Origin of the sequence: Rhizobium sp. BK008, assembly GCF_014197345.1 — a bacterium.
In the GTDB taxonomy this organism is placed as follows: domain Bacteria; phylum Pseudomonadota; class Alphaproteobacteria; order Rhizobiales; family Rhizobiaceae; genus Rhizobium; species Rhizobium anhuiense.
Genome location: NZ_JACIFK010000002.1, coordinates 1 through 55,823 on the forward strand (window position 1 = coordinate 1; position 55,823 = coordinate 55,823).

At 62.0% G+C, this 55,823-nt stretch carries 56 protein-coding genes and 1 pseudogene (1 of these 57 running past the window's edge); 26 read left to right on the forward strand and 31 right to left on the reverse strand.

The annotated features are described in order from the left end of the window. The first annotated feature begins 331 nt into the window (after positions 1–331). Both FHT69_RS11510 and FHT69_RS11515 read left to right on the forward strand, forming a co-directional pair. Positions 332–949 carry an outer membrane protein gene (locus FHT69_RS11510; RefSeq protein WP_047613209.1) on the forward strand — a complete coding sequence of 206 codons (618 nt, stop codon included), beginning with the start codon at positions 332–334 and terminating at the stop codon, positions 947–949. A gap of 161 nt (positions 950–1,110) precedes the next feature. After that, positions 1,111–2,019 (forward strand): acetamidase/formamidase family protein, encoded by a 909-nt coding sequence (locus FHT69_RS11515; protein WP_047613208.1) that lies wholly within the window; start codon positions 1,111–1,113, stop codon positions 2,017–2,019. A 16-nt stretch (positions 2,020–2,035) separates the two neighbouring features. Here FHT69_RS11515 and FHT69_RS11520 read toward each other — a convergent pair whose 3' ends face one another. The 4 genes from FHT69_RS11520 to FHT69_RS11535 form a co-directional block, all read right to left on the reverse strand. Further along, the gene (locus FHT69_RS11520) at positions 2,036–2,974 is read right to left on the reverse strand and encodes an NAD(P)H-binding protein (RefSeq protein WP_183905394.1); all 939 of its coding nucleotides are present in this window, start codon (positions 2,972–2,974) and stop codon (positions 2,036–2,038) included. Positions 2,975–3,075: 101 nt separating this feature from the next. Continuing rightward, positions 3,076–3,933: an AraC family transcriptional regulator gene (locus tag FHT69_RS11525; RefSeq protein WP_183905395.1), complete on the reverse strand. Its 858-nt coding sequence runs from the start codon at positions 3,931–3,933 to the stop codon at positions 3,076–3,078. Between the two features lie 82 nt (positions 3,934–4,015). After that, positions 4,016–4,918, reverse strand: coding sequence for a proline iminopeptidase-family hydrolase (locus FHT69_RS11530; RefSeq protein ID WP_183905396.1), 903 nt, complete (start codon positions 4,916–4,918; stop codon positions 4,016–4,018). A 64-nt stretch (positions 4,919–4,982) separates the two neighbouring features. Beyond that, complete coding sequence (locus FHT69_RS11535; protein ID WP_047613206.1) at positions 4,983–5,780, reverse strand: helix-turn-helix transcriptional regulator; 798 nt, start codon at positions 5,778–5,780, stop codon at positions 4,983–4,985. 128 nt (positions 5,781–5,908) lie between these two features. Between FHT69_RS11535 and FHT69_RS11540 the strand changes: the two genes are divergently transcribed. The 5 genes from FHT69_RS11540 to FHT69_RS11560 are packed head-to-tail and all read left to right on the forward strand — an operon-like array spanning position 5,909 to position 11,877. Next, positions 5,909–6,799 carry a proline iminopeptidase-family hydrolase gene (locus tag FHT69_RS11540; RefSeq protein ID WP_097543971.1) on the forward strand — a complete coding sequence of 297 codons (891 nt, stop codon included), beginning with the start codon at positions 5,909–5,911 and terminating at the stop codon, positions 6,797–6,799. A gap of 51 nt (positions 6,800–6,850) precedes the next feature. After that, positions 6,851–7,789, forward strand: a complete 939-nt coding sequence (locus FHT69_RS11545) for an ABC transporter permease (protein ID WP_183905397.1) — start codon at positions 6,851–6,853, stop codon at positions 7,787–7,789. Further along, positions 7,786–8,637, forward strand: coding sequence for an ABC transporter permease (locus tag FHT69_RS11550; RefSeq protein ID WP_183905398.1), 852 nt, complete (start codon positions 7,786–7,788; stop codon positions 8,635–8,637). The genes FHT69_RS11545 and FHT69_RS11550 overlap by 4 nt, the downstream gene beginning before the upstream one ends. Next, the gene (locus FHT69_RS11555) at positions 8,634–10,343 is read left to right on the forward strand and encodes a dipeptide ABC transporter ATP-binding protein (protein WP_127430098.1); all 1,710 of its coding nucleotides are present in this window, start codon (positions 8,634–8,636) and stop codon (positions 10,341–10,343) included. Before FHT69_RS11550 ends, FHT69_RS11555 begins: the two co-directional genes overlap by 4 nt. A gap of 19 nt (positions 10,344–10,362) precedes the next feature. After that, complete coding sequence (locus FHT69_RS11560) at positions 10,363–11,877, forward strand: ABC transporter substrate-binding protein (protein ID WP_047613196.1); 1,515 nt, start codon at positions 10,363–10,365, stop codon at positions 11,875–11,877. Between the two features lie 83 nt (positions 11,878–11,960). Here the strand turns inward: FHT69_RS11560 and yghU are convergent, their stop codons facing one another. The 8 genes from yghU to FHT69_RS11600 all read right to left on the reverse strand — a co-directional run bounded on the left by yghU (position 11,961) and on the right by FHT69_RS11600 (position 19,447). Next, positions 11,961–12,836 carry a glutathione-dependent disulfide-bond oxidoreductase gene (gene yghU, locus FHT69_RS11565; RefSeq protein WP_063476155.1) on the reverse strand — a complete coding sequence of 292 codons (876 nt, stop codon included), beginning with the start codon at positions 12,834–12,836 and terminating at the stop codon, positions 11,961–11,963. Between the two features lie 155 nt (positions 12,837–12,991). Continuing rightward, the gene (locus FHT69_RS11570; protein WP_063476265.1) at positions 12,992–14,086 is read right to left on the reverse strand and encodes an ABC transporter ATP-binding protein; all 1,095 of its coding nucleotides are present in this window, start codon (positions 14,084–14,086) and stop codon (positions 12,992–12,994) included. Between the two features lie 32 nt (positions 14,087–14,118). Next, a complete protein-coding gene (locus FHT69_RS11575) occupies positions 14,119–14,499 on the reverse strand; it encodes a cupin domain-containing protein (RefSeq protein WP_046635128.1) in 381 nt (126 codons plus the stop codon). A gap of 16 nt (positions 14,500–14,515) precedes the next feature. After that, a complete protein-coding gene (locus FHT69_RS11580) occupies positions 14,516–15,607 on the reverse strand; it encodes a Gfo/Idh/MocA family protein (RefSeq protein WP_063476154.1) in 1,092 nt (363 codons plus the stop codon). 2 nt (positions 15,608–15,609) lie between these two features. Further along, positions 15,610–16,437 (reverse strand): carbohydrate ABC transporter permease, encoded by an 828-nt coding sequence (locus tag FHT69_RS11585; protein WP_063476153.1) that lies wholly within the window; start codon positions 16,435–16,437, stop codon positions 15,610–15,612. Beyond that, the gene (locus FHT69_RS11590) at positions 16,434–17,345 is read right to left on the reverse strand and encodes a carbohydrate ABC transporter permease (protein WP_206114570.1); all 912 of its coding nucleotides are present in this window, start codon (positions 17,343–17,345) and stop codon (positions 16,434–16,436) included. Before FHT69_RS11590 ends, FHT69_RS11585 begins: the two co-directional genes overlap by 4 nt. 92 nt (positions 17,346–17,437) lie before the next feature. Further along, complete coding sequence (locus tag FHT69_RS11595) at positions 17,438–18,691, reverse strand: extracellular solute-binding protein (protein WP_097543977.1); 1,254 nt, start codon at positions 18,689–18,691, stop codon at positions 17,438–17,440. Between the two features lie 90 nt (positions 18,692–18,781). Next, entirely contained in the window at positions 18,782–19,447 is a 666-nt protein-coding gene (locus tag FHT69_RS11600) for a GntR family transcriptional regulator (protein ID WP_063476151.1), read from the reverse strand. A 129-nt stretch (positions 19,448–19,576) separates the two neighbouring features. Between FHT69_RS11600 and FHT69_RS11605 the strand changes: the two genes are divergently transcribed. Both FHT69_RS11605 and FHT69_RS11610 read left to right on the forward strand, forming a co-directional pair. Continuing rightward, positions 19,577–20,773 carry a Tm-1-like ATP-binding domain-containing protein gene (locus FHT69_RS11605; RefSeq protein ID WP_183905399.1) on the forward strand — a complete coding sequence of 399 codons (1,197 nt, stop codon included), beginning with the start codon at positions 19,577–19,579 and terminating at the stop codon, positions 20,771–20,773. A gap of 10 nt (positions 20,774–20,783) precedes the next feature. Further along, on the forward strand, positions 20,784–21,608 hold the full coding sequence (locus tag FHT69_RS11610; protein ID WP_210179974.1) for a phosphoenolpyruvate hydrolase family protein: 825 nt from the start codon (positions 20,784–20,786) through the stop codon (positions 21,606–21,608). Positions 21,609–21,671: 63 nt separating this feature from the next. Here the strand turns inward: FHT69_RS11610 and FHT69_RS11615 are convergent. After that, positions 21,672–22,588: pseudogene (locus FHT69_RS11615) on the reverse strand (DUF1932 domain-containing protein). A gap of 160 nt (positions 22,589–22,748) precedes the next feature. On the opposite strand from FHT69_RS11615, the gene FHT69_RS11620 reads away from it, so the two are divergent. From FHT69_RS11620 to FHT69_RS11630, 3 genes are all read left to right on the forward strand, one after another. Continuing rightward, on the forward strand, positions 22,749–23,216 hold the full coding sequence (locus FHT69_RS11620) for a universal stress protein (RefSeq protein WP_063476147.1): 468 nt from the start codon (positions 22,749–22,751) through the stop codon (positions 23,214–23,216). Positions 23,217–23,358: 142 nt separating this feature from the next. Then, a complete protein-coding gene (locus FHT69_RS11625; RefSeq protein WP_063476146.1) occupies positions 23,359–24,273 on the forward strand; it encodes a DnaJ C-terminal domain-containing protein in 915 nt (304 codons plus the stop codon). 2 nt (positions 24,274–24,275) lie between these two features. Next, positions 24,276–24,599, forward strand: a complete 324-nt coding sequence (locus FHT69_RS11630) for a chaperone modulator CbpM (protein ID WP_063476145.1) — start codon at positions 24,276–24,278, stop codon at positions 24,597–24,599. Positions 24,600–24,631: 32 nt separating this feature from the next. On the opposite strand, the gene FHT69_RS11635 is transcribed toward FHT69_RS11630, so the two are convergent. From FHT69_RS11635 to FHT69_RS11645, 3 genes are read right to left on the reverse strand one after another with little or no spacing between them, the layout of a single operon-like run. Further along, positions 24,632–25,561, reverse strand: a complete 930-nt coding sequence (locus tag FHT69_RS11635) for a phosphatidate cytidylyltransferase (RefSeq protein WP_047613185.1) — start codon at positions 25,559–25,561, stop codon at positions 24,632–24,634. After that, the gene (locus tag FHT69_RS11640) at positions 25,558–26,178 is read right to left on the reverse strand and encodes a lysophospholipid acyltransferase family protein (protein ID WP_063476144.1); all 621 of its coding nucleotides are present in this window, start codon (positions 26,176–26,178) and stop codon (positions 25,558–25,560) included. Before FHT69_RS11640 ends, FHT69_RS11635 begins: the two co-directional genes overlap by 4 nt. Beyond that, positions 26,175–26,804, reverse strand: coding sequence for a CDP-alcohol phosphatidyltransferase family protein (locus tag FHT69_RS11645; protein ID WP_063476143.1), 630 nt, complete (start codon positions 26,802–26,804; stop codon positions 26,175–26,177). The genes FHT69_RS11640 and FHT69_RS11645 overlap by 4 nt, the downstream gene beginning before the upstream one ends. A 235-nt stretch (positions 26,805–27,039) precedes the next feature. On the opposite strand from FHT69_RS11645, the gene FHT69_RS11650 reads away from it, so the two are divergent. From FHT69_RS11650 to FHT69_RS11680, 7 genes are all read left to right on the forward strand, one after another. Then, positions 27,040–28,026 (forward strand): BMP family protein, encoded by a 987-nt coding sequence (locus tag FHT69_RS11650; protein ID WP_063476142.1) that lies wholly within the window; start codon positions 27,040–27,042, stop codon positions 28,024–28,026. Positions 28,027–28,034: 8 nt separating this feature from the next. Next, positions 28,035–29,447, forward strand: a complete 1,413-nt coding sequence (locus FHT69_RS11655; protein ID WP_183905400.1) for an amidase — start codon at positions 28,035–28,037, stop codon at positions 29,445–29,447. After that, complete coding sequence (locus FHT69_RS11660) at positions 29,444–30,976, forward strand: ABC transporter ATP-binding protein (RefSeq protein WP_063476140.1); 1,533 nt, start codon at positions 29,444–29,446, stop codon at positions 30,974–30,976. The genes FHT69_RS11655 and FHT69_RS11660 overlap by 4 nt, the downstream gene beginning before the upstream one ends. Then, positions 30,966–32,015: an ABC transporter permease gene (locus tag FHT69_RS11665; protein ID WP_063476139.1), complete on the forward strand. Its 1,050-nt coding sequence runs from the start codon at positions 30,966–30,968 to the stop codon at positions 32,013–32,015. Before FHT69_RS11660 ends, FHT69_RS11665 begins: the two co-directional genes overlap by 11 nt. Then, the gene (locus tag FHT69_RS11670; RefSeq protein WP_063476138.1) at positions 32,012–32,956 is read left to right on the forward strand and encodes an ABC transporter permease; all 945 of its coding nucleotides are present in this window, start codon (positions 32,012–32,014) and stop codon (positions 32,954–32,956) included. The genes FHT69_RS11665 and FHT69_RS11670 overlap by 4 nt, the downstream gene beginning before the upstream one ends. A gap of 25 nt (positions 32,957–32,981) precedes the next feature. Next, positions 32,982–34,271: an amidohydrolase family protein gene (locus FHT69_RS11675; RefSeq protein WP_063476137.1), complete on the forward strand. Its 1,290-nt coding sequence runs from the start codon at positions 32,982–32,984 to the stop codon at positions 34,269–34,271. A gap of 333 nt (positions 34,272–34,604) precedes the next feature. Further along, complete coding sequence (locus tag FHT69_RS11680) at positions 34,605–35,597, forward strand: carbon-nitrogen hydrolase family protein (protein ID WP_082849748.1); 993 nt, start codon at positions 34,605–34,607, stop codon at positions 35,595–35,597. Between the two features lie 293 nt (positions 35,598–35,890). Here FHT69_RS11680 and FHT69_RS11685 read toward each other — a convergent pair whose 3' ends face one another. Then, entirely contained in the window at positions 35,891–36,484 is a 594-nt protein-coding gene (locus tag FHT69_RS11685; protein WP_088930365.1) for a TetR/AcrR family transcriptional regulator, read from the reverse strand. 109 nt (positions 36,485–36,593) lie between these two features. Here FHT69_RS11685 and FHT69_RS11690 point away from each other — a divergent pair, with 109 nt between their 5' ends. Continuing rightward, positions 36,594–37,655, forward strand: coding sequence for an SDR family oxidoreductase (locus FHT69_RS11690; protein ID WP_063476134.1), 1,062 nt, complete (start codon positions 36,594–36,596; stop codon positions 37,653–37,655). Between the two features lie 87 nt (positions 37,656–37,742). Then, complete coding sequence (locus FHT69_RS11695; RefSeq protein WP_063476133.1) at positions 37,743–38,147, forward strand: nuclear transport factor 2 family protein; 405 nt, start codon at positions 37,743–37,745, stop codon at positions 38,145–38,147. A gap of 351 nt (positions 38,148–38,498) precedes the next feature. Here FHT69_RS11695 and FHT69_RS11700 read toward each other — a convergent pair whose 3' ends face one another. After that, a complete protein-coding gene (locus tag FHT69_RS11700; RefSeq protein ID WP_063476132.1) occupies positions 38,499–39,197 on the reverse strand; it encodes a ribonuclease activity regulator RraA in 699 nt (232 codons plus the stop codon). A 27-nt stretch (positions 39,198–39,224) separates the two neighbouring features. Continuing rightward, positions 39,225–40,010, reverse strand: coding sequence for an SDR family oxidoreductase (locus tag FHT69_RS11705; protein WP_063476131.1), 786 nt, complete (start codon positions 40,008–40,010; stop codon positions 39,225–39,227). A gap of 93 nt (positions 40,011–40,103) precedes the next feature. Here FHT69_RS11705 and FHT69_RS11710 point away from each other — a divergent pair, with 93 nt between their 5' ends. Continuing rightward, positions 40,104–40,976, forward strand: a complete 873-nt coding sequence (locus FHT69_RS11710; protein WP_063476130.1) for a LysR family transcriptional regulator — start codon at positions 40,104–40,106, stop codon at positions 40,974–40,976. A 6-nt stretch (positions 40,977–40,982) separates the two neighbouring features. Here FHT69_RS11710 and msrA read toward each other — a convergent pair whose 3' ends face one another. Next, positions 40,983–41,492, reverse strand: coding sequence for a peptide-methionine (S)-S-oxide reductase MsrA (gene msrA / locus FHT69_RS11715; protein WP_063476129.1), 510 nt, complete (start codon positions 41,490–41,492; stop codon positions 40,983–40,985). 187 nt (positions 41,493–41,679) lie between these two features. Here msrA and FHT69_RS11720 point away from each other — a divergent pair, with 187 nt between their 5' ends. The 4 genes from FHT69_RS11720 to FHT69_RS11735 are packed head-to-tail and all read left to right on the forward strand — an operon-like array spanning position 41,680 to position 45,653. Next, on the forward strand, positions 41,680–42,825 hold the full coding sequence (locus tag FHT69_RS11720; RefSeq protein WP_063476128.1) for an extracellular solute-binding protein: 1,146 nt from the start codon (positions 41,680–41,682) through the stop codon (positions 42,823–42,825). Further along, entirely contained in the window at positions 42,825–43,715 is an 891-nt protein-coding gene (locus FHT69_RS11725; protein ID WP_063476127.1) for an ABC transporter permease, read from the forward strand. Before FHT69_RS11720 ends, FHT69_RS11725 begins: the two co-directional genes overlap by 1 nt. Continuing rightward, the gene (locus FHT69_RS11730) at positions 43,712–44,539 is read left to right on the forward strand and encodes an ABC transporter permease (RefSeq protein ID WP_183905401.1); all 828 of its coding nucleotides are present in this window, start codon (positions 43,712–43,714) and stop codon (positions 44,537–44,539) included. Before FHT69_RS11725 ends, FHT69_RS11730 begins: the two co-directional genes overlap by 4 nt. A gap of 34 nt (positions 44,540–44,573) precedes the next feature. Then, positions 44,574–45,653 (forward strand): ABC transporter ATP-binding protein, encoded by a 1,080-nt coding sequence (locus tag FHT69_RS11735; protein WP_063476125.1) that lies wholly within the window; start codon positions 44,574–44,576, stop codon positions 45,651–45,653. A 19-nt stretch (positions 45,654–45,672) separates the two neighbouring features. Here FHT69_RS11735 and FHT69_RS11740 read toward each other — a convergent pair whose 3' ends face one another. From FHT69_RS11740 to FHT69_RS11790, 11 genes are all read right to left on the reverse strand, one after another. Next, positions 45,673–46,506 carry an inositol monophosphatase family protein gene (locus tag FHT69_RS11740; protein WP_063476124.1) on the reverse strand — a complete coding sequence of 278 codons (834 nt, stop codon included), beginning with the start codon at positions 46,504–46,506 and terminating at the stop codon, positions 45,673–45,675. Positions 46,507–46,603: 97 nt separating this feature from the next. Continuing rightward, on the reverse strand, positions 46,604–47,497 hold the full coding sequence (locus tag FHT69_RS11745) for a ribokinase (RefSeq protein WP_063476123.1): 894 nt from the start codon (positions 47,495–47,497) through the stop codon (positions 46,604–46,606). A 23-nt stretch (positions 47,498–47,520) separates the two neighbouring features. Continuing rightward, positions 47,521–48,168 carry a TenA family protein gene (locus FHT69_RS11750; RefSeq protein ID WP_063476122.1) on the reverse strand — a complete coding sequence of 216 codons (648 nt, stop codon included), beginning with the start codon at positions 48,166–48,168 and terminating at the stop codon, positions 47,521–47,523. Positions 48,169–48,170: 2 nt separating this feature from the next. After that, a complete protein-coding gene (locus FHT69_RS11755) occupies positions 48,171–49,013 on the reverse strand; it encodes a BtpA/SgcQ family protein (RefSeq protein ID WP_063476121.1) in 843 nt (280 codons plus the stop codon). Positions 49,014–49,048: 35 nt separating this feature from the next. Then, entirely contained in the window at positions 49,049–49,822 is a 774-nt protein-coding gene (locus FHT69_RS11760; RefSeq protein ID WP_063476120.1) for a glutamine amidotransferase, read from the reverse strand. 36 nt (positions 49,823–49,858) lie between these two features. Then, positions 49,859–50,938, reverse strand: a complete 1,080-nt coding sequence (locus FHT69_RS11765; protein ID WP_063476119.1) for a phosphotriesterase — start codon at positions 50,936–50,938, stop codon at positions 49,859–49,861. A gap of 4 nt (positions 50,939–50,942) precedes the next feature. Next, a complete protein-coding gene (locus tag FHT69_RS11770) occupies positions 50,943–51,947 on the reverse strand; it encodes an ABC transporter permease (RefSeq protein WP_063476118.1) in 1,005 nt (334 codons plus the stop codon). Then, positions 51,944–52,765, reverse strand: coding sequence for an ATP-binding cassette domain-containing protein (locus FHT69_RS11775; RefSeq protein ID WP_047613142.1), 822 nt, complete (start codon positions 52,763–52,765; stop codon positions 51,944–51,946). The genes FHT69_RS11770 and FHT69_RS11775 overlap by 4 nt, the downstream gene beginning before the upstream one ends. Then, on the reverse strand, positions 52,762–53,715 hold the full coding sequence (locus FHT69_RS11780; protein ID WP_063476117.1) for a substrate-binding domain-containing protein: 954 nt from the start codon (positions 53,713–53,715) through the stop codon (positions 52,762–52,764). The genes FHT69_RS11775 and FHT69_RS11780 overlap by 4 nt, the downstream gene beginning before the upstream one ends. Positions 53,716–53,753: 38 nt before the next feature. Beyond that, entirely contained in the window at positions 53,754–54,776 is a 1,023-nt protein-coding gene (locus tag FHT69_RS11785) for a LacI family DNA-binding transcriptional regulator (RefSeq protein WP_063476116.1), read from the reverse strand. 226 nt (positions 54,777–55,002) lie between these two features. After that, a protein-coding gene (locus tag FHT69_RS11790; protein ID WP_063476115.1) for an ABC transporter ATP-binding protein crosses the window boundary here: on the reverse strand, positions 55,003–55,823 show its 3' portion. It continues 250 nt past the right edge of the window; only the last 821 of its 1,071 coding nucleotides appear in the window; the start codon falls outside the window, past its right edge — the gene reads right to left on this strand; the stop codon is at positions 55,003–55,005.

Here is a 55,823-nt window from a genome sequence, read left to right on the forward strand (position 1 = left end):
CAGGGTGAGCTGCGAATAGCAAAGGGACATGCATATATCTCCAAGGCGAAGCCATTGTTTTTATAAGCATGTCGCACTTGGAAATAGAATGTACCTGGCTACATGAAAAAGTTGCATAATGCATGTTATGGAACTAAAATATATTTTAAATTACAATAGCTTGTATTAAATCGCGCGCGACCGCCCCGCGTTCCAAGACGCTCCCCGTCACAACATATCGCAACAATAAAGCGCAAACCGCAACACCGAACCGCAGCATAATGCATCGCTCCCAGCCGACTTGCCGGTTTGCTGACGCCCTTTCCAATCATCGAAATGACGAGGCACTTTAATGTACACAAAGATAATCACGCTGGCCGCCGTGGCTTTCTCGGCCGTGCCGGCTTTTGCCGCCGATGCCGTGGTTCAAGATCCCGCTTACATCCAGCAGGCACAGACCCAGTCGGCCTTCGACTGGTCGGGATTTTATCTCGGGCTTCAAGGCGGATACACCTCGACACATGCGAGCTATCTCAACGGTTCCGAGCAGGATCTGGATGGAGGTTCGACGGGTATCTATGGTGGATATAATTTCCAGCACGGTCCCTTCGTCTTCGGTATCGAGAATGACTTCAACTACAACTGGAAGGACGGGAGCGACGTTTCCCTCAAATGGGACGGCTCGGCGCGCGGGCGCGTGGGATATGCCTTGGACCGTACGCTGATCTACGGAACCGGAGGTTTGGCCGCGGCCGGTGGAGAAGTCGACGTGCCCGGCGTTGGCAAGAAGGACGACATTCTGATCGGCTGGACAGCCGGCGGCGGCGTGGAACATGCCCTGACCGACAATATAGTGATGCGCGCCGAATATCGTTATGACGACTTCGGACGCAAGGATTTCGGCTCGGCGCTTGGCGATTTCGAGGTCAATCAGCAAAAGGTCACGGTCGGCACCAGCTTCAAATTCTGAACGTCGATCCGATCACGCCTCGACATCGGTTGAGGCGTGATCATCTCCTGGTGTGCGAATATTGGCATTGCAGGCAATCTCTGATCTAGTCTCGAACTCTCTCCGCCGGGCAGTCCAGCCGCAGGCTCCTGATATTCGAAACGAGCGAGAGCTGTATTCTCATGACCACGCACCGCTTCATTCCGACAAGCTTTCACAATGTCATCGGCTCTCTTCAGCCGGCCCTGCATATTGCCGACGGCGATACGGTCGTCACCGAGACGCTCGACGCTGCCGGGCATGACAAGGACGGTATCAAGCAGGCGCCTGGCGGCAATCCGATGAACGGCCCGATCTTCGTGGAAGGGGCTGAGCCCGGAGATGCGTTGCGAGTCGAGATCATCAGCATGACCCCGACCAGGGATACGGGTTTTACACGCAGCGTCGTCGCGGCCAATGTCGTCGATCCCGAAGCGGTTCGTGACCTGCCGCCGCGCGATGTCGCCATCTGGGCCATCGACCGCGAGGCATTGACCGTCCGGCTTTCCGAGCCCGTCTCCGGCCTCGAAAATTTCGTTCTGCCTCTCGCCCCCATGATCGGCTGTTTCGGCGTGGCGCCCAGCCTCGGCCAGGCGATATCGACCGCGACCAGCGGCGAATATGGCGGCAACATGGATTATCGGCTGTTCGGCCCGGGCACCACGGTCCGCTTCCCGGTCGCGGCGCCCGGCGCCTTGTTCTTTCTCGGTGACTGCCATGCGGTGCAAGGGGATGGCGAGATCGTCGGCACCGGTGTCGAGACCACCTTCGACGTCACGGTGCGGCTGACGGTGGAGAAGAAGGCCGGCCTGGTCTGGCCGCGCGGGGAAACCGCCGACGATATCTTCACCATCGGCAATGCCCGGCCCCTCGATCAGGCGCTCCAGCATGCGACCAGCGAAATGCTGACCTGGCTGGCATCGGACTATGGCCTGGACAGGACGGCGGCCAGCCATCTGCTCGGCCAGGTGGTGCGCTATGACGTCGGCAACGTCTTCGATCCGGCCTATACGATGGCCTGCCGTGTCGCCAAGAAATGGCTGGTCGGCTGATAGAGATCATCGGAACCTACCATCCCTGGTTGGGCTCCTCTCCACGCCTGACATGATCGACTACCTCAGCCCGCGGAGCATGGGGAAGAAACAGTTCAAGAGCAGCGGAAAGGTCCGTGCGGCCGCGGCGGATTTCGCCGTCGCCGGCTTCCACTCCGATCAGGCCTTTATTGTGCACATCGGCGAGCCTGACGATCAGATCGGCGTAATTGTACGAAAGTCCTGCGCGCGTCAGCGTTGCCGGCCAATCGGCACGCGGCAGTTCGCGTGCGACGACGCTCCGGGTCATTAACCGCCCCAAGGCCGCAGCGATCTCGAGCGCCGTGTATTCGCGCGGCCCCTCGCCATGGACGATCCGCGGCGAATGTCCATGTTCCTCGCCGGCCAGCAGAAGGTCGGCTGCCATACCGCAGATATCGGCGGCGGAGACCGTCGGGAAAGGCCGCGATAGCGGCTGGTGCATGCTCGGCATTATGCCGGTCTCGCCAGCGATCTTCAGGTAGCGTGCCCAGTTTTCCATATGTTCGGCCGAGCGCAGAAAGACCATCTCGGTAGCGCATTGCCGGAACCGTTCCTCCATCGCATGGAACAGGCTGGTAATGCCGGTATCGATCGTCAGATGTGCGCCGTAATCCGAGATCGCCAGGACGCGCGGCGGCCGGGCGGCGTCGATCGCGTCCGCCATCCGCTCGATTGATCGCAGCATCTGGCGTCTGACATCGGCAGCATGCGGATTGATTGGGCAAATGAGCTGGACGGCTGTCGCATTCCTCATCGCGCCGGCCATGGCATCGGCATCGCCAATCTCGGCAATGGCGATCTCGCATCCGAGTGCTGCAAGTGGTGCAGCCTTGCCGGGATCACGGAGCACCGCCCTGACGGGAGCGCCCTCGGCCGAAAGCTTTGTTATCGTTGCCTTGCCGACCTTGCCGGTGGCGCCGAAGATGACAAACATTGTTCTCTCCTTCGCTTGTTCGCTATCGAAAGAGGATGCCTTGATGTCGTGGATCTGGCCTGCGCATTCGGCCGATCCGTTGCAGGATCGGCCATTTTTCGTCAATTGACCAAGCGGGCGATGGTGCCTGGGCTGATGCCGAGCAGCCGCTTCATGCAGTTTGCCATATGGCTTTGATGCGCAAAGCCTGCCGCCAGCGCGATCTGGCTCAGCGGCAGGCCAGAGGTCCGAATCAGTGCCTCGGCGCGCGAGACCCGGCGTTGCATCACATATTGATGCGGCGGTATGCCGAAACTATTTCGAAATTGCGTCTTCAGATGCGAGAGGCTGAGTCCGGCAAGACCGGCAAGTTCGGCAAGCGAAAGCAGCGCGTCGAGATTGTCCTCGATGTAGTCGGTAAGTATCCGCTTCTGACGGGGCGAGAGCGCTCTACCGGCATCCGCCGGGCGAGAACTGCCACTGCCGGCCTCGACCAGACGGAGCGCCAAGGCTGTTGCCAGCGTATCGGCATGGAGATGGTCGGACGGCTCGTCCGCTTCGAGCTCCGCTTTCAAGGCCCAGGCGATTGCCTCGAGCCGCTGATCGCGGAGCTGAAATTTCGGCGCCATCGCTTCCGCGGGATCGCGTCCGAGGTCGATGGCAGCCTGATGGAAAAGATCCTTGCTGATCTTCAGCCGCAGGATCATGCATTCGCCGTCGTCCTCCCAGACGCCATCCAGGCCGGCTGGCACCACATCGATATCGCCATGCTTCTGCAGCCGGCGATGCTCCCGCCCGTCACAGCGGCATTGCGCTCGCACAGGTCGGCCGACGTGGATTCCGAGGCGATGATAGGGTGTCCCTGCAATATGGGTGCGGCCGGGCGGAATGCGCAGCAGCTCGGCCTCCAAGCCGCGCCAGCCACGCCCCCTGCTCGTTGCAAGGATGGTCGCGCTTCCTGCTTGCGGATGATCGTTCATTGGTCCGTCCCATTCGCTTTCGAATGGGACGGAGACTATCCCAAGCGTCATTTCCGCGGCAAGAAGCGGATTGGGTGAGTTCTCAATCGTGCCGTGACAGGAAAGTGGAAACTGTCGTCAGGCAAAGCTGCTTTTCCTCGACATGCGGCATATGGCTGGAATTTTCGAAGAGCACCCATTCGCAGCCGGGAACGTGTTCGAGATAGGGCCTTACCACCAGGGGTGTCGCCTCGTCGTATTTTCCCGAGATCAGCAGCGTCGGGGCCTCGATGCGGTCGAGCCTGGTTTCGATCGTCCAGTCCTTCATCGTGCCGATGACGTGAAACTCGGTCGGGCCGTTCATGTTGCGGTAGACGGTATTGTCCTCGTCCATGATCGCGAAGGTGCGCGCCACTTCAGGCGGCCACGGCACTACGCGGCAGACATGGCGGTCATAGAAGACGCGCGAGGCGGCGATATAGTCCGGATCGGCGAGGCTTCCCGCCAGCTCATGCTTCAGCAGCGTGTCCTGCACCTCCTGTGGCAGTTCCTGCCTTAGCCGGTTCGCCTCCGAAACCCAGGTGTGCATGTTGGCCGGCGAATTGGCGATAACAAGCGCCTTCAGGCCTTCAGGCCGGCGCACCGCATGTTCGGCGCCGAGCATGCCGCCCCAGGACTGGCCGAGAAAGGCATAACGATCCTGAATGCCGAGATGGGAAAGCAGCGCATCCAGTTCTTCGAGGAACAGGCCGACCGTCCAGAAATCCGGACCCTTTTCCGGAAGGCGGGTGGAATTGCCATTGCCGAGCTGGTCGTAATGGATGACCGGGCGGCCGTCGAGAGCGGCGATATCCTTGAAGGAATCGACATAATCATGGGTGCAGCCGGGTCCGCCATGGGCGACGACGAGCGGCAGCTTGCCACTGGCAAGCGAACCGGTGACGCGATACCAGGTGCGATAGTCGCGAAAGGGCAAATAGGATTCTTTGGTCGTGACTTCGCCCACGGGCGTCTCCATCTCTTGGCCGTATGAAAAAAGCATAACGCGGCGGCAACGGTGAAGGCAGCTATCACAAGTTATAGGGTGGCCAATGATGGGTCGGCCGGTCTTCGAGCAGGCGGTAATGGGTGGCGCGCACCACGGCCTGGGTGCGGTTGCGGGCGCCGAGTTTCTTGGCCGCGGCGTTCAGATGCATGACGACGGTCGGCACAGAACGATCGATGATGCGGGAAATTTCCTTGGCGGAATAACCTTCCGCCGAATGGCGCAGGCATTCGCGTTCCCGCTCGGTCAGCCGGATCGTGCCGACGCTTTTCGCCCGCGTGTCGAAAAGCGTATAGGCGCTCTCATGGAAGACGTGGGCCAGCAGGTTGAAGTCGGCGATATAACGCAGGGCGTGCCGTTCGAACTCGTCGTTACCGCCGAAGCGGATGCCGGTGACCGTCGCATAGTCGCCGCGTGGCATATGGACCGGGACGGTGACGCCGGTCGACATGTCGCGTTCGCTCAAATAGCGCGTCACCGGCGCCGTGTCCTCGTTGATGAAACCCCTGATCAGCGTGTCGGCGTCCGGGTCGTAGTTCCAGAAGAAGGGTGCGGAGGTGCGCAGCGCCACCTGTTGCACCGGATCGATACGGAAATAGCCCTGATTGAACCAGTAGTCGTGCATGTCGTCGGAAATGTTCCTGAGCTTCAGCAGCGACGGTATCATGATCGCGCCGTCGAGATCGTAGGGCACCGGCGTGTAGTCGTAGATCAGCGCCTCGAAGCCGATCTGCTTCATCGCCTCGAAGGCCTGATCGATCCGGCCGTCCAGCGTTTCATGCGCTGTGAACTGCGCTCTGATCGTTCCGATATCGTCAAGCACGGGCTGCTCCAGTTTCGACGTGGCGCCCTACCCTATCACTTCTTATAGCTGGCACGGAACGCGATTTACGATAAAAAAATAACCACGCCCAAATATTGAGCAAGTGAAACCTTCTGCCGGAGCGATCAATGTGGCGTGAAATACAGCCGGACGAGCGATTCGAGATCGATGTCGATGGTTATCGCATCGTTGCTTACAGTTTCGGAGCCGGCAGTGAGACGGTTTTCTGCCTGAACGGCGGGCCGGGTCTGCCCTGCGATTACCTGCGCGAGGCGCATTCCTGTCTCGTCGACAAGGGCTATCGTGTCGTCGCTTTCGATCAGCTCGGCACCGGCGCTTCCGACCGGCCGGACGATCTCTCGCTCTGGACAATCGGCCGTTATGTCGAGGAGACGGAAACGGTGCGCAAGGCGCTGGGGCTCGGTAAGGTCCACATGCTCGGCCATTCCTGGGGCGGGTGGCTGGCGATCGAATATGCGCTGACTTACGCTCAGAACCTGAAGACGCTGATTCTCGAGGATACCGTCGCCGACATGCCGCATCTGATCTCGGAGCTGGAACGGCTGCGTGCAGCACTCGGTCCCGAAACCGTATCGATGATGCAGAAACACGAGGCGCAGGGCACCTACAATCATCCGGAATATCTCGCCGCCGTCACCATCCTCAACTACCGCCACGTCTGCCGTCTGCCGGAATGGCCGGCGCCGGTGCGCCGCTCGCTCGACGATTGGAACATGGCGCCCTACGAGACGATGCAGGGACCGAACGAGTTTCTCTATATCGGCAACCTCAAGGACTGGAACCGCATCCCCGATCTGCCGCGGCTGACGCTGCCGGTGCTCATCACGACCGGAGAGCATGACGAGTTGACGCCGGCCTGTGCCCTCAGGATGAAGCTTGCGCTGCCGAATGCCGAGCTGAAGGTATTTGCCAATGCCAGCCATATGCCGTTCTATGAGAACCCGCAGGATTATTATCCGGCGCTTCTCGATTTTCTCGCCCGGCACGAGGCACACTGATGCAGCACAAAGCGGAGCGAAGCCGACGAAAACAGAGAGGCGATCGCCGTCATGCATCGCTATAAATTCGTTCTGACGCGACCGCTGCAGTTCCTGCCCGTCATTTTCGGCATCAGCATCATCACTTTCATTCTGGTCCGGCTGATCCCCGGAGACCCGGCGCGCAACATCCTCGGCACGCGCGCCACGCCGGCGGCCCTTGCCAGCATCCGCGCCCAATACGGCCTCGATCAGCCGATGTGGCTGCAATATGTCTATTTCCTCAAGAACCTCGCCAATGGCGAGATGGGCAAGTCGATCCTCTACAAGATCGACGTGCTGAAGCTGATCGTTACCCGCATCGAACCGACGCTTGCGCTCGTCGCCGCGACCGTCGTGCTGTCGGCGCTGATCGCGGTGCCGATGGCGGCGATCGCTGCGCGCAATGCCGGCCGGGCCCCGGACCATGCGGTGCGCATCGTCTCGACCTTCGGCATCGGCTTTCCGCCCTTCTGGCTGGGACTGATGCTGATCATCCTCTTCAGCGTCGAACTCGGCGTGCTGCCGGTTTCGGGCTACGGCGCGACGATTGGCGAAAAGCTGTCGCATCTCGTGCTGCCGAGCCTGACGGTGGCGCTGTCGCTTTCGACCGTGCTGACGCGCAGCCTGCGGGCGGCGATGATCGAGCAGCTGAAATCGGATGTCGCGACGGCGGCGCGCGCCCGTGGCATGCCCGAAGGCATCGTCTTCTGGCGACATGTGCTGCCGAATTCGTTGGTACCGACGATCAACCTGCTTGCCGTCAACATCGGCTGGCTGATCGGCGGCACGGTGGTGGTCGAGAGCGTCTTTGCGCTGCCCGGCATGGGACAGCTGCTCGTCAGGGCGATCTTCTCGCGCGACTATATGGTGGTCCAGGGTGTCGCCATGGTCTTTGCCTGCGCCACCGTGCTCATCAACTTCATCGCCGACATCGTCACCGTCGCCGTCGACCCGAGGGTGAAGCTATGAGCATCGAGGCGATTGCTCCCGCATCTCTCGGCTGGCGCCGGTTCTTCGGCCGGCGGCTGATGCTTGCCGTCGGTGCCGGCCTGCTGTTGTTCTTCGTCCTGCTGGCGATCGGCGCGCCCATTGTCGCACCCTACGATCCGATCATGCAGAATGCCGATGTGCGGCTGCAGGCGCCTTCGCTGTTGCATCCCTTCGGCACCGACAATTTCGGCCGCGATATCCTCTCTCGCGTTATCTGGGGCACGCGCCTCGACCTGCAGATGGCGCTGATCGGCGTCATTTTTCCCTTCCTGATCGGCACGACGGTCGGCACGATTGCCGGCTTCTTCGGTGGGATCGTCGATGCGCTGTTCATGCGTCTTGTCGATATCATTCTCGCCTTCCCCTTCCTGGTGCTGATGCTGTCGATCATCGCAATTCTCGGCCCTGGCCTCGGCAGCTTCTATGTCGCCATGGCGCTGGTCGGCTGGGTCTCCTATGCGCGGCTGATCCGGGCGCAGATGCTGGTGCTGAAAAGCAGCGACTATGCCGTCGCCGCCGTCAGCCTCGGCTTCAGCCGCACGCGCATCATGTTTCGCCATCTGCTGCCGAACGCGATCGCCGGCTCGATCGTCTTTTCGATGTCGGATGCGACGCTGGTGCTGCTTAGCGGCGCCGCCGTCAGCTATCTCGGCCTCGGCGTCCAGCCGCCGATCGCCGAATGGGGCGTCATGGTCGCGGAAGGACAGAGTTTCATCACCACGGCCTGGTGGATCACGCTGTTTCCCGGCCTTTCCATCGTCTGTCTCGCCTTCGGCTTCAGCATGCTGGGCGATGCGCTCGGCGAGCTGCTGGGGGTGCACGAATGAGCGGCTCCGTACTCTCCGTCCGTGATCTTACCGTCAGGGCGCATGTCGATTCCGGCCCGCGCACGCTGCTCGATGCCGTCTCGCTCGATCTCGGCAAAGGCGAGATCCTCGGTCTCGTCGGCGAAAGCGGCTCGGGCAAGAGCCTGTTCTGCCGCTCCCTGGTGCGCCTGCTGCCCTCTTCGCTGCTGAAGATCGAGAGCGGCAGCGTGCTGCTCGAAGGGCGCGACCTCATGCGGGTCGATGATGGCGAGATGCTGAAAGTGCGCGGCGGCGAGATCGGCATGATCTTCCAGAACCCGACCAGCCATCTCGACCCGGTGATGCGGATCGGCGATCAGATTGCCGAGGGCATCCGCTATCATCAGGGTCTCGGCGCCCGCGAGGCCCGCGCCGCGGCGACAGATATCCTGGCGCAGGTCGGCTTCCCCGATCCCGCGCGCCAGTACGACAGCTATCCGCATGAATTTTCCGGCGGCATGCGGCAGCGGGCGATGATCGGCGTGGCGCTGTCCTGCAATCCGAAGGTACTGATCGCCGACGAGCCGACGACGGCGCTCGACGTGACCATCCAGGCGCAGATCCTGCGGTTGTTGATCGACATTCGCGACCGGCGCGGCCTGTCGATTATTCTGATCACCCACGATCTCGGCATCGTCGCCCAGACCTGCGACCGCATCGCCGTGCTGCGCGGCGGCAAACTGCTCGAAGAGGGGCCGAAGCGGACGATCCTGGCGCGGCCGCAGCATCCCTATACGATCAACCTGATCAACAGCCACCCTTCCCTGCCGGGCGAGACAGCGGCGCCGCTGCCCGAAATTGCCGAGGCCGGCCAGCCGGCGAGGCCCTTGCTCGAAATCGATGATCTCCACGTACGTTTCAGAGCCGGTGGCGCCCTGCTTAAGGGCGGCGCCAAGACGGTGAGCGCCGTTGCCGGCGTCAGCCTGCAGATCATGCCGGGCGAGACGGTCGGCATCGTCGGCGAATCCGGCAGCGGCAAGAGCACGCTTGCCCGCGCCGTGCTCGGCCTCACACCGCTTTCCTCAGGCCACGTCACTTTCGACGGCGTCGATCTGGCGCTGCAGAAGAGCGCGGGCCTCGCAAAGCTGAGACGCGAGACGGCGATGGTCTTCCAGGACCCCTATAACGCGCTCAATCCGCGGCTGACCATCGGGCAGATGCTGGCCGAGGTCCTGAAGGTGCAGGGCAAGGTCGCCAAAGCCGATATCCCGGCGCGGATCAATGCTCTGCTCGACCTCGTCGGCCTCGAACGCGAATTTGCCGGCCGCAAGCCGCGCAGCATGAGCGGTGGCCAGTGCCAACGCGCCGGCATCGCCCGCGCGCTGGCCGTCGACCCGAAACTGATCATCGCCGACGAGTGCGTCGCCGCCCTCGACGTCACCATCCAGGCGCAGATCATCGAGCTCTTCCGCGAGCTCACGGCGAAGATGAACCTCACGCTGATGTTTATCGCCCACGATCTCGCGATCGTCCGCAATCTCTGCGAACGCGTGGTTGTGATGTATCGCGGCGAGATCGTTGAGGAAGGCCGTTCCGAAGAGGTGTTCGCGCGGCCGAAGCATCCTTATACGGCGGCGCTGATCGCCGCCATTCCCGACATCGATCCTGACAAACCGCTGCTGCAAGGCGCCGGTGGCAAGGACGATCCGCAATCGATACCGATCCAGCCCATCAAACGCATGCCATAACAACGAAGGGAACGAATTCATGACAAACAGGTGGAAATCAATCGGGCTTGCAGCCTTGCTCGCCGGCCTGACGCTCAGTGCAAGTTATGCCGAAGCCGCCGGTGTGCTGACCATCGGCCGCCGCGAGGATTCGACGACATTCGATCCGATCAAAACCGCGCAGAACATCGACAACTGGGTGTTCTCCAACGTCTACGACGTGCTGATCCGCGTCGACAAGACGGGCACGAAACTGGAGCCGGGCCTTGCCGAAAGCTGGACCGCCTCGGATGACGGGCTGACCTACACGTTCAAGATCCGCGACGCGAAATTCTCCGACGGTTCGCCGCTGACCGCGGAAGATGCCGCCTACAGCCTGCTGCGCATCCGCGACGACCCCGCCTCGCTCTGGAGCGATTCCTACAAGGTGATCGATACGGCGGTCGCGACCGACGCGCACACGCTGACGATCAAGCTCAAGAACCCGTCTGCGCCGTTCCTTTCGACGCTGGCGCTTCCGAATGCCTCCGTCATCTCCAAGAAGGGCATGGAAACGCTGGGTGCCGATGCCTACGGCGAGAAGCCGATCGCATCCGGCGCCTTCGTGGTCGAGGAATGGCGGCGCGGCGACCGCGTCATTCTGAAGAAGAACCCGAACTTCTGGCAGGCCGACCGCGTCAAGCTCGACGGCGTCGAGTGGATCTCGGTGCCTGACGACAACACCCGCATGCTGAACGTTCAGGCCGGCGAGCTGGACACGGCGATCTTCGTTCCCTTCTCCCGCGTCGAGGAGCTGAAGAAGGACCCGAACCTCAACGTCGATATCGATGCCTCGACCCGCGAGGATCATCTTCTGATCAACCATGCGCATGGCGCGCTCGGCAAGAAGGAAGTCCGCCAGGCGCTGGATCTTGCGATCGACAAGAAGGCGATCGTCGATACCGTCACCTTCGGCCAGGGCACGGTCGCCAATTCCTACGTTCCGAAGGGCGCGCTCTATTACTATGCCGACAATCTGCAGCGGCCTTATGATCCCGAAAAGGCAAAGGAGATGCTGGCTGCTGCTGGCGCCTCCGACCTGACGCTGAACTATCTGGTGCGCGCCGGCGACGAAGTCGACGAACAGACGGCCGTGCTCGTCCAGCAGCAGCTGCAGAAGGCCGGCATCACCGCCAATCTGCAGAAGGTCGACCCGAGCCAGGAATGGGACATGATCGTTGCCGGCGACTACGACGTCTCTGTCAACTACTGGACCAACGACATTCTCGATCCGGACCAGAAGACCACCTTCGTCCTCGGCCACGATTCCAACAACAACTACTCGACCAATTACAAGAACGAGGCGGTGAAAGAACTGGTGGCCAAGGCTCGTCTCGAGCTCGACCCGAAGAAGCGCGAACAGATGTATGTCGAATTGCAGAAGATGGCGAAGGACGACGTCAACTGGATCGACCTCTATTACAGCCCCTATATCAACGTCTCGCGCAAGAATATCGAGAACTTCTACCAGAACCCGCTCGGCCGTTTTTTCCTGGAAGATACGGTCAAGAACTGAGTTCGGGCAGCATGCAAATGCTCCGCCGCCGTAAAGGCGGCGGAGCCTCATTTATTGCTGCGACACGTGGATGAGGCCGCTTGCTACTCGGCGGCCGCGAGCTTGTCCTGCGTCCTGGTGTCGAAGTCGCTGGCGTCGTGGCGCTCGTGCAACTGGCTTGCGGGCTCGCCGGAGAGGCGGTTGACCATCCGGCCGCGTTGCACGGCCGGCCTGCTATGAATGGCGTCGGCCCAGCGCAGCACGTTCTTATAGTCCTCGACCTGCAGAAACTCGGCCGCGCCGTAGGTCCAGCCCTTCACCAAGCCGCCATACCAGGGCCAGACGGCAATATCGGCGATCGTATATTGGCTGCCCGCCAGATACTCGCTTTCGGCAAGGCGACGATCGAGCACGTCGAGCTGCCGCTTCACCTCCATGGCGAAGCGGTCGATCGCATATTCGATCTTGACAGGCGCATAGGCGTAGAAATGGCCGAAGCCGCCGCCGAGATAGGGGGCGCTTCCCATCTGCCAGAACAGCCAGGACAGGCATTCGGCGCGGTCGGCTGGCTCGGTCGGCAGGAAGGCGCCGAACTTCTCGGCGAGATAGGTGAGGATGGCGCCGGATTCGAAGACACGGATCGGCTTCGGACCACTGCGGTCCATCAGCGCCGGGATCTTGGAATTGGGGTTGACCGCGACGAAGCCGCTGCCGAACTGGTCGCCATCGCCGATCTTGATCAGCCAGGCGTCATATTCGGCGCCGCTGTGGCCGAGCGCCAGCAGTTCCTCGAGCATGATGGTGACCTTCTGGCCGTTCGGGGTGCCGAGCGAATAGAGCTGCAGCGGATGACGGCCGATCGGCAGTTCCTTGTCATGCGTCGCTCCCGCGATCGGGCGGTTGATGCTGGCGAACTGGCCGCCATTCGCCTTGTTCCAGGTCCAGACCTTCGGGGGTGTATAATCGGAAGAACCGCTCATCTTTCAAACTCCTGGGATTGGTCAGACAGAGTGCGGCGCAGGTTGGGTTGCCGCATTTTTCCTGACATAGCAGAGGCGATGAGGTTTTGTCACAGGTGTCGGCGCGGTTTCACGCAATCGTCAGAGTCTTGGCAAAGCTGAAGAAAACCGCTGCTTCAGGCATCCGCGTCGGGAAGACGCCTGCCTGTTGTCGCTGAAAACAGATGTTCGCTGGCAGACCGCAAGGCGAAGCGGATCGTGTCGCCCGGCCTTACGGCGATGCGCTCGCGAAACAACATATTGACGTTTTCTTCCCCGATCCGGGCCCCCTCGATCCGGGCAACGACCTGCGTTTCCGCGCCTGTGGGCTCGACGACCACGACCTTCGCCGGTGTTCCATCATCGGCGATGACGAACTGTTCCGGCCTGATGCCATAGATGAGTTCTTCGCCGGGATCGGCCGTCCCGGGACGCAGCGACAGCGGCATGGCGACGCCGCTGTCGGTGCGAAAGATCGAAGGCGCGTCGGCCTGGATGCGGCCCTTGAGCAGGTTCATCGCCGGCATGCCGATGAAGCCGGCGACGAAGGTGGTTGCGGGGCGATCATAGATTTCCAGCGGGGTTCCGATCTGTTCGACAATGCCGTCGCGCATCACGACGATGCGGTCGGCCATGGTCATCGCCTCGGTCTGGTCATGGGTGACATAGACGGTGGTGATCTTCAGCCGCTGGTGAAGCTCCTTGATCTCGGCGCGCATCGCCACGCGCAGCTTGGCGTCGAGATTGGAAAGCGGTTCGTCGAAGAGGAACACTTTCGGATCGCGCACGATCGCGCGGCCCATGGCGACGCGCTGGCGCTGGCCGCCCGAGAGATGACGCGGAAGGCGGTCGAGATAGGGTTCCAGCGCCAGGATCTTTGCGGCGGACTGCACTCGGTGGCCGATCTCGTCCTTGGCCGTGCCGCGCAGCTTCAGGGAAAAGCCCATATTCTCGGCCACCGTCAGATGCGGATAGAGCGCATAGCTTTGGAACACCATGGCAATGTCGCGCTCCTTCGACGGCAGGTCGTTGACCATGCGGTTGCCGATTGAAAGCCGGCCGCCCGAGATCGTCTCCAGGCCGGCGATCATGCGCAGCAGCGTGGACTTGCCGCAGCCGGACGGTCCGACGAGCACGATGAATTCACCATCCTCGATATCGACGTCGACGCCGTGAATGACCGGCAGGTTGCCGTAGGACTTGCGGATGTTGTGAAGCGCAATCGACGCCATCATATTCCCTCCCCCACGAGAACAGGATGATTTCAGGCCGCGCCCTCGCCCTCATGATTGACCGCCGTGCGGGTGCCGGAGGAGAACATGATCAAGGCGAAGAGCGGTTCGGTACCGAGCGCGCGCGCCCAGTGCCTGATATTGCGGGGAATCCGGATGGCGTCGCCGGCTTCGAGCCGGTAGAGCGCATCGCCGAGCTTGTGCTCGCAATGGCCGGAAACGACGTAGAGGATTTCCTCGCAATCGGGATGCGAGTGCAGCTGGTTGCGCTCGCCGGGATTGATCCGGCAGGTGCCGAAGGTCATCTCGGCGCCGGGCGTGCCGTCACCAGTGATCTTCCAGTTGAGTTCGCCCCAGCTGGTCGGCATGAATTCGCCGCCGGCTTTCCTGAAAATGACATCGCTATCGGTCAAGGCTGTCGCTCCCCTGTCAGAGATTGGTGGTGACGCCGGCATCCGCGCGTCTGTAGAATTCGAAGAGCCTCATGATCTCGCGGGCGATTTCGAGCGTGCCCCTTGTTATCGGCGTGCCGGAGAGGATCGCATCCGTCAGATGCAGGATTTCGGGCACATAACCGAGATAAAACAGGTTGTTGTTGTAGAGCTGGCCGAGCGAATGCTCCGGCTCGTAGAACAGCGCCGCATTCTCGTCCGGCTGGATGAAGCTCGCGGCACGGCCATAGGACGGCAAGTCGGCCTTGCGGAAGTAGGTCAGCCGGCTGCCGTTTTCGACGATGGCGTTGGCGCCTTCGCCGATGATTTCGACCCGCTCGAAGATGCTGCCGCCCGACTGGCCGGCGGCAAGATGCAGCGTGCCGATTGCCCCGGAGCGGAAGCGCAGGCTGGTGACGGTCGCGCCCGTCGACGCTTCCCATTCATAACCAGCCCGTTCGATCTCGCCGCCGAGGAAGTTGAGGATCGCGCCCGGATGGTAGATATGGTCGAGAAAGCTCTGCATCTTGACGAGATCGGCGCGGTCTTCCTGGCTCGGCAGGCTCTGGGGATAGCGGGCATTGATCGAGGTTAGCCGGCCGAAACCCGGCGAGCCGATCAGATCCTTGAGCTTTTCGATTGTGGGGAAAAAGGTCTTCTTCAGGCCGGTCATCACCATGCGGCCGGCCGCGCTACTTGCCGCCTGCAGCCTTTCGATGTCCGCAAGGCTTGCCGCCGTCGGTTTTTCCATCCAGACGTGAGCGCCTGATGCAAGCGCGTCGAGCGCCAGGTCGGTCGCCTGCACCCGGCCGTCGGGATGATAGGCGGTGACGAGAAAGACCAGCTCAGGCTTTTCCCGTTCGAGCATCTCGCGATGGTCGGTATAGGCTTTTCCGGCGCCGAAGAGTTTTGCGAATTTCTCGGCGCGGCCGAGATCGAGATCGCAGATGCCGGCAAGCTCGACCGGCGCGTAACGCAGCGCCGGATAGACGTTGCGATAGGCATGACCGCCGGCGCCGATGAAGCAAGCCTTGATGCGGTGATCGAATTCGAAATTGTAGCGGATTTCCCGCTGGACATGATGCGACATGGTCAGCCCTTGATTGCCCCCTGCGTTAGCCCCTCGGTGAAGCGGCGCTGCATCAGGATGTAGAGAAGAATGATCGGCAGGAATGAAATGACGGTCCCGGAAAAAACCAGGCGGTAATCGGAAGCATAGGTGCTGGCGAAGCGGACGAGCCCGAGCGGAAGCGTCTGCACCTCGGGACTGATCAGCACGATCAGCGGCAGGAAGAAATCGTTCCAGGTGGAGAGCGCGCTGATGATGACGAGCGCCTGCACCGCCGGCGTCGAGATCGGCAGAAAGACCTTGGTGAGGATCTGCAGATGCGAGGCGCCGTCGATCTTGGCGGCCTCGATCAGATCATCAGGCACGCCGATGAAGAAGCTCCGCATCAGGAATATGCCGAAGGGAATGCCGTTGCTGACCTGCACCAGCACGATACCAGCAAGCGTGTTGACGAGGTTCAGCCCGAAAAGCACCTGATAGAGCGGGATGACGATCGCCTGGACGGGCACGGTCAAGCCGAGGATGAAGGCGTAGAACAGCCATTCCCGGCCGGGAAAACGGATCTTGGCAAGCGCATAGCCGGCCGGCGCACAGGTGATCAGCGACAGGGCGACGACGCCGATGAGATTGATGAGGCTGTTGCCGACGAGTTCGCCGAACCCGCCGATCTGCCATGCATCCAGATAGTTCCGCCACATCAGGTCGGCGGGCCAGGTGAAGGGGTCGGCCTGGCCGATCTCGGCCTCGGTCTTGAAACTCGAGACCACAAGCCAGACGAAGGGGGCTAGGATCAGGATCAGTGCCGGGGTCAGGGCCAGCGCCACCGGCCATTCGCGATGACGGACGCTCATTGCGAAAGCCTCGCACGCCAGCGGTTGAAGACGATGGTGATGGTGATCGCAAGCAGGCTGAGCAGGATGCAGAGTACCGCCGCAAGCCCGTGATCCTGGGACTGGAAGGCAAGCCGGTAGATATAGGTGGTGATCAGCTCGCTCTGGTAGAACGGCCCGCCATTGGTCATGACGAAGACCGTGGCGAAGCCTTTCAGCCCGTTGATCATTGCCAGCGAGACGACGAAGGTCGTCACCTCACGAAGCCCCGGCAGCGTCACGTAGATCAGTTTCTGGAAGGCGTTGGCGCCGTCCACTTCGGCCGCGTCGTAGAGCGAGCGGTCGATGTTCTGCAGGCCGGCGATGAAGAGCAGCATGTAGAGGCCGAAGCCCTGCCACGAGCTTGCGATATTGACGGAAAAGAGCACCAAAGCGGGATCGGACAGCCAGCCTTGGGTGAAGGCGCCGAGCCCGATCCGCGTCAGCGCGGTATTCAGCAGGCCGAAGAACGGATCGTAGATATTGGCCCAGATGACGCCGACCACTGCCAGCGACACCAGATGCGGCAGGAAGAAGGCGGTGCGGAAGAAGACCTGGGTGATCCGCAGCCTGCTGACGGCAAGCGCCAGCAGAAGACCGAGCCCGCCTGCCATCACCACATGATAGGCCAGCCAGAGGAAGGTATGGACGAGGCTCTTCCAGACGATCGGATCGTGTGCGGCCTTGGCGTAATTGTCGAAGCCGACGAAACTGGCGGAGGTATTGAAGCCGGCTGAACTGTTGAAGCTCAGCCAGAAGGTGGCGGCGATCGGCAGCAGGGTGAAGACGGCATAAAGGCCGAGCGCCGGCGCCATCAGCCACAATGCGGTGCGGGCATCGCCAGCGGATGAGTCAGATGTGGCAGCCCCCGTCGTCCGGCGTTTGGACATACGGACGGACAGGCCGCCCGTATGTCCCGCCACGGCAGGCGCATCCCTGAGAGGAGCCACGACCTTGCTTCCGGGCGTTTCTGGAATGACCACTATTTCGCCTCTGCCATCTTTGCCTGGATCTGCTTCATGCCGTCCTCGCCGCCGATCTGGCCGGAGATCAGGCCCTGGATGACCTGGAAGTAGGTGTCGAGTACCGGGCCGGGCAGATAGACGCTCGGATTGTAGCCGACGCCGCCGGCGGCAGCCGCGAAGATGTCCTTCAGCACGGGCGTCGGCGGCTCGACGCCCGGGATTTCGCGCGGATAGATCATCGTGCTTGCCGGATCCTGCGCGCGCTTCTTCATCACCGCATCGGACAGCATGAAGTCGATCCATTTCATCGCGAGTTCCGGCTGTCTGGAGTTGACCGGCACCAGCCAGCTCCAGCCGACGCCGCCGGTCGGTATCGCCGCACCCTTGATGTCGGAAGGCATGGGCGCGTAACCGGCATTGGCGAGGTCATAGCCGGCCTTGCGGGCATTGGCGGTGAACCACGGGCCGGCAACGAACATCGCCGCGCGCTTGTTGAACCAGAGGCGGGAGGCTCCATCGAGATCGAGGCCGGCCATTTCCTTCCTGATGTCGCCCGCCTCGACCAGCTTCTGTAGCCGGACGGCGCCGGCGGCGACCGAAGGATCGTCCCAGGCGATTTCGCGGCGTAGCGCCTTGCCGATCACCTCTTTACCGCTCGCCGATTGTAGCAGATTGCCGAAGAGGTGGCCGGCACTGCCGGTGGTACGCGGGCCGATGGCGATCGGCTGCAGACCGGTCTCACCGATCGATTTCAACAGTGCTTCGAACTCGGTCCAGGTCGCCGGAATCTTCCAGCCGGCCTGCTCAAAAATATCCTTGTGATACCAGATGCCAAGCGCATCGAGGCCATCGGGAACCTCGTAGATTTCGCCGCCGAACTGGCCCTTCAGCTCGGTGTAGAGCCAGGGATAGATCTGGTCCTTCCAGCCGCGTTTTTCATATTGCTCGGTGAGCGGCATGACCTGCTTGGCGTTCTTGACGACGCTGATGCGGCCGATGCCGGAGTTGGTGAGGATCACGTCGGGGCCGGCGTCCGACTGGATGGCCGCCTGCACCGCGCCGTTGCTGATCGTCCCGGTCGGCGGCATGAATTCGACGGTCACGCCGAGATTGGCCTTTTCGAAATCGGCCTTGATGCCGTTCCACAGCTGGGCCACCAGCGGTTCGGTGATCTGTTCCGGACCCCACATTTTCAGGGTTTCGGCATGCGCCAGCGAACTTGCGGCGATCATCGCCGCCAGTGCCGTGCTGCGGGCAAGAAATTTCAGCATTGCTCCCTCCTCCGGCCGCTCCACGGCCACGTTTTTCACTTGTCGAAAAGGAGACCTCCCTCTCCTTCGCTCCACTGGCATTTCATCCGGCTAACGCGCTGGATTTTCCCTCTGAAACCGAGCCATGACGGCCTGCTGGACGTCGCTGATATGAGCGTGCATCAGGGTCTTTGCGCGGGTAATGTCGCGTGCCCGGAACGCCTGCAGGATCTGATCGCGCTCCTCGGCCGCCCTCTCGGCCAGATCGCGGCTCTCGTTGGCGATCGAGCGGCAAATCTGGATCTGCAGCGCGAGCCGCGCCAGCGTTTCGATCAACGGCGCGCTTCCCGAAAGCTCGGCGATGGTCTCGTGAAACTCCTTGTCGCGAATGCCGTAGGTCTCCATGTCGCCGCGGCGAAGTGCCGCCACCGCCTCATCGAGGATGCGCTCGAAACCGGCGATGTGCCGGTCGCTCATCTGTGGAACGGCGAGCTCGACGGCGAAGCATTCAAGCGTCTTGCGTAGATCGTAGAGATCGTCGATCTCCTTCGGCGTGAAGCTGCGCACGAAGAAGCCGCGATACGGCTTGATCTCGATCAGCCCTTCCTTGGCGAGCGTGCCGATCGCTTCGCGAAACGGTGTGCGGCTGACCTGCAGGCGCTCCGTCAGTTCCTTTTCATCGATCGAGACGCCGCTCGGCAGCTCGCCGGAGACGATCAGGCGAACGATTTCCTCGTAAATCCGCTCGCGAAGGGTGAGGTGGCGCGGTGCGTTCATGGTCTCCATTTCCGTCTGGCATTCGTGATTTGAGTATGCAATATACGAAAGAATATACAATATGGAAAATACAAAATCGGGAATTTTATCTAGAGAATGTCGGAGATCGATCAAAAGGGAGGAAAACCAATGGGAAAGGTCTATATCGTCGGCACTTGCGACACCAAGGGTGCTGAACTGAGCTACGCCAGGGAGGTGGTTCTTTCGGCCGGAACCGAGGCTGTTCTGGTCGATGTCGGCACGCTTAGGGAAGGCACCGGCGCCGATGTCCAGGCGCGTGACGTCGCCGCATTTCATCCTGAGGGCGCTGCGGCCGTGCTCGGGCAGACCGATCGGGGAGCGGCGGTTTCGGCCATGGCCAAAGCGCTGACGGCATTCCTGAAATCGCGCAACGACATCGGCGCCGTGCTCGGCCTTGGCGGCACCGGCAATACCGCGCTGGTGACGGAGGCGATGCGAACGCTTCCGATCGGCCTGCCGAAACTGATGGTCTCGACGGTCGCCTCGGGCAATGTGGCGCCCTATGTCGGCCCGAATGATCTCACCATGATGTATTCGGTCGTCGACATCGCCGGCTTGAACGCCATCTCGCGCAAGGTAATCGGCAATGCGGCAAATGCGGCGGCCGGCATGGCCCGCAACCCCATCCCCGTCTCCAGCGATGATCGGCCGGGCATCGGCATGACCATGTTCGGCGTCACCACCTCCTGCGTCACCCAGCTCCGCGAAATGCTCGGCAAGACGCATGAAATCTACGTCTTCCATGCGACCGGCGTCGGTGGCCAGTCGATGGAGAAGCTTGCCGATTCCGGTCTGTTGCAGGGCGTAATCGATGTGACGACGACGGAGGTGCCCGACCTTCTCATCGGTGGCGTCTTTCCGGCGACCGAGGATCGCTTCGGCGCCATTATCCGCACCGGCCTGCCCTATATCGGCTCGGTCGGCGCCGTCGATATGGTGAATTTCGGCGCGCGGGACACCGTGCCGGCGCCCTTCCGCGACCGCAGGCTGCACGTCCACAATGCACAGGTGACCCTGATGCGCACCACCCCGGAGGAAAACCGCAGGATCGGCGCTTTCATCGTCGAGCGGCTCAACCGGATGCAGGGTCCGGTCCGCTTCCTGCTGCCGCTTCAGGGCGTTTCGGCGATCGACGCCGCCGGTCAGCCATTCCATGATCCCGAAGCCGACGAGGCGCTGTTTTCTGCCATTCGTGGCGGCTGGCGCGAGGCGCCGAACAGGCGCCTCGTCGAGATAGACGCCCATGTCAACAGTCCGGAATTCGCCACGGCACTCGTTGCCGGCTTCCATGAGATCCATGCCTGAGGAGAGAGTTTTGACCCGCATCGACAGAAACGACATTCTGAGCAAGCTTCGCCGCAAGATCGCCGAAGGCCTGCCGATCATCGGCGGTGGCGCCGGCACCGGCCTTTCCGCCAAGAGCGAAGAGGCCGGCGGCATCGATCTGATCGTGATCTATAATTCCGGCCGCTACCGCATGGCCGGCCGCGGCTCGCTTGCCGGCCTGCTCGCCTATGGCAATGCCAACGAGATCGTCAAGGAGATGGGCCGCGAGGTCCTGCCGGTCGTGCGCCACACGCCGGTGCTTGCCGGCGTCAACGGCACCGATCCTTTCATGCTGCCCGATCACTTCCTCGACGAGCTGAAGGCAATGGGTTTTGCCGGCATCCAGAACTTCCCGACCGTCGGGCTGATCGACGGCACGTTTCGCGCCAATCTCGAAGAGACCGGCATGGGCTTCGATCTGGAAATCGACATTATCGCCCGCGCCAACGCCAAGGACATGCTGACGACACCCTATGTCTTCAGCAGCGAGGACGCGATCGCGATGACCAAAGCCGGCGCCGACATCGTCGTCTGCCATCTCGGCCTGACCACAGGCGGCGCGATCGGCGCTGAAACGGCGCTGACCCTCGATGGATGCGTGGAGAAGATCAACGAATGGTCGGATGCCGCAAGGTCGATCCGCGACGACGTCATCGTGCTCTGCCATGGCGGGCCGATCGCCATGCCCGCGGACGCGGCCTATGTGCTTGCACGCTGCAAGGGTTGCAACGGCTTTTACGGCGCGAGTTCGATGGAGCGTTTGCCGACCGAGGTCGCGATCAGGGCGCAGGTCGAGGACTTCGTGAAGATATAGGCGCGGCTTGGACCGGCCGTACACCAGCTGCCGGTGCCTCCATTGCCAGCGCCGGCAGCGACATTATGGCATGACCATCGCGTCGCGGGTTTCCCTGGAGCCAAGGATCTCGTCCAGCTGCCCGACAAGAACACGGCTGCCCTCCACGTCGGAAGCCATCCTGGAGAAGAGCTCCGCCATGCCGCGGAAGATGGTCGCCGCCGGATCATCTTCTCCCAGGAAATCGGCAATCTCCTGCATTTCGGCGACCCATCGATAGGCTTTCGGGTACATGTCGGGAATGGATTTCGACAGCTTGCGGTCGACGTCGGGAAGGCTTTCGGAGAGTTCGGCTTTCAGGCTTTCGGCAGCACCCAACGCGATGCGGCAAGCAGCATGGCAGTGCCGAGGCCGATAAATCCCTTGTTGATGCCGGCATAACACATCTTCAGTGCCGAGGCGGCGCCGAGCGGTCCGTCGAGCCTGCGGATCCTGAGGCCGCAATCATCAAGCAGCCGGCTCCGCTCGGCACGATCGCCGCTGATATAGATGGTCGGACCTGATTTGCCGGGAACCGGCGGCCCGCCGATGATCGCGCCATCGAGCACCTCCACGCCGCTGCCGTCGAACCGTGCCGCCAAAGCCTGCATGGTTTTTGGCGCAATCGCGTTGAGGTCGATGAAGGGCGGCGGCGCCGGCATCCCCGACGATATGGCCGCGACGAATTCGGCGACCTTGATCGCCTGCGCCGGCGGAACGATCGACAGGATCAGCTCGGCCTTTGTCAGCTCCTGGCGTCCGACCGGCACCATGCCGGCTGCCATTGCCCGCGCAATCGTCTGCTCGCTTCTGCCCTCGAGATGGGTCAGCACCGTGGCGCCGCGGTCGATCAGCCGTTTGGCGACAGCACTTCCCATCGCACCCGATCCGATAATCGCAAAATGCGGCATGTGAACCTCAATAAGTGACGACATCGGGTTAGAACTGTTGCTGATGGCCATATCGTCAACTGCGACGATTCAGCCGGAGGTCCCGTTCTAAGCAAATGGCGGTTTTGCGAGGGCTACCGTTGCGAGGCCTTTCCTTGACATTCGTCAATGCCGCGACGGTTGAGACCGGTATGATCGGCGCTATCATTCGCATTCGAGGATATGGATTTCAATGTATCGAACAATCATCTGCGGCATCGGCACGGGTTCGAGGCAAACGGCAATCCGGCTTTTGCGCCGGGCTGCGGCATTGGCGGATGAAGGCGGAAGCATCGTCGTCATGCATGTCATCGAGAATATCCCGCGCCGTCACCTGACGGAGCTTCCCGAGGCATTCGAAACGACCGCCATCGTCGACGCCGAAAAGAAACTTGCATCGCTCTGTAAGGAAATGGGGATTTTGGCGACGATCGAGGTTCGCATCGGCATTGCCGCTTCCCAGCTCGTTTCCGTCGCAAGGGAGAAGTCGGCCGATCTCATCCTGCTGTCGTCGCATGTGACCGATATCACCGACTACGTCTTCTCCTCGATTGTCGACAAAGTCGTGCGCCACGCCGGGTGCTCGGTTCTCATCGATCGGCGTTTAGATCACGCATATGAGGGCGCGGCGTCTCAAGCCGAAGACGTGGCATTGCTCTAATCTCCACTGCGCCAGCGTGACCGCAGTGGCTTTATCGCGTTGATATCGCCCGGGCGACCAATTTCCCCTCCCCGGCGGCGGCCCGGCAACCTATATCATCCCCAAGCCAACCAGCAGTATTTGCTGCCCTCAGGAGATATGTATGAGCCAGGATCCCTATGAGCTTCTGGGCGTGAAACGGGATGCGACGCAAAAGGATATTCAAAGCGCGTTCCGCAAGCTCGCCAAGAAACTTCACCCCGACCTCAACCCCGGCGACAAAAAGGCAGAGGAGCGGTTCAAGGAAATTTCAACCGCTTATGAGATCTTGAGCGACGAGGAAAAACGCGGGCGTTTCGACCGCGGCGAGATCGATATTTCAGGCGCCGAGCGGGCGCAGCGCAATTATTACCGCGACTATGCCTCGAAGAGCGGCCCTGGCGATCCCTACCACAACAGTGCCGGCTTTGCCGATTTCGGCGATGCCGACGATGTCTTTGCCAACTTCTTTTCACGCCGGGCCGGAGGCGGCCAGAGCCGTGGTCGTGGCCGGGACCGCCAATTCTCGATGGAGGTCGATTTTCTCGAGGCCGTCAACGGCACCAGGACCGAGGTCAAGCTTCCTGGCGGCCCAACGCTTGACGTGCAGATCCCGCCGGGAACGCGCGATGGCCAGACTTTACGGCTGCGCGGCAAGGGCGAGCCGGGGATCGGAGGCGGTCCGGCGGGTGATGCCCTGATCGAAATCCGTGTAGGCCCGCACCGCTTCTTCACGCGAGACGGCGACGATATCCGCCTGGAACTGCCGATCTCGTTCAATGAGGCCGTGCTCGGCGGCAAGGTTCGTGTGCCGACGCCGTCTGGGCCGGTCAATCTGACGCTGCCGCCGCATTCGAACACCGGCAAGGTCCTGCGCCTCAAGGGCAAGGGTGTTGCAAAACGCAGCGGCGGACATGGCGACGTTTATGTCTCCCTGAAGATCGTGCTGCCTGACAATCCCAACGAGCGGCTGACGGACCTGGTGAAGGAATGGGCGACGACAAACTCGTATGATCCGAGAAAGAACATGGAGGCTTGATCATGGATGATCTCGAATTCAGTCTTTACTTGAAAATCGACATCGACCAGCTCGACCTCTGGATCGAACAGGGTTGGTTGATCCCCGAGACCTCAGGCGGCCAACGGCAATTTCGCGACGCCGACGTCGCGCGTGCACGGCTGATCCTGGACCTCATGGGAAACATGGGCGTCAACGAAGCCGGCGTCGATATCGTCATGGAGCTGGTCGACGAGTTGCACGGCCTGCGAGGAACGATGGGCAGGCTGCTGACCGCCATCGGCAGGCAGGAGCGGGATGTTCAGCGCCGGCTGTTCGACAGCCTTGAGGAAATCGACAGATTTTAACGGGCGCCAGGCGACCCGCCGCCTCCCCGTTCCTATGCTGTGTACCAGTAGCGGACGATGTGGAAGAATAGCGGCGCTGCGAAGGTAATGGAATCCAGCCGGTCGAGCACGCCGCCGTGGCCCTCGATCACATAGCCCCAGTCCTTGGCGTTGAGGTCGCGTTTGATGGCCGAGAGCACGAAGCCGCCGAAGAAGCCCGCGACGACGATGACCGTGCTGATGGCCGCCGCCTGCAGCGGTGAGAACGGCGTCAGGCGATAGAGCAGCGTTCCCACAAGGATGGCCGAGGCGCCGCCGCCGAAGAGGCCTTCGAGCGTCTTCGATGGACTGATGTTCGGCGAGAAGCGATGCTTTCCCAGGAGCTTGCCCCAGACATACTGGAAGACGTCACTGAGCTGCACCACGATGACGAGATAGACGAGAAGAAGGGCGGATGGCGTACCGGTCTGCAGCATCAGAAGTGCGGGAGCATGGCTGATCGAATAGACCGTCAGCATCAATCCCCATTGCACCCTGGCGGTCCGCGCCAGGAATTCGTTGACGTCGCCCGTCAAGGTCGCCACCGCCGGCAGGATCAAGAAGGCATAGACCGGGATGAAGATCGCAAACAGGCCGTACCACGCTGTTCCGAGCAACAGGTAATGAAGTGGCAGGACGACGAAGAAGGACAGGAACAGCGCCAGGTGATCGCCGCGCCGCGATGGCGTCAGCGTCCAGAATTCGCGAAGCGCCATGAAGGACAGGAATGCGAACAGGACGACCACCGCGGTATCGCCGAGCAGAATCGCGCCGCCGAATATCGCGACCATGATCCACCATGAGCGAATTCGGGCATTGAGATTGTGGACGGTAGCGACGGATCCGGGCTCGGTCGCCCGCCGCTGAAGGGTGAAGCCAATGGCCGAGGCGACCGCCAACAGGCCGAGGATCGCGGCAAGCACGATGGAGAAATGGCTGGTCATGCGATGCGCTCTCCGTCTGCTAGCTCGATGACCGCGGCACGGGCGCGGGCCAGGAACGCGTCTTTTCCTTCGCCCGGTTCGACGCGCAGCGGCTTGCCGAAGCGCGCCGTGCAGGTGATCGGGACGATCAGCCAGCTTCCCTTGGGCAGGATGCGCTGAAGATTGTCGAGATGGATGGGCACGAGATCGACATCGGGGAAACGGCATGCAAGGCGATAGATGCCGCTGCGGAACGGAGCGATCTCATCGCTGCCGCTTCTCGTGCCTTCCGGGAAGATCAGGACTGAGCGCCCCTCATCAAGCAGGCGCTCGACCGGCGCCAGCGGGTTGCTGTCGGGCAGAGGCTTGCGGTCTATCAGGACGGCGCGCAGGCCTTTCTCGGCGATGAAACGGCGAAAGGCGGTCGTTCCCCAATAATCGCGCGCCGCAACCGGATGGGTCAGTCGTCGCACCGGCCACGGTAGGGCGGCCATGACGGCGACGGTGTCGACATGGCTGTTGTGATTGGCGAAATAGATGCGGCGGCGGGGGTCGGGCGAACAGCCCCGCCACTCGCTGCGGGCGCCGACCACGATGCGGACGAAGAGCACGAGAAGGCGACGGATGAGTGCGATCATAATCTCTCCAGCGAGCGGGCAAGTCTTATCGTGCGCGTGGTGCAGGTGACGAGGCTTCCCGCCGCGATGATGACGGAGGCAAGGAGCAGCGACCAACGGCTGGTGGATATCAGCGTCTCCACGCTCTGGGCGACGAGGCCCGCCGTCAGTACCGCCATGCGGCGCTGTTTGGCCATGATGCCGCTGAAGTCCTGGGGAAGGCCGACCGCTCCTCCGAAGACCCTGATATAGGCGGTGAGTGCCGCAAGCAGCGCAGCCAGCCAGCCGAGCCAGGCAAAGCCGCAGGCATAACCGGCTGCGACGAGAAGCAGGCTGTCGGCGATCCGGTCGGGGAATTCATTGTAGAGCGGCCCGCTCTTGGTTTTCTTGCCGCCTTCGATCGCGACCATGCCGTCCAGCAGATTGCAGACGAGCCGCATCTGCACCGAGATCGCGGCGCAAACCATGGCGATCGGATGGGCCGTGAAGAGGATGAGCGCCGCGCCGAGGCTGGCAAACAGGATCGAGAAAAGCGAAATGCCGTTTGGCGTGACACCGGTGCGTGCCAGCCACGCACTCAGGCCGATCGCCCAGGACGACGACCGGCTCGCGATCGGCCGCCGCGAGGCGTCTTCTTCATCACCCATTTCAATTTCCCCGACCCGATAGTTCTATGCATATCCTGCCGGAGTCGTCGCGCCAAGCCCCTGTAGATCCTGCTCGGCAAGCACGGTGGCGCCGAGCGTGCAGCCTGCCATGCCTCGTTTTTTCAGTCAGGTCGCGGTGGCCGATCAGCCTGATTTTTAAGCCCATTCGCGGCTTGACACATTTTTAGGCGCTACTATGATTTTTGAACCAAATGGTAAAAAAGGGGAACAATCAATGACCAAAGATATCCTGATTTCACGCCGGGCAGTGATCGCATCCGGCATTGCGCTTGGGGTCAGCGGCTTTGCCCCGCTGGCAAGAGCGGCCGCGCCGCTGAAAGTTGCCGGCATTCATGCCTCGCCGGTTGAAAATGCCTGGAACTCCTGTCTGCACAAGGCCCTGCAGGACGCGGCCAAGGAAGGCGTTATCGAATATGTCTTCTCCGAAGGTGTTTCCGGCACCGATTATCCCCGCGCCATGCGCGAATATGCCGAACAGGGCAACAAGCTGATTATCGGCGAGGCCTATGCGGTGGAGAAAGAGGCCCGGCAGGTCGCGGCCGACTATCCCGATACCGCCTTCGTGCTGGGTTCGAGCGGCGAGCAGGCCGGCGATAATTTCGGTGTCTTCGGCACCTGGAACCATGACGGCGCCTATCTTGCCGGCATGCTGGCGGGCAAGATGACCAAGTCGAATATCGTCGGTTCGGTCGGCGCTATTCCGATCCCCGAGGTCAACATGCTGATCAACGCGTTCGCGGCCGGCGTCAAGGCCGTCAACCCGGAGGCAAAACACCTCGTCGCCTTCATCGGCACCTTCTTCGATCCGCCGAAGGCCCGCGAAGCCGGTCTTGCCCAGATCGACGCCGGCGCCGACATCCTGTTCGGCGAACGTATCGGTACCGCCGATGCCGCCAAGGAACGCGGCATCAAATCGGTCGGCTCGCTGATCGACTATACGCCGCGCTACCCTGACACTGTGTTTGCCAACGCCATGTGGTATTTCCGCCCGATCCTCAACGCTGCGATCGCCGATGTCGCGGCCGGAAAACCGGTCGGTCGGAACTACACCTCCTACGGCCTGATGAAGGAAGGCGGCAGCGATATCGTCTTTGTGAAGGGCGTGGCGCCCGCCGATGCGGAGGCTGCGATGGAAGCCAAGCGGGCGGAGATCAAGGCCGGCACCTTCGAGGTTCCGAAGATGATGGACGAGCCGAAGTAATTCGACTCATGCAAAGCGATGCGACCGACCTGGCGGCAGCGATCCGGCATGGCAAGCTGAGCGCTGCCGAGGCGATGCAGGCTTCTCTTGAGGCCGCTGCGCGGCAGGCGGCGCTCGGCGCGCTCGCCTATCTCGATGCCGCCATGGGCCTTGCCTCGGCGGACGACCGCGACCGGGAGCGGCGGAGCGCGCCGGATCGCTTTTCCATCAGGCCCTTTGCCGGTGTGCCGAGTTTGGCGAAAGATCTTGGCGGCCCCTTCGCCGGGCTGCCGGTCACCGCCGGTTCCCGTCTCTTCGAAAGAAAGGGCGGCGAAGCGGATTCCGATCTGGCTGCTCGTTTCCGCGACGCCGGCTTCTGCCTGTTCGGCCTGACGACGAGCCCGGAATTTGGGCTGTCGCTTGCCAGCGAACCGGCGATCGGGCCTCTCTGCCGCAACCCGCTCGATCCGGCCCGGACCGCGGGCGGCTCCTCCGGCGGTGCGGCGGCTGCGGTTGCCGCCGGGATCGTTGCGATCGCACATGCCACCGACGCGGGCGGCTCGATCCGTGTGCCCGCCGCCTGCTGCGGCCTCGTCGGAATGAAGCCGACGCGCGGCGCCATCCCGGGCGGCCCCTCCTTTGGCAACCACCTCGCCGGTATCGCCAGCGAACTCGCGGTCTGCCGTTCGGTGCGGGATACGGCGCTGATATTCGACGGGTTGGCCGGCGATTCACGAGGACCTTTTCCGGACCCCTCCTCTGTCGATAGCAACGACGGTCGTTTGCGAGCCGGCCTGCTGGTTGATACTGGGCCGGTCTATCCGACGGAGGGTGATCGGCTCGCAGCCGTCGAGGATGCGGCTCGTGCGCTCGAGAATGACGGACACCTGATCGTTCCGTTGAGCTGGGCCGAGTTCGAAGGAAGCGTCACGTCAAGCGGCCGCGCCTTCGCCGATATCGTCTCCGCCAACCTTGCGGCGCTCATCGAGGCGGCGGCTCTGGATGAAAGCAGGGCCGAGCCTCTGACGCAGGCTTTTGCTGCGCGCGGACGAGGGCTTTCGGTCACATCGCTCTGGAACACGCTGAACGAGGCCGTTCTGGTGAGCCATAAGCTCTGGACGCTGTTCGACAAGGTCGATTGCATTCTCATGCCGATGCTTTCGTCTGCGCCTCTTGCGATCGGCTCCTTTCCGTCCGATCATACCGACACGGATCTGCATCTCGAGCGGATGACGGCCTTTGCGCCGCTTGCCTGCCTCGCCAATATTTCGGGTTTTCCTGCTTTGACGCTGCCTTTCGGACAGGATGAGCACGCCCTGCCGCTGCCGGTGCAGATCATAGCGCCGATGGGTCACGAACCGCGCCTGCTGTCGCTTGCCGCACGCTTGGAGTCCGAGGGGCGGTGGCAGCATCGGTTTCCCGTCGCGGGACTGCCGTCATGACCGGGCCGGTGCTGGAGATCACAGGCGTCAGCAAGCGTTTCGGCGCCAATCTCGCCAATGACGATATTTCCATGACTCTTGCCAAGGGTGAGGTCGTGGCGCTGCTTGGCGAGAACGGTGCGGGCAAGACCACGCTGATGAGCATCCTTTTCGGCCATTACATGCCGGATGCCGGCCGAATTCTGATCGAAGGCAGAGAGGTGCCGCAGGGCAAGCCGCGCGCGGCGATCCAGGCCGGCGTCGGCATGGTGCATCAGCATTTCTCGCTCGCGCCCAATCTGACCGTTCTCGAAAATGTCATGACCGGCACGGAAAGACTGTGGTCCTGGCGCTCGGGAACTTCCGCGGCGCGCAAGAAGCTGCTTGATATATCCGAGCGCTTCGGCCTCAAGGTCGATCCGGATGCGCGCCTTGGCGACCTGTCGGTCGGTGAGCAGCAACGCGTCGAGATCCTCAAGGCGCTCTATAACGATGCCCGCATCCTGATCCTCGACGAGCCGACGGCGGTGCTGACCAATATCGAGGCCGAACGACTGTTCACGACGCTGAGGGAAATGGCCCGCCAGGGCCTTTCGTTGATCTTCATCTCGCACAAGCTCGACGAGGTGATGGCAGCGGCCGACCGCATCGTGGTCTTACGCGGCGGCAAGATGGTCGCCGAACGCAAGACGTCGGACACCAGCAAAGAGGAACTCGCCGAACTGATGGTCGGGCACCGTGTGACGCGGCCCGTGCGCGAGCCGTCGACAGCCGGCGCCATTGCCCTCGAAGCGGCCGATGTGACGGTGCGCAGCGGCGGCGTCGATCGGCTGAAGTCGATCAGCTTCCGGCTGCATGCGGGAGAAATCCTCGGCATCATCGGTGTTTCGGGCAATGGTCAGGCGACATTGGCGCATCTTCTCTCCGGCATGCTGGCGCGCAGCGCCGGCGACCTTCTGCTGTTCGGGGAAGCCGTCGGCAATCTCGGTGTCGCCGATGTCGTCGACGCCGGCATCGGCCGCATTCCCGAGGATCGCAACGAGGAAGGCGTGATCGGCGAAATGGCGATCTGGGAAAACGCCGTGCTGGAGCGCATCGCCTCATCGGCCTTTTCGCGCCGTGGTCTCGTCAATCGCAAAGCGGGCATGGCCTTCGCCAGGGAGATCATCGACGGATTCGATGTCCGCGGCGGCGGCCCGGCCATTCGCACCCGGCTGCTCTCCGGCGGCAATATGCAAAAGCTCATTCTCGGCCGCAACCTGCATCGGCGGCCGCGGATCCTGATTGCGGCGCAGCCTGCGCGCGGTCTCGATGAAGGGGCGGTGGCAGCCGTGCACGCCCGCTTGCTCGAAGCCCGCAGGCAAGGGACCGCCGTGCTGCTGATCTCCGAAGACCTCGACGAGGTGATCGCGCTTGCCGATCGCATACAGGCGATCGTCGGCGGCCGGCTGTCGCCGCCCGTCGAGGCTGAAGACGCCGATGCGCGCAGGCTGGGGCTGATGATGGCCGGCGAATGGCAGCAAAACCCAGAGGCCGGCCATGCGATTTGAGCGCCGCGAACACCGTCCGCTTTCCCTGCTGATCGTCATGCCCGTCATCGCGGTGATCGCAGCCCTGGCGCTTTCGGGCATCCTGATATCAATTGCCGGCGCGCCCGTGCTCGATGCCTATTGGCGCATCCTGACCGGTGCTTTCGGCTCGCGGCTGTCGGCAACCGAAACGCTGACGCGGGCAACGCCGCTGATGCTGACCGGGCTTGCCGCGGCCGTCGCCTTCCGGGCACGACTCTGGAATATCGGCGCCGAGGGCCAGTTCTATCTCGGCGCCATCGCCGTTGCGGCGGCAAGCTCGAAACTGCTCGGCAATCTTCCCGCCCCCATTCTCATTCCATTGCTACTGCTGATCGGCGCCATTGCCGGCATGGTGCTGATCCTGATCCCGCTCTGGCTCAGGCTGCGCTTCTCGGTCGATGAAGTCGTCACCAGCCTGCTGTTGAACTTCATCGCCGTGCTCTTCGTCTCGATGCTGATCGATGGCGTTCTCAAGGATCCGCTCGCCTTCGGCTGGCCGCAGTCGCAATCGGTCAGCGATCACGCCATGCTGCCGAAGCTGATCGCCCGTTCGCGCCTGCATATCGGCTTTGCGATCGCAATCGCGCTGGCGATCCTCGTCCATTTCATCCAGTCGCGCACCGTGTTCGGCATGCAGTCGCGCGCGGCCGGCCTCAATCCGGGCGGCGCTGTTTTTGCGGGCGTGCCCCTCGGCAGAACGCTGGTGAAGGTCGCCTGCCTCTCCGGCGGGCTTGCAGGGTTGGCAGGAGCGATCGAGGTGATGGGGGTCAAGGGTTACGTGACGACCGACCTGTCGCCCGGTTTCGGCTATGCCGGTATCGTCGTCGCCATGCTCGCCAACCTCAATCCACTCGGCGTCGTCTTTGCCGCCATTTTCACCGCCACCATGTTCGTGGGCGCCGATGGCATGAGCCGAGGCCTCGGGATCCCGACCTATATCGCCGACGTCACCGTGGCGCTGTCGCTGCTGACGATGCTGATCGCATTGTTCTTCACCCAATACAGGATCCGGCGATGATGCAGCTCTTCGACATCATCGCCTCCGCTGGGCTCTGGGCGGCAATCCTGCGGATCGCCACACCGCTGATTTTCGGCACGATCGGCGCCCTGCTCTGCGAACGGGCCGGCGTGCTCAATCTCGGCATCGAGGGCATCATGACCTTCGGCGCGATGATCGGCTGGCTTTCCGTCTATCACGGCGCCGATCTCTGGACGGGCCTGCTGATTGCCGCCATTGCCGGCGGCGTCTTCGGCCTGCTGCATGCGGGCCTGACAGTGACGCTCGGCCTCTCCCAGCATGTCGCTGGTCTCGGCGTCACCCTCTTTGCCTCCAGCTTCAGCTATTATGTCTTCCGGCTGATCGTGCCGCTTGCCAATACGCCGCCCACCATCGTGCCGTTCCAGCCGATCGCCATTCCGGGTCTTTCGACTCTGCCTTTCATCGGGCCAGCCTTCTTCACGCAGACGGCGCCGACCTATCTCGCGATCGCCATCGCCCTACTGATGGCCTACATCATCTTCCGCACGCCCGTTGGGCTTGCGATCCGCATGACCGGTGAAAATCCGCATGCGGCGGAAGCGCAGGGCGTCAATCCGATGAAGGTGCGCTATGGCGCGGTGATTGCCGGAAGCGCACTGATGGGAATGGGCGGCGCCTTCCTGACCCTGTCGGCGTTCAACAGCTTTTTCCCGACCATGGTGCAGGGGCGCGGCTGGATCTGCATCGCGCTCGTCGTCTTCGCTTCCTGGCGGCCCGGTCGCGCGCTGTTCGGCGCCCTGCTCTTCGCTTTCTTCGATGCCTTCCAGCTCCGGCTGCAAACCGCGCTGAGCGGGCTTGTACCCTATCAGCTCTTTTTGATGACGCCCTATATCCTTTCCATTGCCGCCCTTGCCGTCATGGCCCGCCGCGCCCGCGTACCGCAGGCACTGATGCAGCCCTATCGTCGCGGCGAACGCTGAACCACTTCTGTCCAATGAGGCTCCGATGTTCGATCTGATCGTCAGAAATGCAAATCTCCCTGATGGCCGAAAGGGCGTCGATATCGGCATCCAGGGCGGCAAGATCATCGCGGTCGAGCCCAATCTCCAGGCGCAGCCGAGGGAAGAAATCGACGCGTCAGGCCGGCTGGTCAGCCCGCCCTTCGTCGATCCGCATTTCCATATGGACGCGACCCTGTCGCTCGGCCTGCCGCGCATGAACCTATCCGGCACCCTGCTCGAGGGCATCGCGCTCTGGGGAGAGTTGCGCCCGATCGTGACGAAGGAGGAACTGGTCGATCGTGCACTGCGCTATTGCGATCTGGCGGTCACGCAGGGCCTGCTCTTCATCCGCAGCCATGTCGACACCAGTGATCCGAGGCTTGTGACCGTCGAGGCGATGATCGAGGTGCGCGAGAAGGTCGCGCCCTATATCGATCTGCAGCTGGTCGCCTTCCCCCAGGACGGTTATTACCGCTCGCCGGGGGCGATCGACGCGCTCAACCGCGCCCTCGACATGGGCGTTGATATCGTCGGCGGCATTCCGCATTTCGAACGGACGATGGGTGAAGGCACGGCGTCGGTCGAGGCGCTCTGCCGCATCGCCGCCGATCGCGGCCTGCCGGTCGATATGCATTGCGACGAAACCGACGATCCGCTCTCGCGCCATATCGAGACGCTGGCTGCGGAAACCATCCGCTTCGGCTTACAGGGACGCGTCGCCGGCTCGCATCTGACCTCGATGCACTCGATGGACAATTATTATGTCTCCAAGCTCATTCCGCTGATGGCGGAGGCCGAGATTAACGTCATCCCCAATCCGCTGATCAACATCATGCTGCAGGGCCGGCACGACACCTATCCGAAACGCCGCGGCATGACCCGCGTGCGGGAGCTGATGGATGCCGGGCTCAATGTTTCCTTCGGGCACGACTGTGTCGTGGACCCCTGGTATTCGATGGGATCGGGCGACATGCTGGAGGTCGGCCATATGGCAATCCATGTCGCACAGATGGCCGGCATCGACGACAAGAAGAGGATCTTCGACGCGCTGACCGTCAATTCGGCGAAGACGATGGGGCTTGAAGGCTACGGTCTGGAAAAGGGATGCAAGGCCGACCTGGTCATCCTTCAGGCGAGCGACACGTTGGAAGCGCTGCGGCTGAAGCCGAACCGGCTGGCGGTGATCCGTCGCGGCAAGGTCATCGCCCGCTCGGCGCCGCGCATCGGCGAGCTTTTCCTGGAAGGGCGCCCAGCCCGGATCGACGGCGGTCTGGATTACGTGCCTCGTTATTGAGGTGTCGTGGAGGCTACCGGCTTACCGGAGCAGCTTCCATCTGCGCCAAAACAAAAAGGGCCGCGCGCCTGACCGTCGCATCACATCGGGTTTTGCGACATCGCAAATATCATTCGCAAAACCATCGCTTCAATCGGGATTATCGCAACAGCTTGACGAATCAGCATCTGCTCGACAATTTTATTTCGGCGTGGCCTGCGCCTAACCTCCCAGACCTTCCCCAGCATGGTCTTGAACGGAGGCAAAGGGACTTTCGTCTCAGTCCGTTGTCTTGGTCCGATCGTTTCGGGCGGGTTGCTGGGGAACTGCGTCCGAGGCGTGAAAGGCCTGACAATGACGCAAAACGGAAATCTCAAACGCCTTGTACGTGCTCGCGCAGCCAAAACCGGCGAATCTTACACCGCAGCTCTTCAACATATCCGCCAACGACCGGACGAAGCCGTGATCCGTTCGATACGGATCGCTGTCGCCCAAACATCGCTGTTCAACGATCCTCGTGATATTTCGGCGCTCCGTGCCAGCGGAGTGGAAATGCGCCGCCTTATGGAGGAAGCGCATAAGACAGGCGCTCGCCTCATACACTTCCCCGAGGGAGCGACCTGTTCGCCAAACAAACGCATCATGTCTGAGAATGGGCCTCGGGAAATTGGCCCGTCCAATTGGACGCGCTGCGAATGGAGTATTTTGCGGGAGGAACTGGAGGCAACCAGAAAATTTGCGAGCGAACTTAAGCTATGGACGATATTCGGCTCCGTCCATCAGCTCACTTCGCCACATCGACCGCATAACAGTCTCTACGTGATATCCGATCGTGGAGAACTGGTGACACGCTACGACGAGCGTCTGCTATCGAATACGAAAATCTCTTTGATGTACTCGCCGGGAAAAAATCCGGTGACCTTTGAGGTGGATGGTCTCCGTTTCGGCTGCTCGATGGGCATGGAACTGCATTATCCGGAAATTTTCACAGAATATGAGCGGCATGATGTCGATTGCGTCCTCTTCTCCACCACAGGCGAGGCGCCTTCAGCGCCTTCACTGGCTTTCGCCGCGGAGGCATTGGGACACGCTGCAAGCAATTCCTACTGGATCAGTTTTTCAGCTCATGCGCCGCAGAGCCTCACGGTCCCTTCCGGAATAGCTGCGCCTGATGGGCAATGGGCGGTACAATGCCCCACAAGTGGGGAAGCTGCGATCGCTGTTACGACCATCAGAAATGATCCGGAGTCTCCCGCAAGACCTTGGCGGCGAAACGCCCGTGCCAACCTTTACACGCCACACCAGATAGATGGTGATCCGAGGAGTGACGGTCGCAACCTATTCTGACGAATAGGTATTGGTCAGCGGGGTGGTTTACCCGCTGACCTCCCGGTGCGCGGCAAGGAATTTTTCTGCCTTGTCGCGAAGATCCTGACTTTCGAACGCGGCAAAAGCCGGGACTTTTGCAGCACACGGGTAGCGGCACAGATGGGGGGAAGCGGAAACGGCTTTTGGACGAGCTCGTGACAGAGCTGACGTTGATACGATTGCTGATGTGTGGCCGGCCGTGTCGGCCCGACAGATTCGGTTGCCTAACAGCAAAAAGCGGGTACCGGGGCTTGGCAATAGCGTAAATGCGCCTACTGGCTAGTCCTTGACGTCACGGCCACCCGCAGGAGGCGCATGAATAGTTTCGTGTCGTCCGCAAGGCTGGAGCCGTCAACTCGCGCGTGTTTGATCCCATCCATTGCAGCCACAATGATATTGGCCAGTTGCGCGGGCGGGGCCTGCAGCGGTTCAAGTTCGATCTCATCGCTCTCCACGGCGGCTATCAAGGTCTGTGTCAGCATGCTTAATAGCTTAGTCCGCGCCTCGAGCGTGATATCCGCAGCCAAGGCCATATTGGCAGCAAACAGTTCTTCCGGATCGGCACTACCGCCAAAGGGGGCGATCAACTCCCGCTGAAAGACCGATATGGCCATTTCTATTCGATCAATTGCCCTCCCCTTGCCCTCCAGAACTGCTGCCACTTCATTCAGTGTCCGGGTATGCGCTCGCATTGAGCCGGCCCGAAACAACTCTTCTTTGCTGCTGAAGCTCAGGTAGAGCGAGGCGCGCGAGATTCTCGCAGCGCGCGCAATGTCCGCCATCGAGGTTTTTCGAAAGCCAAAGCGCACAAACACCGGCAAGGCGGCGTCCAAAATCTGCGTTATTTTTTGCTCGGCTTGCATCATGTGGGCATATTGACACTTTTGGTCCATGCTGTCAAAAGGACGATTAGACAAATATAGTATATGTGTCTAATTTGGTTGAGCCGCCCAGACGTGGTCACAAGGAGCTTCGATGAACACAGCGACGGACGACCCCACAACTGTAACGGTCTTGGTGACGGGCATTGGAGGGTTCCTCGCCGGGCACATCGGCTTGCAGTTGCTTGATCAAGGATATCGGGTTCGAGGCAGCCTTCGTCGCCTTGACAAGAGCGATGCCGTACAAAGCCAGTTTCGCGCGCAAATTCACAGGGATGCTCTTGAGCGCCTCAGCTTCGTTCAGGCTGATCTTGACAGCGACGATGGCTGGACTGCGGCTGTCGAAGGATGCAGCTATGTCATTCATACGGCGTCACCTTTCCCCCCGGGGTTTCCTGAAAATGAGGATGCGCTTATCCAGACAGCCCGTGACGGTGCGTTGCGGGTACTCCATGCGGCGCACCGCGCGCGCGTTAAGCGTGTGGTACTCACCTCCTCCATAGCCGCCACCAACCATGGCGACGGGAAGGCGCCTTTCACCGAAAAAAACTGGACAGACCCGGAAGGCCAACGGGCGACGCCCTACTACAAGTCGAAGACCCTGACCGAGCGGGCTGCCTGGATTTTTGCGCATGAGGTTGGCCTCGATCTGGCGGTCATCAACCCGAGCATGATTCTTGGGCCGTTACTCAGCGCGAATTTCGGGACGTCCGTGGGCCTGATCCATCATCTGATGACGGGACAATTCGAGGGCATTCCACGCTTCGGCTTCTCTGTAGTGGATGTGCGCGATGTCGCAGACGCTCACATTCGAGCGATGACCCATCCCGTGGCCAAGAGCCAACGTTTCATCGTCGGGGGCCGATTTTTCTGGCTCAGAGATTTGGTGGCCGTTCTTGCGGCTTCTTTCCCTGAGTACGCCGCCCGGCTTCCGTCAGGCGAAGTTCCCGATGAGGTCGTCAAGGCCATGGCGCAGTCGGACCCCAATGCCCGAATTATCGTTCACGAACTCAATCGAGATCTGAGTGTTAGCGCAGAAAAAGCCCAGCGTGTCCTGAACTGGCGCTCGCGCCCGGAGGAGGATGCCATACGCGCCAGCGCCCAAAGCCTCATCGACCTGGGATTGGTCCGCCGTCGGGGGGAACCGGCAATGTGATCACTATGCTCTGAAGCATTTCTACCGCGCATAGCGGTCGCCCGGTGAGGGATCGAGCGATCTCTCGTTTTCAAATGGAGAACACGCATGACAGTCTCGTTCGCCGACGCCCTTTCCACAACCAATGACGCCGACCTTCTCCGCGAAACTGAACGCGCCAGACTGCGCGCACTCGTTAGCGCGGATATTGTTCGGGCAAGACAGCTTCATGCTCCAGACTTTCAATTGATAACGCCGATCGGCGCAGCGCTTTCAAAAGACGAATACCTGGGTGCGATTGCCTCCGGACAAATCAGGTATTTGACGTGGGAGCCCGCCGAGATCGATGTGCGCCTATACGGCAGTGGGGCGGTCATTCGATATCGCGCCCAACTGGAAGTTATCTTCAGCGGCCACAAAGTCCCCCTCCATGATTATTGGCACACCGATGTCTATGAGCGTCGCGACGGGCAATGGATGGTCGTCTGGTCACAGGCGACCAGCGTCAGATAGCGGGAAGTCTTGCTGGCTGTGGCGAACGCTTTCCATGGATCGAGGCACAACTGTTCAAAGGACACCAACGGTGCGGGCGGGCCGGCTCTCAATAGAGGATGCCAACCGACGGCGGCCGAGGTGCCGCCATCAGTAAAAGAGGTCCGTCCAGGCACCACCTACAAAGACCGTTGATGTTGGTAGCCGATCGTTGGCAGGGGGCATTGCTGCAACTGTCCCAAGTCTGTGAATGACCGCTTCTGAATGTGGGGCGATCATTCCTGGACGTCTTACTTGGGTAGGAGCCGGCCACTCAAATGTCGCAAAAATCCCAGGCTTCGCGATAAAGTTGCCACCGTCTTGGCCCGGAGCCTATTTCTTCAAGGCCTCGTAGAGCGCCTTGGTTTCGGCGTTCATCGGATAGAGGCCGGGCAGCGGCACGCCTTCATCGATCCTGGTCATGATCCAGGCTTCCATCCGCTCCTGTTCCGGCGCTTCATCAAGCACGGCGTCGAGCATATCGGCCGGGATTAGCACCGCGCCGTCCTGGTCGACGACGATGATGTCGTCGGGAAAGACCGCCACGCCGCCGCAGCCGATCGGCTGCTGCCAGGCGACGAAGGTCAGACCGGCGACCGAAGGGGGGGCTGCGACGCCGCGGCACCAGACCGGCAGGCCGGTGTCGAGCACGCCGGCAAGGTCGCGCACCACGCCGTCGGTGACGAGTGCGGCAACGCCTCTCTTCTGCATGCGGGCGCAGAGGATATCGCCGAAGATGCCGGCCTCGGTGACTCCCATCGCATCGACGATGGCGACGCAGCCTTCCGGCATCGCCTCGATCGCAGCGCGCGTCGAAATCGGCGAGGCCCAGGATGCCGGCGTCGCGAGATCCTCGCGGGCCGGTACGAAGCGTAGCGTGAAGGCCGGACCGACGATGCGCGGCTGGCCGGGCTTGAGGGGAGTGGCGCCGCGGATCCAGACGTTTCGCAGGCCCTTCTTCAGAAGAACGGTCGTCAGTGTCGCGGTCGAAACGGTCTTGAGGGTTGCTATCGCTTCAGCGCTAAGGGCCATCGGTTGTCAGTTCCAATTGGGTTTCTGTCAGATACTCTGGATCATGCCGCCATCGACGCGGATCACCGATCCGGTGAGATAGGAAGCAGGCTCGCTCGCCAGGAAGGTGACGACATTGCCATATTCTTCCGGCCGGCCATAGCGGCCGAGCGGAATCGTGCCGGTGCTCTCAGTGACGATGTCGTCGATGGAACGGTTTTCGCGTTTGGCCTTCTGCTCGTCGAGGAAGGTGATGCGGCCGGTGGCGATCCGGCCCGGCAGGACGATATTGACGGTGATGCCGTCGCGCCCGACCTCGCGCGCCAGTGTTTTCGACCAGCCGACCAAAGACAGGCGCAATGCATTCGAGATGCCGAGATTGGGAATCGGCGCGACCACGCCCGACGAGGTCGAGGTGACGATGCGCCCCCATTTGCGCGCCCGCATCTGCGGCAACACGCGATCGGTAATGGCGATGACGGAGAGCACCATGCTCTGGAAATACTGGTTCCAGAGCATCGGATCCTGGCCGGAGACGGTGGTCGGCGGCGGGCCGCCGGTATTGTTGACGAGGACATCGACCGGTCCGAACTGGCGCTCGATTGCAGCGACATGCGCATCGATCGAACCGAGATCGGAAAGGTCCCATTGCAGCGCCAACGCCTTGCCGCCTTCGGATTCGATCGCAGCCGTGGTCTTCTCAGCGGCGGCGAGATCGATATCCGCCGCGGCAATTCTGGCGCCTTCACGCGCAAGTTTGACGGCAATCGCGCTGCCCAGTCCGCCGCCGGCGCCAAGCACCAGGGCCGTCTTGTCCTTCAGGCCGAAATCCATTTCATCTCCTCATATGGTCGGGCCATCTTTCGGAGCAATGGATCGTAAATAAAATATGGCTTCTGCTTCGTTCAAGAGATAGAAAAACTATCGATGGACACACGCTTTCTCGAAACCTTCATTATCGTTGCCGAGCGGCACTCGCTGGCGGAGGCGGCGCAGCGGCTGAACCTCACGCCTGCGGCCGTCGCCCAGCGCATCCGCGCATTGGAGGCCGAGCTCGGGGTGCGGCTGCTGGTGCGTTCCGGTCGCGTCATGCGGCCGACGGAGGCGGGTTTTGCCATTCTCGAACGTTGCAGGGAGCTGGTGCGCGATACACGCGACCTGAAGGCGATGGCCGGCACCGCGACGATTTCGGGCGAGATGCGGATCGGGGCGATCAATACGGCGCTGACCGGTCTCGTTCCCGACATTCTCCACCGCCTCGCCCAGGATTACCCGCTGATCGAGATCTTCCTCAAGCCGGGCTCTTCGATGGACCTCTATGCCGAGGTTCTGAACGGCGCGCTGGACGCGGCCTTCATCATCGAACCGCGATTTCCGATGCAGAAGACGCTGACCTTCAACAAGCTGCGCCAGGAACCCCTGGTGCTGATCGCTCCGCCGGACTGTAAGGGGGTGGATCCGCTCGAATTGTTGAAGACCCTGCCCTTCATCCGCTACGACCGCAACCAATGGGGTGGTCACATCGCCGATGAATATCTGCGCGAGATCGGCATCCATCCGGTCGAGCGTTACGAACTCGACGCGCTGGAGGCGATCGCGGTGATGGTAGACCGCGGTCTCGGGATCTCGATCGTCCCGGATTGGGCGCCGCCCTGGCCGGCTGGCCTTGATATCCTCAAGCTGCCCCTGCCCCGCTCGTCCGCTATGCGCACCGTCGGCATCGTGGCGACGCGATCCTCGCCACGGGCAAATCTCGTCGCCGCGCTTCTGGAAACCAGCCGCGCGGCGATGGGAGCCTGATCAATTTCAGGCGATCTTCTGACGAACCGGCAGTTTCCAGCCGGGCCGGACGAAATGGCAGGTATAACCGTTCGGAATCCGCTCCAGATAATCCTGATGCTCGGGTTCGGCCTCCCAGAAATCGCTGACCGGCACGACTTCGGTGACGACCTTGCCGGGCCACAGGCCTGAGGCGTCGACATCGGCGATCGTATCCTTGGCGACGCGCTCCTGCTCGGGGGTGACGTAGAAGATCGCCGAGCGGTAGCTCAAGCCAACATCGTTGCCCTGGCGGTTGCGCGTGCTCGGGTCGTGGATCTGGAAGAAGAATTCGAGGATTTCCCGATAGTTGATCCTTGAGGGGTCGAAGATGATCTCGATCGCCTCAGCATGGGTTCCGTGGTTGCGGTAGGTGGCATTCGGCACATCGCCGCCGGTATAGCCGACGCGGGTCGAAATCACGCCCTTGTATCGGCGGATCAGGTCCTGCATGCCCCAGAAGCAACCGCCGGCGAGGACTGCACGTTCTTCGGTCATTGGATATCTCCTTGTTTGCCGAGAGATAGTGTTTCCCGCCGAAGATTTCCATACGGCGGAATTCAGCACAGCTGTGCAATTTCCCTCAGATACGCCCGATCTGTCATGTCGATGTTACGCGCCGGCGCTAGCAAGGCCTTGAACATTCCTGCGGAGGCTGAGCCTCGACACCTGATGGAGACGGGTTATGAATAGACGCGAATTTCTGATCACATCATCAGCTGCAGCCGGTCTGCTGGCTCTTCCGCGGTTCGCATCGGCCGCGGCCGGCACGATCGATCTCTACAGCGGTTCGGATGCCAATATCGTCGACCTCTGGAACAACACCATCCGCCCCGCCTTCGAAAAGGCGCATCCAGGCGTTGCCCTGAAGGTGACCGATGCCGGCGACAATAACGGTTTGCGCGCCATCGCCGACCGTGCGCTCGCCGCACTGAAGACGAAGACCGATCCGCAGGCCGACCTGTTCGAGGTGTTCGATCCGCGCCTGCCGTCCGGCGGCATCGATGCCGGCCTCTGGGTCAAGTTCTCCGCCGAGAATATCGAAGGCTACGACCATATCAATCCGCTTGCCTTCGATACCCCTTACTCGCTTCCCTACCGCGGTTCGCAGGTGCTTCTCGCCTACGACACCACCAAGCTCGATCCGAAGGATGCACCGAAGAGCTGGGAGCAGCTCACCGCATGGATCAAGGCCAATCCCGGCCAGTTCATCTACAACCGTCCGGACAAGGGCGGCTCCGGCGGCAACTTCGTCCGCCGCGCGATCCACGAGGCCAATGGCCGCGATCCGAAGAAGTTCAAGATCGACAATTTCACCGCCGACTTTGCCACCGAAGCGCTGACGCCGGCCTGGAAGATCCTCAACGACCTCGCTCCCTCGCTCTACGACAAGGGCGCCTATACCGCCGGCAACACCCAGTCGATCCAGCTGCTCGCCCAGGGCGTCGTCACCATGGTCCCGGTCTGGTCCGACCAGGTGCTGCAGGCGATCTCCCAGGGCGTGCTGCCGGAGACGACCGGCCTCGTGCAGCTTTCCGATCTCGCCCTTTGCGGCGGCTTTTCCGGCATCACGGTGTTCTCGAACGGCGCCAACAAGGATGCGGCGCTGAAGCTGGCCGCCTTCATGCTGACGAAGGAAATGCAGGAAGCGATCATCACTCAGATCGGCGGCTTCCCCGGTATCTCCTGGGACCATATCTCCGACGATCTCCGCAAGAAATATGCCGACGTCATTCCATCGACCATCCCGACCTTCCCGGGCGGCGACTGGGAAAAGGCAATCGCCGACGGCTGGTACCGCAACGTCGCTCCGGGCATCAGCCGAACCTGATGTCCACCGACACTGCGCCGGCGGTTTCCAGCCGTCACCCGTCCATCAACATGGGGAGCTCCATCGGGCTCCTCCTCGTCGCCCTGCCGGTCTTCCTGCTCGCATGGCTGATCATCTTTCCGATCTTTTCGGCGGTCGTCGGCACCATCTTCGTTCGCGGTCCTGACGGAGCGACAGAAGTCTCGCTTGCCTCCTATCGCTTCTTCTTCACCGACGGCTACAGCCTCGGCAATCTCTGGCTGACGCTCTGGACGACCGCCGTCTGCGGCATCCTGCTTCTGGCGATCGGCCTTCCGATCGCGCTTTACCTTCGCTTCTCGCAGGGGCGTCTTGCCGCCTATGTGCAGGCTCTTGCGATCTTCCCGATGTTCGTGCCGTCGATCATCCTCGCCTATGCGCTGATCCGGACGATCGGGCCGAACGGCACCGTCGACCTGCTGCTGAATTCAGTCGGCCTGCCCAAGCTGCGCACGCCCTATCTGACCCCGTGGGGACCGGTCATCGGCCTTGTCTGGGACAATCTTCCGCTGACGGTGCTGATGCTGACGGCCGGGCTCTCCTCCATCTCGAACAGCGCCGTCGAGGCCGCCCGCGATGTCGGCGCAAGGCCGTTTCGGGTGTTCATCGCGATCATCCTGCCGCGCATGGGCAATTCGCTGCTGGTGACGGCGTCCTTTGCGGTGCTTGGCATCTTTTCCGCCTTCACCCTACCCTATGTGCTCGGCTCGGCATCGCCGGAGATGATGGGGCCGTTCATGCAGCGCACCTTCGCCGATATGAACGACCCGCTTGATGCCATGACCCAGGCCGTCATCACATTCGGCTTCTGCCTGGTTTTCGGCATTTTCTACATCCGGTCGATCGCCCGCAACCGCGAGGCCCAGCTATGACGACCGGCAGATCGAGCATGGATCTTCGCTTCGACTGGATCGGTTTGCTCTTCGCGTGCCTGCTGACGCTGTTCATCGCGCTGCCGTTGATCGTCGTCGGCACATGGGCCTTCACCGAAGTCTGGCGTTATCCCTCGGTCATCCCGCAGCAGTTCGGCCTGCGTTTCTGGGGGCAGACGCTGGCGCGGCGGGATGTCTGGGACGCGCTCTTCCTCAGCCTGCGGCTGACGACGACGGTGACCATTCTTTCCGCCGTCATCTGCCTTCCCGCGGCTTACGCCTTCGCGCGCATGCGTTTTCCCGGCAGGAACATTCTGTTCCTGTCGTTCCTCGCATCGCATGCCTTTCCGAAATTCGGCCTGCTCGTCGCTATTGCCGGCATCTTCCTGCAGCTCGGCCTGATCAGCACCTTCTGGGGCGTCGTGCTGATCCAGCTCGTCGGCACGCTGATGCTGATGATCTGGATCCCGGTCGCCGCTTTCCAGAATGTCGACCGGCGCATGGAAGAGGCGGCGCGCGATGCCGGCGCCACACCGCTGCGCGTCTTCTGGTCGATCACCCTGCCACAGGCGGCCCCGACGATATCAGCGGCGCTGCTTTTGACCTTCGTCGGCACCTTCTACGAGACCGAAGGCGCCTGGCTGATCGGCGCGCCTCAAATCCGCACCATGCCGGTGCTGATGATCAGCTTCATCAACAACCAGATCGTCGTGCAATACGGCGCCGTGCTCTCGGTCATGCTGTGGGTGCCGTCCTTCATCGCGCTGATGTTTGCGCGCCGCGTGATCGGCACCGGCGCCTTTGCGAGAGGTTTCGGCGCATGAAATACCACGCGTCAGTCCAGGGAAGGGTTTGAGAATGGCACATCTGGCGATCGAGGGCGTTTCGAAACTGTTCGGGACCAGTTTTGCCGTTCGCGACTTCTCGCTCGAAGTCGGCGACGGCGAGCTCGTCTGCCTGCTCGGCCCATCCGGCTCCGGCAAGTCGACGCTGCTCAGAATGATCGGCGGCTTCGAGCGCCCAAGCGGCGGGACGATCCGCATCGACGCGAAGGATGTGACGACGCTGCCGCCCGAGCGGCGCCCGACCGGCATGGTGTTCCAGAGCCATGCGCTCTGGACGCACATGGATGTCTTCAACAATATCGCCTTCGGCCTGAAGCTGCGCCGGCTGCCGAAGGCGGAAATCCGCGAGCGTGTCGAGAGCGCATTGGCGCTGGTCGGCCTTGCCGATTACAGCAGGCGGATGACGACGCAATTGTCCGGCGGCCAGCAGCAGCGTGTCGCCCTTGCCCGCTCGCTGGTGCTCGAGCCGAAGATCCTTTTGCTCGACGAGCCCTTCGCCAGCCTTGACCAGCACTTACGCGAAAGGCTGCGGGAGGAGGTGCGAGATATCCAGCAGCGCCTCGGCATCACCACGCTCTTCGTCACCCACGGCCAAGATGAAGCCTTGGCGCTCGCCGACCGCATCGTCGTCATGCGCGATGGGCGCACCGAACAGATTGCGCCGCCGAGCACCATCTACCGGCAGCCCCAGACCGCTTTCGTCGCCGGCTTCATCGGCTCGATGAATTTCGTCCAGGGGCGCACCAGAAATGGGGTCTGCGAACATCCGCTCTTCCCGCTTGCAATCCCCATCGAGGATGGGCCGGTGACGCTGGCAGCCCGCCCGGAAGCGTTGACGATCCGTCCCTCGGATCGGGCGGAGGCCGCGACTGTCCATCGCATCGTCGATTTCGGCACCCACAAGATGGTCGATGTCGATCTTGCCGACGGCACCCGCCTGAAGGCGATGGTGGCGCCGGACGATCGGATCCGGGCCGGGATGAGGGTCGAACCGCGCCTCGCCAGCTTTTTTGTCTTCCGCGACAATGAACTTGCCCATCAGTCGATGCCGGCCGCCGCCAAAGCCGAGATCGAGGCGCTCCAGCGGGTTTAAACCGCTGGAATACGCAGGTTCACGCCTTGCTCTGGAAACCTTCCAGTAGCCAGGGGTGCAGCGCCTTGCTGGCAGCCAGTATATCGCCTCGCCCGTCGATTTCGGTCCCGGAAAACCGGGTGACGATGCCGCCCGCCTCTTCGACCAGCAGCGCTGACGCGCCGAAATCATGGATCGCGAGCCCGTCTTCGAAGAACCCGTCCAGACGGCCGCAGGCGACATAGGCGATCGACAGCGCCGCCGAGCCGAGGCGGCGCACGCCTGCCGTGTTGGCCATCAGGCGTTTGATGGCGTCGAAATAGGTGTCTTCGGCAACCGCCTTGACCTGGCCGGGGATCGGCAGGCCGGCGCCGACAAGCACGTTCTCGATGTCGCCGACATTGGCGCAGCGGATGCGTTCGCCGTTGAGATAGGCGCCGCCGCCGATTTCGGCGCTGAAGAGTTCGTCCTGCATGGCGTCATAGACGACGCCCATGACCAGCCTGCCGTTTTCGACGATCGAGATCGTCATGCCGAAATGCGGAATGCCCCAGGCGTAATTGGTGGTGCCGTCGATCGGGTCGATATAGATGATCGGCGTCTCCGGAGCGGCCGTGCGGTTGCCGACGGCTTCCTCGCCCTGGATGGCATAGTCCGGGAAGGCTATCGTCATCTCGTCGACGATGATCCGCTCGACGGCCACATCGATTTCAGTCTGATAGTCGCGCGGCGCCTTGGCGAGCATTTCCTGGGATGTCCGCCGCCGCAACGAGCCGCGGGCGGTTTCGCCCGCCTTCAATGCCGTTTCGGCAAGCACGACGAGGCGGGACGAGGCAGTCGGGGAAAGACGCGCGGAAATTGAGAGTGATGTCATGGGGAATGTCCGGATGTAACGGAGGGAATCGCGAGAAGCCCATCCCTTCGCAGAGGCTGATGATGGTTTTATGAAGCTGCCCGCCATAGCGGGGCGGTTATCTCAGGATCGCTTCAAGCTCGGAAATGGTCGGAAACGCCTTTCTCGTTCCATGCCTTGAGACGGTGATGGCTGCGGCTGCGGCCGCGTGCTCGATGGCCAGCCTGTCCAGCCGCTGATCGCGCAACGCGCAGGATGCCAGGGCTGCGGCCATGAAGGTATCGCCCGCACCCGTCGTATCCACAACATCGCAGGCGCGGGCCGGCACGTCGATGCTGCCGTTCCGGTTCACGAGCGTCGCGCCGTCTCCGCCCAGCGTCAGGACGATTTCACGCAGACCCCGGCCGAGCAGATATTCGGCAGCATCCCCACCTGTCGTTCCCGTCAAAGCCTGTGCCTCACCCTTGTTGAGGAAGGCGATGTCGATGAGGTGCCAGAGATCGGAGAAATAGGAACGCACCGGCGAGGGATTGAAGGCGGTGACCATGCCGATCGCTCTTGCATGTTCGAGGATGTCGCGGGTCGTCTGGTCGGACAGATTGCCCTGCAGCATCATCAGATCGCCGGGACCGGCCGTCGACAGGATCCGCCTGACATGGGAGAGGGACAGGCTCTGCGCCGATTCCGTCGTCGTGACGATGGCATTTTCGCCGCCGGGCAGCCGGAAGATGATCGAGACATCACTCGATACACCGTCCATTTCGATCAGGTCACTCCGAAGCGGCTCGTCGGCGAGGTAATGGCGGATCGTATCGGCCCGCGCATCCCTGCCAATAGGCGCCACCAGCGTTGTCGGAACGCCGCAGCGGGCCATGACAACAGCCTGGTTCGTACCCTTGCCGCCGAGATCGCTGCCACCGGCATTGCCGAGGATGGAGGCACCGATGAGGGGAAGTTCGGAAACGGCGATGGTTTCGTCGATGGCGACGTTACCGACTATATAGGCGCGCATGCATCTGCTTTCGCAAGGTGAAGCTAAAGGTAAGGGGCATCGTGAAAATCGATCTCGAGCTGCATCGCCCGGCCGAAGATCGCGCTGAGCCGCGCTTTTTCATCCTCTTCCAGCGTTTCTCCTGCCATGTCGAGTTCATTCTTCAGCCATTGCGCCTGGGCGGCAAAATTCGGATCGACATGCAGGTCGACCCATTCCTTCAGCAGCGGATCGCCGATCGGGCAATTGGCGGCTTCCTTCGACCAGGTCCAGTACATCCACTCGGCTGCAAACATCGCCGAGACGGTGTCGAGGAAGCCGCCTCGGCGGGCGATCTCCAACATGCCGGCGCGAAAGGCCTCGACCTCGGCGATGCCGGTGTCGAAGGACGAGGGATCGATGCCGCGGCTGGCGAAGGTGCGTTCGAAATAGCTGATCTGCTCGTTGGCAAGCGCATCGAGAACCGCGATCAGCCAGCGCTTCTGCGCCATCGTCCTGGCGGTCGCCGCCGCATAGGCAAAGATCGAGATGGCGCTGTCGACGAAAGCGCCTTCATAGACGAGGTACCGTTCGAAAGCCTCCCTGCTCAACGTGCCGCTTTTGACGTCCTCGACGAAGCGGTGGCTCAGCATCGCGCGGAAGACGGCATCGTTCTCGCGCAGGATGCGGGCCGAAAGGCTCTCTGCCGCCATGCTCAGCCCTCCAGTCCCGGCTCGGCTGCTGCCCGGAAGGCCCGCACGCGTTCGATATCGACAGGGTTCCACCAGACGCCGCCGTGCTTCAGCGAGGAGGCGACGATGACGCCATTGGTGCGGCTCAGAATATCGACGATATTGTCCTTGTTGACGCCGGAGCCGACGAGCAGCGGCAGATGCGTGGCGGCGCCGATCTCCTCGATCTCCCCCATCGTCGCCGAATGGCCGGTTCGCTGGCCGGTGGCGATGACGCCATCGGCATCGAAGAAGGCGAGGTCGCGCGTCAGTTCCTGGATCGAGCGGTCGGCGACGATGGCGTGGCTGCCATGCTTGACGTGGCTGTCGGCGAAGACCTTGATTTGCTCGGCCCTGAGCAGCGAGCGGTAGCGCATGGCTTCGGCCGCCCTGCCCTCCATGAAACCTTCATTGGCGACATAGGCATTGGCCCATTGATTGACGCGGATGAATTTGGCCCCGCCGGCCATGGCGATGGCGAAAGCCGGGATCGGCGCGTTGGCCAGCACGTTGATACCAAGCGGGATGCCGGCTGCGCGGGCGATCCGGTCGGTGACGACGGACATGAAACCCGTCGTCTCGGGGCCGATATCTTCGGGCTTCGAGAACGGCACGTCGCCATGATTTTCGATGATCAGCCCATGCAGGCCGCCTTCCACGCAGGCTTCGGCGTCACGCATGCACGCATCGTAGATCGCGTCCATTGCCGCACCCCTATAGCGGGGGGCGCCCGGAAAGGCCGGGCAATGGATCATGCCGATCAGAACCTTGTCCCTGCCGAAGATGTCCCGGATGGCGTTGGACGGCCTGTCTGAAATTTCCTGCATGTCATTCCCTTTCCAATTCGCCCCGCGTGCAGGCATCACGCCTGCTTTTCGGTGAGCCAGCCGAGGATGTTTTTCCAGAGCCGGCCATAACCTTCCCATTCGCAGAAGGCAGGCGACAGCCAGTGCGGGCCGATATCCGACGTCCAGGCGGCCGTCCGCCCAGCACCATGCGTGCCGAGGACGAGCAGCGGATGGCCGCCCTGATCGTCAGGCAGGCGTGCAACGATCTCGACATCGGCCCGGTCGCGCACTTCGACCTCGTTGACGCCGAGAAGCACCGGCCAGGCGCCTTCGAGACCCCGCATCGTCGGATGCTCAGGCTTCACCACTTCGGCGACGGTTCCCTCGGGGATTTCGACGCGGTCGTCGTAAGGCAGGCACGTGACGGGCAGCGTGTCTTCGACCGGGGTACGCCGCCAGCGTGCCTTGCCGTCGATGCCCTGGAAGGAGAAATAGCCGCCGACCATCAGCAGGCCGCCGCCCTTCTCCACCCAGGCCTTCAGAAGTTTCAGCCGGTTCGGCACGGTGCGTGAGTGCAGCCACACGTCCGGCGGCAGCAGCAGCGAATTGGCGCCTATATCGGAGAGGATGATGGCGTCATAGGCGTCGAGCCCGGTCATCTCGAAGGGGAATTTCTCCACCGCCTCGTGCGCCGGCATATAGGTGAGCTCGAAGGCGCTGCCCGCGAGTGCCTTGACCAGCGGTTCGGCGCCGAGATGGAAGGTGACGCTGCCGAACTGATCGAAGCCTTTGTAGTGCGTGGCGGAGCTGACCCAGCTCTCGCCGACAAGGAGGATTTTTTTTGTCATGGTCTGCCGTACCTGTGATCGATTGAATTGGTGGAGCTAGGCTCCGGCACAAAAGACGCGGCGCGGATTGCTGCGCATCATCTCGTCGAGAACCGTCCTGTCGAGGCCGTGGCGCTGAAGACGGGGAAGGAAGTGGCGAAGGATGTAGGCGTAGCCGTTGCCGCCGTAATGCGTCAGCATCATCTTCAGAAAGACGTCGTGCGACAGCAAAATCCGGTCGAGATAACCAGCCTCGATGAGACGCACGATCGCGCGCGCCGCCTGCTCGTCGCTCGGGCATTGCACCTGCTGGTCGGCATAGAAGAAATCCATGCCGATCATGTCGTATTCGATGAAGGAGCCGCGCTCCGCCAGCTCGCTCTGATAGGCGATGTCGTCATGCGACGGGTTCATGTGGCAAAGCACGGTGTGGCGGAGATTTGCCCCTTCTTCGGCGACCACGTCGAGAACGCGATGGCCGAGACGGAACCAGCCCGGCAGATGCACCATCAGGGGAAGTCCGGTCAGCACCTGCGCCCGCGCCGCGCCGCGCAGCGATTTCTCTTCCTCGGCGGTGAAATCCGAGGAGACGCCGATCTCGCCGATCAGGCCGATCCTGACGTCGGTGCCGTCGACGCCTTCCCTCGCCTCGCGAACAATTTCCCGCGCGATGTCATCGACCCCCATTGCCGCGACGCCTTCCGGATGCGAGGAACCGAGGTAATAACCCGCCCCCATCACGATGTTCAGACCGGATGCTTTCGAGATGCGCCGCAGCGCCAGCGGATTGCGGCCGATGCCCTTGCAGGTCGGCTCCACCACCGTGCGGCCGCCGGCTGTTGCGAAATCCTGGAGTTCGGAGATCGCCAGATGTTCGTCGTCGAGCGTGATATTGTGCTTGTTGACGAAGGGATCCTGCCGGAGTTCGCCGAGGATCTCCATGCAGACGAAGCTTTCGGCGAGATATTGCCGCTCCGGGGTCTTCGGCGCATGCCACCAGCAGCGGCAGTCGTTGAGGATATGCTCGTGCATCAGTGTCACGCCGAGCGCATCGGCCGAAACGGGGCCGGTGACGGTCATCACCTTGCCGGATCGGATATGCGCTTCGGAGAGGCTCTCAGCTGTCTGCTCGCTCATCGCCTCATCCTTTCCTGCGCATTCCGAAATGGAAATTGGCCGTGAAGATGCGCGTGTTCAGCCAGATGGCGACGAGGATGATGGCACCGGTAACGATCTGGGTGAAGAACGGCGATATGTGCATCAGGATCAGGCCGTTGCCGATGACGGCGATGGTCAGCGTGCCGAGTACGGTGCCGAGGATGGTGCCGCGTCCGCCCATCAGTGACGTTCCGCCGAGCACCACGGCAGCGATCACCTGCAGCTCGAAGCCGACAGCGGCATTGGACGAGCCGGAACCGAGCCGGGCGGCAATCAGCAGGCCGGCGACCGCGCAGGCGACGCCGGAGATGATATAGACCGAGGCGATGATCCATTTGGCGGGCATGCCGACACGCCGCGCCGCTTCCATGTTGGAGCCGACCGCCACGACCTGCCGGCCGTATTTGGTCGCGGTGATGACGACATAGCCGAGAATGGCGATGATGACGGCGATGATTGCCGGGATCGGGAAGCTGAGGATTTCGCCCCGGCCGAGCGCGAAGAAGCCCGGCGCGTCCTTGATCGGGATGGAATAGCCCTGGGTCAGATAGAGCGCCAGGCCGCGCAGGATCGAGAGGCCAGCGAGCGTCACGATGAAGGCTGGAATGCCCTGATAGGCGGTGAACCAGCCCTGGACCAGCCCCATGAAGGCGCCCAGCACGAGCATGCCGATGACGACGGATGGCCAGGGTATCCCCATCGCCATGACGATCGCCGCGACCGCATTGACGAGGGCGACCTGCGAGCCGACCGAGAGATCGATGCCGCCGGTGATGATGACGAAGGTCATGGCGATGGCGACGATCAGGATGGGTGCCGCCTGCCGGACGATGTTCAGGATGTTGCCGAGCGTGAAGAAGGTTTCACTGCCGATCGAGAAGAAGATCATGCAGGCCAGGAAGAAGATGGCGATCGACAGGACCTGCGCATGTTCGCCGAAGAAATCGGCGACGCGCGAACCATGGCCGCGTTCCGTATAAGCCGTCATTGCCTGGCTCCTTCACCGACGATCAAATGAACGAGATCCTCAAGGTTGGTGCTGCCGATCTGCCGTTCGGCCACCTTCGTGCCCTCGTACATCACCGCAATGCGGTCGCAGACCCGGAAGAGGTCCTGCAGCCGGTGGGTGATGAGGATCACCGAGACCCCGTTCGCCTTGACGCGGTTGATCAGGGCCAGAACCGCCTCGACCTCGGCGACGGCAAGCGCTGACGTCGGCTCGTCCATGATCAGCACCTTCGGCTTGAAGGAGGCGGCGCGTGCGATGGCGATCGCCTGACGCTGTCCGCCGGAGAGCTGGGCGACCTTGCCGGTCAGTCTCGGGATACGGATCTCAAGCGAATCCAGCATCTTGCGGGCTTCCGACAGCATCGTCCTGGTGTCGAGAAACGGCCCGCGGCTGAGTTCGCGGCCGAGGAAGAGATTGCCGACGACATCGATGTGGTCGCACAGGCTGAGATCCTGGAACACCATTTCGATGTTTCTGCCGCGCGCATCCGCGGGACCGGAGAAGCGAACCTCCTCGCCTTCCATGGTGATGGTGCCGGCATCGGGAATGTAGGTTCCCGAGATGATTTTCGTCAGCGTCGACTTGCCGGCGGCGTTATCGCCGACAAGCCCCAGGCATTCGCCGGGGAAGATGTCGAGATCGACACCGCGCAGGGCCTGGTGCGAGCCGAAGGACTTGCGGATGCCGCGCAGCGAGATGCGCGGGTCGGATCGGGGGCCGCCGGATGTTCCGGTTCCGGAGGATGCGACCCCTCCGGAACCGGCGGCAGCGATGTCACGCTGTCCGCTTTCGATCATTTGAAGACGGCCCGATACGGCTCGACATTCTCCTTGGTCACGATGGTGATCGGCACAGAGATCGTCTTGGTGACGGCTTCGCCGGCCGAAGCCTTGACGAGCGCGTCGACGGCGGCACCGCCCATTGCGGCCGGATCCTGCTGGACGACCGCGACGACGAAGCCGGCATCGATGCCGGCAATGGCTTCGGCAGTCAGATCCCAGCCGAATACCTTGATCTTGTCCTGCTTGCCCTGGCTCTGGACGGCGGCGATCGCTCCCATCAGGGCCGGTTCGCCAGTGGCGTAGATCGCGGTCAGGTCAGGATTGGCAGTGATCAGGTTTTCGGCCGCCGCAAGAGCGTTGTCCTGGATGTTCTGGCCGTCGACGACGCCGGCCATTTCGATGCCGTCGACGCCTTTCAGGGTCTTCTCGAAGCCCTCCTGGCGGATGTTCTGGATGAAGGAGTTCAGCGCGCCGACGACGCCGAGCTTGGCCTTGCCGCCCATGTTCGCCTTGACGTAGTCGAGGAAGTATTTGCCCATGTCGGCGCCGGCTGCGGCATTGTCCACACCGATCTGCGCCTTCTGCGGACCATCAGGCAGGATCGCGTCGATGGCGACGACCGGAATGCCGGCATCGGCGGCCTGCTTGACCGCCGGCATGATGCCGTTGACGTCGATCGCCACGACGGCAAGGCCGGAGACCTTTTCCTGGACGTAGGTTTCGATGGCGCTGTTCTGCGCTGTTGTCTCGTTGTTGGCGTTGAAGATCACCAGTTTGACGCCGGCGGCGTCGGCCGCCTTCTGGGCGCCCTCATTCATCTGATTGAAGAAAAGCGCCTGCTGGTTGATCTGCACCAATGCGATGGTCTTCTTTTCCTGTGCCGCGGCGCTGGACAGGCCGATAAAGGTCAATGCCGTGAAGCTGGCGGCTGCGATCATCGTTCGTCTCGTCATATTCAATGTCATGTTCTCATCCTCTTTTGGTTTTTTGACGTTGCTGATTGTTATTTCGCAGGCGGCGCAACGGAGTTCCGCACCACGATTTCGACAGGCACCAGTTCCTCCGAAGCGGATGGTTTCCACTCGTGCCAATTGGTTTCCAGAAGCAGCTCCAGCGACCGCCGGCCGATCTGGCGCACCGGCTGGCGGATGGCCGTCAGCGGTGGCGCAAAGAGATGAAGCGGGCCGACATCGTCGAAGCCGATGACCGAGATGTCATCAGGGATCGAGACACCCTGGCTTCTGAAGACCTCGACCAGCCCGATGGCGATCTCGTCGGAGCTGGCGAAGATCGCCGTCGCTTTTCGGTCTCCCGAGAGATAGTCGAGCGCCGCCGCCCGGCCGTATTCGATCGTATATTCGCCGGCATAGCGGTCGGCTCTGGCCTCGCTGCCATGCCGCTCCTTGAGCGCCTTCAGCAGGCCGCCATAACGCCTGCGGGCGCTGATCATGCGCTCGTCGCCGCCAATGAAGAGGACATGGCGATGACCCTGCTCGGCCAGATGCAGGCCGGCGAGATAACCGCCCTGCTCGTTGTCGCAGAACAGCTTCGGCGCCTTCGAATCGGGAATGTCCTCGTCGACGATGATGACCTTGCCGGTGCCGTTGATGAGGGCGGCCAGCGCACCGTCATCCGGATGGTTGGTGACGAAGATCAAGCCGTCGACGTGATTGCGCTCGATCAGCTGCAGATATTCGATCTCGCGCCCCGGCCGATTGAGGGTGGCATGCAGCGAGACGGCGAGTTTCCTTTCATCGGCCGCCTGCTCGACGGCGGCGACAAGGGTCGAGAAGAAGGGATTGGCGATATCGGGCACGACAAGGCCGATCGTGTCGGAGCGGCCCCTGCTTAAGCGGCGCGCATGCGGGTTCGGTCGGTAGTTCAGCGTCTGGATCGCATCCTCGATGCGCTTCTTCGTCTGAAAGGGAAGATCGAGGCTTCCGTTGACGAAACGGGACACCGTGGTGACCGACACGCCGGCGGCGGCCGCAACATCTTTCAAACTCGGAGTCGTTCCCTTGGCCATTGACTGGACCTATTGTAAAGCGGTTTAGTAAAACGCTTTACAAGACAATATGGAATGTTCGCTGTTGTCAACAGCAATGACTGTGCAGGATCTGTTTTCTTATAAACCGATGGAAGCTCGACCGGCGATCCTCGTTGGCAATCGTCGGGTCGAGCTTGTCGCGCAACCGGGCGCCGGTGGTGCCCGGTTCGATTTTATGACAATTCCAGCCGACAGGCTGTTGCCCTTATATGGCACGGTCCGTCGAGGCGTCGAAGAGATGGATCTGATCCGGATCGACCGACACGCCGATCGTGTCTCCCGCCTTGACCCTGTCGCGCCGCGTTTCGACGATCGTCAGCTCCGGCTGGGTCTCCGCGACGATGAAGGTCGAGGAGCCAGTCGATTCGACGAAGGCGATCGGTATATCGAAACTGCCCTGCCCGGGCGCGACGACGCCGATATGCTCCGGGCGGATGCCGGCGATGAGCTTGCGGCCGGGTTCGATGGCGCGGGATATCGCAAGCTTTTGCTTCACCGCGCCAAAATCCAGGATCAGGTTCCTGCCGTCTTCTGCAGCGATCGCGGGAATGAAATTCATCGCCGGCGAACCGATGAAACCGGCGACGAAGCGGTTCGCCGGCCGGTCGTAGAGATCAAGCGGCGCGCCCTGCTGTTCGATGATGCCGTCGCGCATCACCACCACATGGTCGGCCATCGTCATCGCTTCGACCTGGTCGTGCGTGACGTAGACAAAGGTTGCGTGCAGCCGGTCGTGCAGCGACCGGATTTCCTTGCGCATGTGGACGCGCAGCGCAGCATCGAGGTTGGACAGCGGCTCGTCGAACAGGAAGGCCTTGGGATGGCGGATGATGGCCCGGCTCATGGCGACACGCTGGCGCTGACCGCCGGAAAGCTCGCGCGGATAGCGCTTCAGCAGATGTGAAAGACCTGTCGTCGCCGCCACGTCCTCGGCGGCTTTCTTGGCCTCTGCCTTGGCGATGCCGCGGATGCGCAGGCTGTAGGTCAGGTTCTCCTCGACCGTCATATGCGGATAGAGCGCATAGG

Coding starts and splice junctions, on each gene's coding strand:
- FHT69_RS11695 (WP_063476133.1), top strand. CDS start 37,743: ATGACAGTCTCGTTCGCCGACGCCCTTTCCACAACCAATGACGCCGAC.
- FHT69_RS11755 (WP_063476121.1), bottom strand. CDS start 49,013: ATGCAGGAAATTTCAGACAGGCCGTCCAACGCCATCCGGGACATCTTC.
- FHT69_RS11745 (WP_063476123.1), bottom strand. CDS start 47,497: ATGCGCGCCTATATAGTCGGTAACGTCGCCATCGACGAAACCATCGCC.
- FHT69_RS11605 (WP_183905399.1), top strand. CDS start 19,577: ATGGGAAAGGTCTATATCGTCGGCACTTGCGACACCAAGGGTGCTGAA.
- FHT69_RS11645 (WP_063476143.1), bottom strand. CDS start 26,804: ATGGGTGATGAAGAAGACGCCTCGCGGCGGCCGATCGCGAGCCGGTCG.
- FHT69_RS11595 (WP_097543977.1), bottom strand. CDS start 18,691: ATGCTGAAATTTCTTGCCCGCAGCACGGCACTGGCGGCGATGATCGCC.
- FHT69_RS11570 (WP_063476265.1), bottom strand. CDS start 14,086: ATGGCGTCGATTGCGCTTCACAACATCCGCAAGTCCTACGGCAACCTG.
- FHT69_RS11560 (WP_047613196.1), top strand. CDS start 10,363: ATGACAAACAGGTGGAAATCAATCGGGCTTGCAGCCTTGCTCGCCGGC.
- FHT69_RS11590 (WP_206114570.1), bottom strand. CDS start 17,345: ATGTCCAAACGCCGGACGACGGGGGCTGCCACATCTGACTCATCCGCT.
- FHT69_RS11545 (WP_183905397.1), top strand. CDS start 6,851: ATGCATCGCTATAAATTCGTTCTGACGCGACCGCTGCAGTTCCTGCCC.
- FHT69_RS11655 (WP_183905400.1), top strand. CDS start 28,035: ATGCAAAGCGATGCGACCGACCTGGCGGCAGCGATCCGGCATGGCAAG.
- FHT69_RS11770 (WP_063476118.1), bottom strand. CDS start 51,947: ATGACGGCTTATACGGAACGCGGCCATGGTTCGCGCGTCGCCGATTTC.
- FHT69_RS11510 (WP_047613209.1), top strand. CDS start 332: ATGTACACAAAGATAATCACGCTGGCCGCCGTGGCTTTCTCGGCCGTG.
- FHT69_RS11760 (WP_063476120.1), bottom strand. CDS start 49,822: ATGACAAAAAAAATCCTCCTTGTCGGCGAGAGCTGGGTCAGCTCCGCC.
- FHT69_RS11710 (WP_063476130.1), top strand. CDS start 40,104: ATGGACACACGCTTTCTCGAAACCTTCATTATCGTTGCCGAGCGGCAC.
- FHT69_RS11600 (WP_063476151.1), bottom strand. CDS start 19,447: ATGAACGCACCGCGCCACCTCACCCTTCGCGAGCGGATTTACGAGGAA.
- FHT69_RS11525 (WP_183905395.1), bottom strand. CDS start 3,933: ATGAACGATCATCCGCAAGCAGGAAGCGCGACCATCCTTGCAACGAGC.
- FHT69_RS11700 (WP_063476132.1), bottom strand. CDS start 39,197: ATGGCCCTTAGCGCTGAAGCGATAGCAACCCTCAAGACCGTTTCGACC.
- FHT69_RS11765 (WP_063476119.1), bottom strand. CDS start 50,938: ATGAGCGAGCAGACAGCTGAGAGCCTCTCCGAAGCGCATATCCGATCC.
- FHT69_RS11540 (WP_097543971.1), top strand. CDS start 5,909: ATGTGGCGTGAAATACAGCCGGACGAGCGATTCGAGATCGATGTCGAT.
- FHT69_RS11665 (WP_063476139.1), top strand. CDS start 30,966: ATGCGATTTGAGCGCCGCGAACACCGTCCGCTTTCCCTGCTGATCGTC.
- FHT69_RS11555 (WP_127430098.1), top strand. CDS start 8,634: ATGAGCGGCTCCGTACTCTCCGTCCGTGATCTTACCGTCAGGGCGCAT.
- FHT69_RS11650 (WP_063476142.1), top strand. CDS start 27,040: ATGACCAAAGATATCCTGATTTCACGCCGGGCAGTGATCGCATCCGGC.
- FHT69_RS11660 (WP_063476140.1), top strand. CDS start 29,444: ATGACCGGGCCGGTGCTGGAGATCACAGGCGTCAGCAAGCGTTTCGGC.
- msrA (WP_063476129.1), bottom strand. CDS start 41,492: ATGACCGAAGAACGTGCAGTCCTCGCCGGCGGTTGCTTCTGGGGCATG.
- FHT69_RS11680 (WP_082849748.1), top strand. CDS start 34,605: ATGACGCAAAACGGAAATCTCAAACGCCTTGTACGTGCTCGCGCAGCC.
- FHT69_RS11780 (WP_063476117.1), bottom strand. CDS start 53,715: ATGACATTGAATATGACGAGACGAACGATGATCGCAGCCGCCAGCTTC.
- FHT69_RS11775 (WP_047613142.1), bottom strand. CDS start 52,765: ATGATCGAAAGCGGACAGCGTGACATCGCTGCCGCCGGTTCCGGAGGG.
- FHT69_RS11550 (WP_183905398.1), top strand. CDS start 7,786: ATGAGCATCGAGGCGATTGCTCCCGCATCTCTCGGCTGGCGCCGGTTC.
- FHT69_RS11640 (WP_063476144.1), bottom strand. CDS start 26,178: ATGATCGCACTCATCCGTCGCCTTCTCGTGCTCTTCGTCCGCATCGTG.
- FHT69_RS11720 (WP_063476128.1), top strand. CDS start 41,680: ATGAATAGACGCGAATTTCTGATCACATCATCAGCTGCAGCCGGTCTG.
- FHT69_RS11580 (WP_063476154.1), bottom strand. CDS start 15,607: ATGTCGCATCATGTCCAGCGGGAAATCCGCTACAATTTCGAATTCGAT.
- FHT69_RS11785 (WP_063476116.1), bottom strand. CDS start 54,776: ATGGCCAAGGGAACGACTCCGAGTTTGAAAGATGTTGCGGCCGCCGCC.
- FHT69_RS11670 (WP_063476138.1), top strand. CDS start 32,012: ATGATGCAGCTCTTCGACATCATCGCCTCCGCTGGGCTCTGGGCGGCA.
- yghU (WP_063476155.1), bottom strand. CDS start 12,836: ATGAGCGGTTCTTCCGATTATACACCCCCGAAGGTCTGGACCTGGAAC.
- FHT69_RS11585 (WP_063476153.1), bottom strand. CDS start 16,437: ATGAGCGTCCGTCATCGCGAATGGCCGGTGGCGCTGGCCCTGACCCCG.
- FHT69_RS11730 (WP_183905401.1), top strand. CDS start 43,712: ATGACGACCGGCAGATCGAGCATGGATCTTCGCTTCGACTGGATCGGT.
- FHT69_RS11740 (WP_063476124.1), bottom strand. CDS start 46,506: ATGACATCACTCTCAATTTCCGCGCGTCTTTCCCCGACTGCCTCGTCC.
- FHT69_RS11725 (WP_063476127.1), top strand. CDS start 42,825: ATGTCCACCGACACTGCGCCGGCGGTTTCCAGCCGTCACCCGTCCATC.
- FHT69_RS11690 (WP_063476134.1), top strand. CDS start 36,594: ATGAACACAGCGACGGACGACCCCACAACTGTAACGGTCTTGGTGACG.
- FHT69_RS11705 (WP_063476131.1), bottom strand. CDS start 40,010: ATGGATTTCGGCCTGAAGGACAAGACGGCCCTGGTGCTTGGCGCCGGC.
- FHT69_RS11750 (WP_063476122.1), bottom strand. CDS start 48,168: ATGGCGGCAGAGAGCCTTTCGGCCCGCATCCTGCGCGAGAACGATGCC.
- FHT69_RS11520 (WP_183905394.1), bottom strand. CDS start 2,974: ATGTTTGTCATCTTCGGCGCCACCGGCAAGGTCGGCAAGGCAACGATA.
- FHT69_RS11735 (WP_063476125.1), top strand. CDS start 44,574: ATGGCACATCTGGCGATCGAGGGCGTTTCGAAACTGTTCGGGACCAGT.
- FHT69_RS11515 (WP_047613208.1), top strand. CDS start 1,111: ATGACCACGCACCGCTTCATTCCGACAAGCTTTCACAATGTCATCGGC.
- FHT69_RS11630 (WP_063476145.1), top strand. CDS start 24,276: ATGGATGATCTCGAATTCAGTCTTTACTTGAAAATCGACATCGACCAG.
- FHT69_RS11625 (WP_063476146.1), top strand. CDS start 23,359: ATGAGCCAGGATCCCTATGAGCTTCTGGGCGTGAAACGGGATGCGACG.
- FHT69_RS11620 (WP_063476147.1), top strand. CDS start 22,749: ATGTATCGAACAATCATCTGCGGCATCGGCACGGGTTCGAGGCAAACG.
- FHT69_RS11675 (WP_063476137.1), top strand. CDS start 32,982: ATGTTCGATCTGATCGTCAGAAATGCAAATCTCCCTGATGGCCGAAAG.
- FHT69_RS11635 (WP_047613185.1), bottom strand. CDS start 25,561: ATGACCAGCCATTTCTCCATCGTGCTTGCCGCGATCCTCGGCCTGTTG.
- FHT69_RS11685 (WP_088930365.1), bottom strand. CDS start 36,484: ATGATGCAAGCCGAGCAAAAAATAACGCAGATTTTGGACGCCGCCTTG.